This is a genomic window from Mycobacterium sp. (assembly GCF_002863225.1).
GTDB lineage: Bacteria > Actinomycetota > Actinomycetes > Mycobacteriales > Mycobacteriaceae > Mycobacterium.
In genome coordinates this window covers 1-47,861 of the sequence record NZ_PKEK01000107.1, presented here as the reverse complement: position 1 = coordinate 47,861, position 47,861 = coordinate 1, and the positions used below count along the sequence as shown (strand labels likewise).

46 protein-coding genes, 1 tRNA gene and 2 pseudogenes are annotated in these 47,861 nt (G+C 63.9%); 29 read left to right on the top strand and 20 right to left on the bottom strand.

Annotation, left to right across the window (positions count from 1 at the left end; all coding sequences use genetic code 11):
* Positions 1-410 (top strand): acyl-CoA dehydrogenase family protein (locus CYU59_RS28475; RefSeq protein WP_293010424.1); only part of this gene is annotated, 410 nt, incomplete at its 5' end.
* A 10-nt stretch (positions 411-420) separates the two neighbouring features.
* Positions 421-1,320 carry a TIGR03619 family F420-dependent LLM class oxidoreductase gene (locus CYU59_RS28470; RefSeq protein ID WP_293010422.1) on the top strand — a complete coding sequence of 300 codons (900 nt, stop codon included), beginning with the start codon at positions 421-423 and terminating at the stop codon, positions 1,318-1,320.
* 7 nt (positions 1,321-1,327) lie between these two features.
* Here CYU59_RS28470 and CYU59_RS28465 read toward each other — a convergent pair whose 3' ends face one another.
* Positions 1,328-1,765, bottom strand: a complete 438-nt coding sequence (locus tag CYU59_RS28465; protein ID WP_293010420.1) for a nuclear transport factor 2 family protein — start codon at positions 1,763-1,765, stop codon at positions 1,328-1,330.
* Positions 1,766-1,817: 52 nt separating this feature from the next.
* Between CYU59_RS28465 and CYU59_RS28460 the strand changes: the two genes are divergently transcribed.
* The 3 genes from CYU59_RS28460 to CYU59_RS28450 all read left to right on the top strand — a co-directional run bounded on the left by CYU59_RS28460 (position 1,818) and on the right by CYU59_RS28450 (position 4,198).
* Positions 1,818-2,453 (top strand): cysteine hydrolase, encoded by a 636-nt coding sequence (locus tag CYU59_RS28460; protein WP_293010418.1) that lies wholly within the window; start codon positions 1,818-1,820, stop codon positions 2,451-2,453.
* Between the two features lie 93 nt (positions 2,454-2,546).
* Entirely contained in the window at positions 2,547-3,740 is a 1,194-nt protein-coding gene (locus CYU59_RS28455; RefSeq protein ID WP_293010416.1) for an amidohydrolase family protein, read from the top strand.
* A complete protein-coding gene (locus CYU59_RS28450; protein ID WP_293010414.1) occupies positions 3,740-4,198 on the top strand; it encodes a MaoC family dehydratase in 459 nt (152 codons plus the stop codon). The genes CYU59_RS28455 and CYU59_RS28450 overlap by 1 nt, the downstream gene beginning before the upstream one ends.
* Before the next feature lie 22 nt (positions 4,199-4,220).
* On the opposite strand, the gene CYU59_RS28445 is transcribed toward CYU59_RS28450, so the two are convergent.
* Both CYU59_RS28445 and CYU59_RS28440 read right to left on the bottom strand, forming a co-directional pair.
* Complete coding sequence (locus tag CYU59_RS28445; protein ID WP_293010412.1) at positions 4,221-6,614, bottom strand: CoA transferase; 2,394 nt, start codon at positions 6,612-6,614, stop codon at positions 4,221-4,223.
* The gene (locus tag CYU59_RS28440; protein WP_293010410.1) at positions 6,611-8,071 is read right to left on the bottom strand and encodes an aldehyde dehydrogenase family protein; all 1,461 of its coding nucleotides are present in this window, start codon (positions 8,069-8,071) and stop codon (positions 6,611-6,613) included. Before CYU59_RS28440 ends, CYU59_RS28445 begins: the two co-directional genes overlap by 4 nt.
* A 258-nt stretch (positions 8,072-8,329) precedes the next feature.
* Here CYU59_RS28440 and CYU59_RS28435 point away from each other — a divergent pair, with 258 nt between their 5' ends.
* From CYU59_RS28435 to CYU59_RS28400, 8 genes are read left to right on the top strand one after another with little or no spacing between them, the layout of a single operon-like run.
* Positions 8,330-9,499: a cytochrome P450 gene (locus tag CYU59_RS28435; RefSeq protein WP_293010434.1), complete on the top strand. Its 1,170-nt coding sequence runs from the start codon at positions 8,330-8,332 to the stop codon at positions 9,497-9,499.
* Positions 9,500-9,502: 3 nt separating this feature from the next.
* Positions 9,503-10,690 (top strand): acyl-CoA dehydrogenase family protein, encoded by a 1,188-nt coding sequence (locus CYU59_RS28430; protein ID WP_293010408.1) that lies wholly within the window; start codon positions 9,503-9,505, stop codon positions 10,688-10,690.
* Between the two features lie 26 nt (positions 10,691-10,716).
* Positions 10,717-11,268 (top strand): MaoC family dehydratase N-terminal domain-containing protein, encoded by a 552-nt coding sequence (locus CYU59_RS28425; protein ID WP_293010406.1) that lies wholly within the window; start codon positions 10,717-10,719, stop codon positions 11,266-11,268.
* Entirely contained in the window at positions 11,268-11,681 is a 414-nt protein-coding gene (locus CYU59_RS28420) for an OB-fold domain-containing protein (protein WP_293010404.1), read from the top strand. Before CYU59_RS28425 ends, CYU59_RS28420 begins: the two co-directional genes overlap by 1 nt.
* Before the next feature lie 20 nt (positions 11,682-11,701).
* On the top strand, positions 11,702-12,811 hold the full coding sequence (locus CYU59_RS28415) for an acyl-CoA dehydrogenase family protein (RefSeq protein WP_293010402.1): 1,110 nt from the start codon (positions 11,702-11,704) through the stop codon (positions 12,809-12,811).
* The gene (locus CYU59_RS28410; RefSeq protein ID WP_293010401.1) at positions 12,808-13,260 is read left to right on the top strand and encodes a MaoC family dehydratase; all 453 of its coding nucleotides are present in this window, start codon (positions 12,808-12,810) and stop codon (positions 13,258-13,260) included. Before CYU59_RS28415 ends, CYU59_RS28410 begins: the two co-directional genes overlap by 4 nt.
* Positions 13,257-14,423: a lipid-transfer protein gene (locus tag CYU59_RS28405; protein ID WP_293010399.1), complete on the top strand. Its 1,167-nt coding sequence runs from the start codon at positions 13,257-13,259 to the stop codon at positions 14,421-14,423. The genes CYU59_RS28410 and CYU59_RS28405 overlap by 4 nt, the downstream gene beginning before the upstream one ends.
* 31 nt (positions 14,424-14,454) lie before the next feature.
* Positions 14,455-15,132, top strand: coding sequence for a TetR/AcrR family transcriptional regulator (locus CYU59_RS28400; RefSeq protein ID WP_293010397.1), 678 nt, complete (start codon positions 14,455-14,457; stop codon positions 15,130-15,132).
* On the opposite strand, the gene CYU59_RS28395 is transcribed toward CYU59_RS28400, so the two are convergent.
* From CYU59_RS28395 to CYU59_RS28375, 5 genes and pseudogenes are all read right to left on the bottom strand, one after another.
* Positions 15,090-15,410 carry a hypothetical protein gene (locus CYU59_RS28395; protein WP_293010395.1) on the bottom strand — a complete coding sequence of 107 codons (321 nt, stop codon included), beginning with the start codon at positions 15,408-15,410 and terminating at the stop codon, positions 15,090-15,092. The genes CYU59_RS28400 and CYU59_RS28395 overlap by 43 nt on opposite strands.
* Entirely contained in the window at positions 15,404-15,640 is a 237-nt protein-coding gene (locus CYU59_RS28390; protein WP_293010393.1) for a hypothetical protein, read from the bottom strand. The genes CYU59_RS28395 and CYU59_RS28390 overlap by 7 nt, the downstream gene beginning before the upstream one ends.
* A gap of 80 nt (positions 15,641-15,720) precedes the next feature.
* Positions 15,721-16,943 (bottom strand): annotated as a pseudogene (locus CYU59_RS28385) (cytochrome P450).
* The gene (locus CYU59_RS28380) at positions 16,940-18,172 is read right to left on the bottom strand and encodes a CoA transferase (protein WP_293010432.1); all 1,233 of its coding nucleotides are present in this window, start codon (positions 18,170-18,172) and stop codon (positions 16,940-16,942) included. The pseudogene CYU59_RS28385 and the gene CYU59_RS28380 overlap by 4 nt, the downstream one beginning before the upstream one ends.
* A gap of 138 nt (positions 18,173-18,310) precedes the next feature.
* A complete protein-coding gene (locus CYU59_RS28375) occupies positions 18,311-18,874 on the bottom strand; it encodes a nuclear transport factor 2 family protein (RefSeq protein WP_293010391.1) in 564 nt (187 codons plus the stop codon).
* 75 nt (positions 18,875-18,949) lie between these two features.
* On the opposite strand from CYU59_RS28375, the pseudogene CYU59_RS28370 reads away from it, so the two are divergent.
* Both CYU59_RS28370 and CYU59_RS28365 read left to right on the top strand, forming a co-directional pair.
* Positions 18,950-20,560, top strand: a pseudogene (locus CYU59_RS28370) (class I adenylate-forming enzyme family protein); the annotation flags it as partial.
* Positions 20,561-20,647: 87 nt separating this feature from the next.
* A complete protein-coding gene (locus CYU59_RS28365; protein WP_293010430.1) occupies positions 20,648-21,742 on the top strand; it encodes a dihydrodipicolinate reductase in 1,095 nt (364 codons plus the stop codon).
* 22 nt (positions 21,743-21,764) lie between these two features.
* Here CYU59_RS28365 and CYU59_RS28360 read toward each other — a convergent pair whose 3' ends face one another.
* Complete coding sequence (locus tag CYU59_RS28360; protein ID WP_293010389.1) at positions 21,765-22,466, bottom strand: alpha/beta hydrolase; 702 nt, start codon at positions 22,464-22,466, stop codon at positions 21,765-21,767.
* 198 nt (positions 22,467-22,664) lie between these two features.
* On the opposite strand from CYU59_RS28360, the gene CYU59_RS28355 reads away from it, so the two are divergent.
* A complete protein-coding gene (locus CYU59_RS28355) occupies positions 22,665-23,420 on the top strand; it encodes an SDR family oxidoreductase (RefSeq protein ID WP_293010387.1) in 756 nt (251 codons plus the stop codon).
* A 77-nt stretch (positions 23,421-23,497) separates the two neighbouring features.
* Positions 23,498-24,337: an SDR family oxidoreductase gene (locus CYU59_RS28350; protein ID WP_293010385.1), complete on the top strand. Its 840-nt coding sequence runs from the start codon at positions 23,498-23,500 to the stop codon at positions 24,335-24,337.
* A gap of 60 nt (positions 24,338-24,397) precedes the next feature.
* Here CYU59_RS28350 and CYU59_RS28345 read toward each other — a convergent pair whose 3' ends face one another.
* Both CYU59_RS28345 and CYU59_RS28340 read right to left on the bottom strand, forming a co-directional pair.
* Positions 24,398-25,432, bottom strand: a complete 1,035-nt coding sequence (locus tag CYU59_RS28345) for a dihydrodipicolinate reductase (protein ID WP_293010383.1) — start codon at positions 25,430-25,432, stop codon at positions 24,398-24,400.
* A 10-nt stretch (positions 25,433-25,442) separates the two neighbouring features.
* On the bottom strand, positions 25,443-26,681 hold the full coding sequence (locus CYU59_RS28340) for a cytochrome P450 (protein WP_293010381.1): 1,239 nt from the start codon (positions 26,679-26,681) through the stop codon (positions 25,443-25,445).
* A 123-nt stretch (positions 26,682-26,804) separates the two neighbouring features.
* Here CYU59_RS28340 and CYU59_RS28335 point away from each other — a divergent pair, with 123 nt between their 5' ends.
* The gene (locus CYU59_RS28335; protein ID WP_293010379.1) at positions 26,805-27,899 is read left to right on the top strand and encodes a dihydrodipicolinate synthase; all 1,095 of its coding nucleotides are present in this window, start codon (positions 26,805-26,807) and stop codon (positions 27,897-27,899) included.
* Here the strand turns inward: CYU59_RS28335 and CYU59_RS28330 are convergent.
* Positions 27,870-29,015, bottom strand: a complete 1,146-nt coding sequence (locus CYU59_RS28330) for an ABC transporter substrate-binding protein (RefSeq protein ID WP_293010377.1) — start codon at positions 29,013-29,015, stop codon at positions 27,870-27,872. The two genes, CYU59_RS28335 and CYU59_RS28330, sit on opposite strands and share 30 nt — an antisense overlap.
* Before the next feature lie 209 nt (positions 29,016-29,224).
* On the opposite strand from CYU59_RS28330, the gene CYU59_RS28325 reads away from it, so the two are divergent.
* The 7 genes from CYU59_RS28325 (at position 29,225) to CYU59_RS28295 (ending at position 36,029) form a co-directional block, all read left to right on the top strand.
* The gene (locus tag CYU59_RS28325) at positions 29,225-29,794 is read left to right on the top strand and encodes an isomerase (RefSeq protein ID WP_293010375.1); all 570 of its coding nucleotides are present in this window, start codon (positions 29,225-29,227) and stop codon (positions 29,792-29,794) included.
* Positions 29,795-29,891: 97 nt separating this feature from the next.
* Positions 29,892-30,524 (top strand): TetR/AcrR family transcriptional regulator, encoded by a 633-nt coding sequence (locus CYU59_RS28320; RefSeq protein ID WP_293010373.1) that lies wholly within the window; start codon positions 29,892-29,894, stop codon positions 30,522-30,524.
* Between the two features lie 117 nt (positions 30,525-30,641).
* The gene (locus CYU59_RS28315; RefSeq protein WP_293010371.1) at positions 30,642-31,922 is read left to right on the top strand and encodes an amidohydrolase family protein; all 1,281 of its coding nucleotides are present in this window, start codon (positions 30,642-30,644) and stop codon (positions 31,920-31,922) included.
* Positions 31,915-32,703, top strand: coding sequence for an SDR family oxidoreductase (locus CYU59_RS28310; RefSeq protein ID WP_293010369.1), 789 nt, complete (start codon positions 31,915-31,917; stop codon positions 32,701-32,703). Before CYU59_RS28315 ends, CYU59_RS28310 begins: the two co-directional genes overlap by 8 nt.
* 31 nt (positions 32,704-32,734) lie before the next feature.
* A complete protein-coding gene (locus CYU59_RS28305; protein ID WP_293010428.1) occupies positions 32,735-34,186 on the top strand; it encodes an aldehyde dehydrogenase family protein in 1,452 nt (483 codons plus the stop codon).
* Between the two features lie 29 nt (positions 34,187-34,215).
* The gene (locus CYU59_RS28300) at positions 34,216-35,379 is read left to right on the top strand and encodes an NDMA-dependent alcohol dehydrogenase (RefSeq protein WP_293010367.1); all 1,164 of its coding nucleotides are present in this window, start codon (positions 34,216-34,218) and stop codon (positions 35,377-35,379) included.
* 209 nt (positions 35,380-35,588) lie between these two features.
* Positions 35,589-36,029, top strand: coding sequence for a DUF6319 family protein (locus CYU59_RS28295; protein ID WP_293010365.1), 441 nt, complete (start codon positions 35,589-35,591; stop codon positions 36,027-36,029).
* Positions 36,030-36,086: 57 nt separating this feature from the next.
* Here the strand turns inward: CYU59_RS28295 and CYU59_RS28290 are convergent, their stop codons facing one another.
* On the bottom strand, positions 36,087-36,971 hold the full coding sequence (locus tag CYU59_RS28290; protein WP_293010363.1) for an alpha/beta hydrolase: 885 nt from the start codon (positions 36,969-36,971) through the stop codon (positions 36,087-36,089).
* A 106-nt stretch (positions 36,972-37,077) separates the two neighbouring features.
* Between CYU59_RS28290 and CYU59_RS28285 the strand changes: the two genes are divergently transcribed.
* Positions 37,078-37,635: a TetR/AcrR family transcriptional regulator gene (locus CYU59_RS28285; RefSeq protein ID WP_293010361.1), complete on the top strand. Its 558-nt coding sequence runs from the start codon at positions 37,078-37,080 to the stop codon at positions 37,633-37,635.
* Positions 37,636-37,677: 42 nt separating this feature from the next.
* On the opposite strand, the gene CYU59_RS28280 is transcribed toward CYU59_RS28285, so the two are convergent.
* From CYU59_RS28280 to CYU59_RS28250, 7 genes are all read right to left on the bottom strand, one after another.
* Entirely contained in the window at positions 37,678-38,319 is a 642-nt protein-coding gene (locus CYU59_RS28280; protein ID WP_293010426.1) for a TetR/AcrR family transcriptional regulator, read from the bottom strand.
* A complete protein-coding gene (locus CYU59_RS28275) occupies positions 38,312-39,565 on the bottom strand; it encodes a cytochrome P450 (RefSeq protein ID WP_293010359.1) in 1,254 nt (417 codons plus the stop codon). The genes CYU59_RS28280 and CYU59_RS28275 overlap by 8 nt, the downstream gene beginning before the upstream one ends.
* A 559-nt stretch (positions 39,566-40,124) precedes the next feature.
* A tRNA-Ile gene (locus CYU59_RS28270) sits at positions 40,125-40,198 on the bottom strand.
* Positions 40,199-40,223: 25 nt separating this feature from the next.
* Positions 40,224-41,051 carry a carboxymuconolactone decarboxylase family protein gene (locus tag CYU59_RS28265; RefSeq protein WP_293010357.1) on the bottom strand — a complete coding sequence of 276 codons (828 nt, stop codon included), beginning with the start codon at positions 41,049-41,051 and terminating at the stop codon, positions 40,224-40,226.
* A 27-nt stretch (positions 41,052-41,078) separates the two neighbouring features.
* Positions 41,079-41,969: a PE-PPE domain-containing protein gene (locus CYU59_RS28260; RefSeq protein ID WP_293010355.1), complete on the bottom strand. Its 891-nt coding sequence runs from the start codon at positions 41,967-41,969 to the stop codon at positions 41,079-41,081.
* A gap of 85 nt (positions 41,970-42,054) precedes the next feature.
* Positions 42,055-43,428, bottom strand: a complete 1,374-nt coding sequence (locus tag CYU59_RS28255) for a metallopeptidase TldD-related protein (protein ID WP_293010353.1) — start codon at positions 43,426-43,428, stop codon at positions 42,055-42,057.
* A gap of 46 nt (positions 43,429-43,474) precedes the next feature.
* Positions 43,475-44,992: a TldD/PmbA family protein gene (locus CYU59_RS28250; RefSeq protein WP_293010351.1), complete on the bottom strand. Its 1,518-nt coding sequence runs from the start codon at positions 44,990-44,992 to the stop codon at positions 43,475-43,477.
* A gap of 33 nt (positions 44,993-45,025) precedes the next feature.
* On the opposite strand from CYU59_RS28250, the gene CYU59_RS28245 reads away from it, so the two are divergent.
* The 3 genes from CYU59_RS28245 to CYU59_RS28235 form a co-directional block, all read left to right on the top strand.
* Positions 45,026-45,904, top strand: a complete 879-nt coding sequence (locus tag CYU59_RS28245) for a sugar ABC transporter permease (protein ID WP_293010349.1) — start codon at positions 45,026-45,028, stop codon at positions 45,902-45,904.
* Positions 45,891-46,715 (top strand): carbohydrate ABC transporter permease, encoded by an 825-nt coding sequence (locus tag CYU59_RS28240; RefSeq protein ID WP_293010347.1) that lies wholly within the window; start codon positions 45,891-45,893, stop codon positions 46,713-46,715. Before CYU59_RS28245 ends, CYU59_RS28240 begins: the two co-directional genes overlap by 14 nt.
* Before the next feature lie 100 nt (positions 46,716-46,815).
* On the top strand, positions 46,816-47,861 hold a 1,046-nt coding region (locus CYU59_RS28235), incomplete at its 3' end, for a sugar ABC transporter substrate-binding protein (protein ID WP_293010345.1).

The window sequence follows — 47,861 nt, the reverse complement described above, 5'->3', positions numbered from 1 at the left end:
TGGTGGCATTGGCGGCGGAGCAGCTCGGAGCGGCTCAGCGATGTCTCGACATGGCTGTCGGTTACGCCAAGGAACGCATCCAGTTCGGACGGGCCATCGGAAGCTTCCAGGCGATCAAGCACAGGTGCGCCGACATGCTGGTGTCGATCGAAGGAGCCCGTTCGGCTGTCGCGCACGCCGCGGAGGTGGTTGACGGACCCGAGCTGGCGATGGCGGCGGCCGTGGCCAAGATGGTCTGCTCGGAGGCATCCCTGCAAGCCGCCTTGGACAACATGCGGATTCACGGTGGCATCGGCTTCACCTGGGAGCACGACGCTCACCTCTACGTTCGGCGGGCCAAGACGGCAGAGCTGATTTTCGGCAGCCCCGACTACCACGCCCAGCGTCTGGCAGATCTTGTCTCCACCTGAAAGGACCACCGTGACACTCTCGTTCTCCCTCGAACTACCCACCCATCGCGTAGACAGCCCGGCCGAATTCGTCTCGGCCGCAGCCATCACCGAGGTCGCGCGGGTCGCCGAAGCCAGCGGCTACGCGGCGGTTCACGTCACCGACCACCCCGCACCCGACGCCAAATGGCTCGACCACGGCGGCCACCACGCTCTCGACCCGTTCGTGGCGTTGTCATTTGCGGCCGCGTTCACCACCGACATCAAACTGTTGACCAACGTCTACATCGCCGCCTACCGCAATCCGTTCCTCGGCGCCAAGTCGATCCAGAGCCTGCAAGTTCTGTCCGGCGATCGGCTGATAATCGGAACAGCCGCCGGTTACCTCAAGCCCGAATTCAAAGCTTTGGGAGTAGATTTCGACAATCGGGGTGTGTTGCTCGACGAGGCGCTGGATGTGCTGGACGAGCTCTTCACCGGCCAGGACACGGCGTTCGACGGCACCTCGTTTGCCGCCCGAGGCGTTCGCCTGAGGCCGCTGCCCGCGCGGCCCAGGATCTGGGTGGGCGGCAACAGTAAACCGGCGGTGCGCCGAGCGGTTGCACGCGGCCAGGGCTGGGCGCCGTTCAACACGTTCGGCTACGCGGCAGCGTCGAGGACCGCAGAAATTTCAACGCTCGACGAATTGGAGTCCGCCATCGCGTGGGCCAGAGCCTATGCGGCCTCAGTCGGGCGCACGGAACCGCTGGACATCTGCTTCTCAGCTGGAAACATGTTGGACGACAACCGATCCACCGACGAACGCCATGCCACTCTCGAGCGGCTGACCGCTGCAGGTGTCACCTGGTTGCCCATCGCACCGGCAGGTGACGACCGCGCTGAACTCATCGAGCGCACGCAGGCTTTCGCCAAGGAATTCATCGCATCCTGATCGGCGATCATCCCGCCATCAGGCTGCCCGCCGCAAACGCGTCGACGCTGATCCGCCGGCGCGCGAACAACCATCGACCGTCCAGCGGGATCAACTCGTCGCGGTAACGGCCCCAGTGGTCGAGACCGATGTCGGTGTGGACGGCGAAGTAACTGCTGACTTGGACGCGATCCCGAGCCACGGAGCCGAAGCGGACGCTGGAGACATGATGGCGGACGTGTGTGGGCGCTGCCGCTGCGGCGTCGGGCTGTCGGGTCATGGCAGCTCGTAGCCCCGCCTCGATCGCAGCCGGACCGGTCAACGTTTCGGCGCCGCCGGTGAACTCGAGAACGCCGCTCGGGCCGAAGCACGCGCCGAGCGCACGAAGATCGAACCGATCGGTGGCGGCGGTGTAATCGGCGAGCGTCTGCCGCACCGATTCACGAATCTCGAGTTCCCACAGCATGATCTGCACTCCTCTGGATAACACTATCTCGCACACGATAACGTTTGTTCTCATGCCGCAGCCCAGCCTTCGCGACCTGCTCGATCCGATGACCACCGCACTTGTCACCCAGGAATGCCAGGGCGGTGTCATCGGCGCGCAAGCCGGGCTCCCCATCCTTGCCGAAGAAGCACGTCGCGAGGCGATTCCGAACATCGCCCGGCTGGTCGAGGCGGCCCGCAACACCGGGGTCGTGGTCATCCACTGTTTGATGCAGAAACGTCCGGACGGTCGTGGGTCGAACAGCAACGCCAGGCTCTTCATGGCCGGAAAATCGTTTGCCGCCGACCTCACGCCCGGCAGTCCGGGCGGATCGGTACTGCCGGAGCTCAATCAGGCGCCCAGCGATATCGTGCTCACCCGGACCCACGGCGTCGGACCGATGACCGGCACGGACCTCGATTCCGTTCTGCGCAATCTCAACATCAAAACGATTGTGGGAGTAGGCGTTTCGGTCAATATCGCTATTCAGAACTTCGTCATGGACGCGGTGAACCGCAGCTATCAGTTCGTCCTGCCTCGCGATGCGGTGAGCGGCTACCCCCGCGAGTACGCCGAGTCGGTCATCGACAACACGTTGGCCCTGCTCACAACCGTGACGACGACCGACGCGGTGCTCGAGACGTGGAGTGAGTTCTCGGGCGCTTGACCCGATCTGGATGTTGTCGGCCCGTGGTGATAACGTCATTCTCACCTAGTGTAAATGATCATATTCGCTGCTCCGAGGAAGGGATTCAGCCGGATGTCTCCCCGTTCACTGCCTTACCCCGTCTTCGATATCGACAACCACATGTACGAGACGGAGGAGGCGCTCACGAAGTACCTCCCGAAGCAACACCGCGGCAAGGTGGGCTACGTCGAGGTCAACGGGCGTCCCAAGCTGGTCGTCAAGGACCACATCAGCCACATGATTCCGAATCCGACGTTCGCGCGGGTCGCCAGGCCCGGTAGTGCCGAGGACTACTTTCTCGGTAACAATCCCGAGGGGCTCAACTTCCGCGAGTTCATCGGTGAGGCAATGGATGTCATTCCGGCCTATCAGGCCCCGGCTCCTCGTCTCGAGTTGATGGACGATTTGGGCATCGACCGCTGCGTGATGTACCCGACGCTTGCCAGCCTCATCGAGGAGCGCACCACCGAGGACGTGATCCTGACCCACGCCATCATCCACGCTCTCAATGAGTGGATGCACGAGCACTGGACCTTCGATTACGAGGGGCGGATCTTCGCCACGCCGGTGATCTGCCTACCGCTGGTTGATCAGGCGATCGAGGAGTTGCACTGGTGCCTCGAACGCAACATGAAGACATTCCTGGTCCGCCCGGCGCCGGTGCCGAGTCGTTTCGGGGGGTCCCGCTCGATGGGCTTACCCGAGTTCGACCCGTTCTGGCAGGAAGTGGTGAACGCCGGCATCCCGGTGACGATGCACGCCTCCGACAGTGGTTACCAGAAGCATCTGATGGAGTGGGAAGGTGGCGACGAGTATCTGTCGTTCAAACCGAGCGCGTTGCGCGAAGTCGTCATGGGTCACCGCGCGATCGAGGACACCTTGGCGGCGATGATCTGCCATGGTGCGCTCTCCCGCTTCCCTGATCTCAAGATCCTCTGTGTGGAGAACGGCAGTGGCTGGGTGAGAAATCTGCTCGAGCAGCTCAACACGGCGTACAAGATCATGCCGAAGGAGTTCGACGAGCATCCAGTCGAGGTGTTCAAGCGCAACATCTACATCCACCCGTTCCTCGAGGATGATCTCAAAGGGATCATCGACATCATGGGCGAAGACCATGTGATGTTCGGTTCGGACTTTCCCCACCCTGAAGGCATCGGCGATCCGCTGAGCTTTGTCGACCGCCTCAGCGGGGTCTCCGACACGGCCAAGGCCAAGATCATGGGCGGCAACGCGATGGAGCAGCTCGGTATCAAGGTGCCTGCCTGATGAAACCCGTCGTCTACGAGGGGATCTCGGGTTTCGAGTCCCACGTCGGCGAGCATCTCGGTTACAGCGACTGGCGTCCTGTGACCCAACAGGAGATTGACCTCTTTGCCGATGCGACGGGTGATCACCAGTGGATTCATGTCGATCCGGCGAAGGCTGCCAATGGGCCGTACGGCAAGACGATCGCGCATGGCTACCTGACGTTGTCTCTGGTTCCCGTTCTGGTGCAACAGATTTACAAGGTCACGGGTTTGTCGATGCAAGTCAATTACGGATCGGACAAGCTTCGCTTCCCGGCACCGGTGCCGGTGGATTCTCGAATCCGCGCCGGAGCTGAGCTGGTCAAAGTCGAGCGCAACGAAAAGGGCGGCCGCGCCACGGTCCGGGTAACGGTCGAGGTCGAGGGATCTGACCGGCCGGCGTGTGTGGTCGACACGATCGCGGCCATGGTCGACTGACCCCGCCAGGCCGTCTCATCCGCTAGGCGTTGGGCAGCTTTTCGCCGATAACCCGCTGTTGACGCAGCGCAGACACCTCTTCGGCCGAGAGTCCCAGGCCCCGCAGCACTTCGTCGTTGTGCTGCCCGAGCGTCGGCGACGGAGCGCGATGGTGCCGGACCGGGCCCGGCGCAATGCGAAACGGCCACCCCGGGAACCGGCTGCGGCCGGTGATCGGGTGCGCCAACTCCTCGTAGTAACCGCGGGCATCGAGTTGGTCGATGTCGTACATCCGGTCGGCTGTGAGCACTCGCTCTGCCGGCACACCTCTCCTGACGAGTTCGTCCACGACTTCCTCGGCTGAACGCGCGCCAGTCCACTCGGCGATCACGTCGTCGCAGGCATCGTGGTTTTCGAGCCTGGCCTCTTGCGAGGCAAAGCGCGGGTCGTCCCCCAGCCCGCTGAGACCGATGGCCTCGGCCAAACCCGCCCAATCCGACTCGTGCCGGACCGCAAGCGCTACCCAATCATCATCGCCGCGAGCCGGATACACGCCCTGCAGGTAGCTGCGGTGCCGATTTCCCTCACGAGGCCGAACCTTACCGGTCACGGAGTATTCGATGACGGGCTCAGCGGTGACCGCCGCGCCGACTTCGATCTGTGCTACCTCGATGAGCTGGCCTTCACCCGTGCGGCGCCGATGTTCCAGCGCCGCCAGCAGCGCGGTCGCGGCGTGCACACCCGCGATCGGATCAGCGGGGCCCTGGAGGTTGCATGGCGGGCCGTCGGCGTAACCCGTACACGCCGACATGCCGGCCAGCTGTTCGATGTTGAGCGCCCAGCCCACGTAGTCGCGCCACGGACCGGCCAGACCGAAGCCCGGCATGCGGACCATCACGACGTCGGGATTGATCTCGACCAGCGAGTCGTAGTCGAGTCCGAAATGCTCCACCACCCGCGGCGAGAAATTCTCCACCACGACGTCGGCTTCGCCGGCCAACCGCAGTGCCAGGTCGCGACCGGCTGCCGTGGTCAGGTCGAGTGTGATGTCACGCTTGTTGAGATTGGTTCCCTGCCAAAGCGGTCCGCGTTCATACCAGTCATCCCCCTCGCGCAGCATCGAACCGGAGTACCGATGCCCGTCGGGACGCTGGATCGACTCGACCTTGATGACGTCGGCGCCGAACGCGCCCAAGTAGCAGGTCAGGTAGGCGCCGGCCCAGAATGTGCTCAGGTCGAAGACCTTCAGGCCCGCGAACGGCAATGTCACATCGGCGACGTCGGCTCCGGTCGCCGCGCGGCGGTCGTCGTTCCAGTCGGGCGACGCCTTTGCGCCCAGCAGTGGCGCGGGTGACGGCGGCGCAGGTCGGGTCTTCGACAACCGAAATGGCGGGCCGGGCTGCATGAATCGCTGTGCCGCCGAGGCGCTTTCGACGAAGAAATCACGCTCGGCGTATTGGGGGCAGGCCAGAATGGACTCACCGTCGGTGACCGGCGCGGCCGGTATGCGCATGGCCTGGCTGAGCTCGACGAGTTCGTCCACCGCCATCGCGTCGAGCCACGGCTGCGCCTTCGCGAAGAAATCGTCGCGCTCGGGTCCGCCCAGCATGATGGCGAGCTGATGTTCACCGAACTCCGGCAGGCCCATCATCGCGCACACGTCGAGCCAATGCTGGCCGGTCAGGCAATTGATCCCGATCCATCCGTCGGCCGCTCGCACGATGCCCAGCATGGGTGCGGCCTTGGAGTTAGTGGGACGCCCAAGGCTTTTCAGCCGCTCCGCCATCAGCATCGGATACGGCAGTGTCGAGATCAGCGACTCGAATATCGATACGTCGACCTCGACGAGACCGTCGGTTCCAGTCGCGATGCGCAGCGCGGTCAGCCCGGCCAGCGCCGCGTAGGCACCGGCGACGTATTCAGGGATCCGCGCACCCGCCTGCACAGGTGCGCGACCCGCTTCACGTGTGCTGATCCAACCCGAGGCGGCTTGCATGGTCAGCGGGACGGACTGGCGCCCACGAAGGGGCCCCTCGCCGCCGAAGTCCGAGATTCGCACCACTACGAGATGGGGATTGAGCTGCTGCAGGCGCGCCTTGTCGAGGACGTCGCCCCAGGACTTGGGAAGGTTGGGCGAGAGACTGTCGACCAGAACGTCAGCCTCGGCGATCACTTCGTCGACCAGCGAGCCATCCGGGCTCGATGCGAGATCGATTGTGCTGCCGCACTTTCCGGCGTTGAGGTAGTGAAACAGCGCGCTTGCCTCGGAGTTGGTTTCCCCCCCGGGGCCAGGACCCCACCTGCGCAACGGATCACCGGATGGCGGTTCGACCTTGTACACATCCGCACCCAGGTCGACGAGAAGCTTGGTGCAGTAAGGACCGGCGATCTCGCTACCGAATTCGACGACGCGCAGTCCGGCCAATGGCCCGGTCACGCGGGAACCCCGATTGCTTTGGGTTCCATGTAGGCCCGCAGCCCCATCAAACCCCCCTCACGGCCGATGCCACTCTGTTTGAAGCCGCCGAACGGGGCGTCGCCGGGAATCGTTCCGTTGATCGATATCTGGCCGGTTCTGACTGTGCGGGCAACGCTGAGTGCGCGGTCGACGTCGGAACCCCAGACCGCACCACCGAGCCCATACGGAGAGTTGTTGGCGATCGCCGCCGCCTCCCCGTCGTCCTTGTAGCGCAGGACGGTCAGGACGGGGCCGAAGACTTCTTCTTGCGCGATGAAGGAGTCGACGGTGACATCGGTCAGGATCGTCGGCTCGAAGTAGTGGCCGTGGGCGAGATCCTTGGGACGGCGCCCGCCGACCACCACGGTTGCGCCGTCGCTTTCCGCGCGCCTGACGAAACCCTCCACCCGCTCGCGGTGTTGACTGCTGATCAGCGGACCCATGGTCACGGAATCGTCGCGCGGGTCCCCAATGGCAACATTGCGAGCCAGTTCGGCCAACCGGCTCACGACATCGTCGTGCAGCGAATCGGGCAGCAGCAAGCGGCTATTCAAGATGCAGGCCTGTCCGGCATGCATCGTGCAACCCTCGAACAACACCCGCTCGAGCAGTTCGTCGGTGACCTCGAGGTCGTCGAGGAAGATGCTCGCCGACTTACCGCCGCACTCGAGCAGGATCCGCTTCATCGTCGTCGCCGCACCGGCCATCACATCGCGACCCACGGCTGAGCTCCCGGTGAAGCTGACCATGTCGATCCGAGGATCCAGGGTCAACGCCTTGCTGGCTTCCATGCTGGTCGGCGTTACCACGTTGACGACCCCTGGCGGGATATCGGTCTCTTCGTCGATGATCCGCGCCAGCGCCAGTCCGGCGATCGGGGTCAACGGAGAAGGCTTGAGTACCACGGTGTTACCCGCCGCAAGTGCCGCACCCAGCTTCATGATGTTGATGGTGTGGGGGAAGTTCCACGGCGTCACCGCCGCGACCACGCCGAGCGGCTCATAGCGCAGCAAAGTGGTTCCTGCGGCGCCCCACGCATCCATCGGGGCCTCGGCGGGTTCGAGCGCGAGTTCCGCGGCGCGTCCGATCATGACGGCCGGCCCCTCGACGTGGATCAGACGCTCGTTTGCCGTGCAGCCCCACTGGGTTTGCGCCATCGCATAGATCTCGTCACCGCGGGCCAGTAGCGCGGCGCTCAGTTGCTGCAGGCAGCGCGCCCGCTCGGCCGGCTCGGCAGCCGACCACCGCCCCGAGTCGAAGGCCTCGCGCGCAGCCGCAACCGCCTCTTCGACCTGGGCCACCGTCGCATCAGGCGCGGTGGCGATCACCTGCTCGTCGGCGGGGTTGCGGACGTCGTAACGTCCGCCATCCGGTTCGACCCACTGACCGGCTATGTACAAGTCGTACTCAGCTACGAGCGGGCGCGATCCGGCCATGACCCTTGCCTCTCCGGCGGTACGAGCACCGCGTGACGCACAAATTCTCAGATTTGAGAGCAATCATATTCGCTTCGTGTGTACACCCACGAGGGCAAGAGCGTCAACGCCCTAAAAGCCGAGATGACAAGCGGGTAGTCGGTGTTTGACACACTTCACGGCGATCCTGTAGACACATCGGAAACGGACATTTTCGCAATATATGTCTGATTCGAGCTGGTGTGAGAAAGGCGCGCGGTGCCGACGACTTCCATTCCCCTGCACTCACCCGACTTCTATGCCGGCGATCCTTATCCGGCATACCGAGAACTTCGTGCGACCACCCCCGTGGTGTGGAACGACGTGACACATTTTTGGGCACTGACGAAGTACGAAGACATTCGCTTCGTGTCCGGCAACCCCGCCAAATTCACATCGACCAAGGGCATCACCATCCCAGACCCAGCCCTTCCTGAACCCGTTCAGGAAGGCAATCTCATCTTCACCGACCCGCCCCGCCATCGTCAGCTTCGGAGGCTCATCAACTCGGGCTTCACCCGGCGCCAGGTGACGCTGATGGAGCCGAAGGTACGCCAAATCGTCAAAGGCATCCTGGAAGACGTCGACGCTTCCCGCGAACTCGAGTTCGCGGACGAAATCGCGGCGCCATTACCCACCCGATTGATCGCCGAGATGCTCGGTGCTCCCGTCGAGGACTGGGAGCGCTTTCGCAGGTGGTCGGACGCCGCTGTAGGTACCGCCGATCCAGATATCGAAATGGACAGCATCGTCGCTTTGGGGGAACTGTACGAGTACTTCACCAAGTTGATCGAGGCGCGGCGCACCGGCGTTGTCACCGGGCAGGATGACCTCTTAAGCATTCTTGCCGCAGCCGAAGTTGACGGCGAGATGCTCAGCGACGCGGATCTGCTCAACTTCTCGTTCCTGTTGCTGGTCGCCGGAAACGAGACCACCCGCAACCTCATCACGCTGGGAACCTTGGCGCTGCTCGATCACCCCGAGCAGTTCGCGCTGCTGCGGGCCGACCCAACCCTGCTTCCCAGCGCCGTCGAGGAAATGTTGCGGTACACCACACCTGTAACGCACATGGCACGCGAGGCCACCGAGGACATCGAGATCCGCGGTCAGCTCATCAGGGCCGGTGAAACCGTCGTGATGCTGTACGGTTCGGCCAATCGGGACGAAGACATCTTCGGCCCGACCAGCGAGATATTCGATGTCGCCCGAAGCCCGAACCCGCACATCGCTTTTGGTGCCGGTGAGCACGCCTGCCTGGGCGCCCAACTGGCTCGGCTGGAAGCGCGGGTGATGTTCGAGGTCCTCCTGAGCACTTTCCCGTCCATCGAACTCGTCGGCGATGTCACGCGCCTGAGAGCCACGATGACCCCTGGTATCCAAAAAATGCCCGTGCGACTGAGAGCGAACTGACCGATGGACTTCGACTACACGCCGGAACAAGACCGGCTCCGCAAGGAGTACCGCAGCCGTCTCGAGGCGGTCATGACACCGGAGCGTCGAGCGTCGGTGGCCACGCCGACCGAGGGCGGCGAAGCCGTCGCCGAGTGTAGGCGCGCACTGGGTGAGGCGGGACTGCTCGGCGTGGCGTGGCCGACCGAATGGGGCGGCGGCGGGCTGACCGCACTGGAGCAGTACATCTTTGGCGAAGAAGCGCGCCGCGTCAACGCACCGCTGCCGATGATCACCCTGAACACTGTCGGGCCCACGCTCATTCAGTTCGGTACCGACGAGCAAAAGCAGAAGTTCCTTCCCGCCATCCTCAAGGGCACTGTCGAATTTGCGATCGGCTACTCCGAGCCCGGTGCGGGCAGCGACCTTGCCTCGCTGCGCACGACGGCCGTACGCGACGGTGACGACTACGTGATCAACGGATCCAAGATGTACACCAGCGGCGCCGAGTTCGCCGACTACATCTGGCTGGCGGCCCGTACCGACCCAGACGCGAAGAAGCACAAAGGAATCACGCTCTTCATCGTGCCGACCGACGCCGAGGGCTTTTCCTGGAAGCCGCTGCACACCATGCCGGGCGTGTCGACGTACTACACCTTCTACGACGATGTCCGCGTCCCTGCGAGCTCGATTGTGCTGGGCGAGAACGAGGGATGGAAGCTGGTGACCAACCAGCTCAACCTGGAGCGCGCTGCACTCGGCAATCTCGGCGCTCTGGAGCCGCTGTTCCGCAAGACCCTCAAGTGGGCCAAGACCACGCCGCTGGACGACGGGTTGGTCATCGACAAGCCGTGGGTGCAACAGGCGCTGGCTCGGGTCGAAGCGCAGGTCGCCGCGTACGAGCTGCTCAATCTGCGCGTGAACGCCTCGATGAGTTCCGGCGCTCTCAGTATGGGGGAGGCATCGGCTGCGAAGGTTTTCGGAACCGAGCTCACTCAACAGGTTGCCCGCGAGCTACTCGAAGTCGTCGGGGAGGACGCTTCCCGAGCCGGTGCGACGGCACCACTGAAGGGTGAGCTCGAGCACGCTTACCGCTTGGCGGTCATCAACACCTTCGGTGGCGGCGCCAACGAACTACAGCGCGACATCATCGCCATGGCCGGACTCGGAATGCCGAGAGCCCCCCGCGACATGCGGGCCTCGGCGAGCTAGCAACGATCGACGAAAGGAACAAAGACGTGTCCGACGACGCGAAAGTCGCTCTCCGCCAGCGCCTCGACGATCTGATCGGCAAGCCGGTGGGTTCGAGCAAGCCGGCCCAGGCGCCGGATCCGGTGAACGCCGCCATGATCCGCCACTGGGCCTATGCCCTCAACGACCTGAATCCGGCCTACCTCGACCCCGAATTCGCCACAGGTTCGCGGTACGGCGATATCGTCTCTCCCCCGGTGATGTTGCAGAGCTGGACCATGGCACCACCCAAGCTAGAAGGAATCCACGAACGTGGTGGAGTGCCGGTCGAACTTCCCAAGAACAACCCGCTCGAGTTTCTCAGTGAGGCGGGCTACACCGGCATCATCGCCACCAACTCCGAATTCGAGATGGAGCGTTACCCGAAGCTGGGTGATCAGATCTCATCCGAAACGGTCTTCGAGTCGATCTCCGACGAAAAACAAACCGCGATGGGTCCTGGTTTCTTCGTGACGTGGATGAGTACATACCGGGATCAGCACGGCGACGTCATCGGGCGGCAGAAGTTCCGCACCCTGCGCTTCAAGACGGGCGGCTGATGGCCACCAGACTCGCACCTTCGATCAGCCCCGACACCGACTTTTTCTGGTCCGGGTTGAAGGAGCGTGAGCTCCGCATCCAGCGCTGCACCGACTGCAAGACCCTGCGGGTGCCACCGCGACCGATGTGCGGCAATTGCCAGTCCCTGCAATGGGATTACCTCGTCGCGTCGGGACGCGGCACGGTGTACAGCTACGTGATGCCGAAGTATCCTCCGCTGCCGTTCATCGAATATCCGTACGTCGTGGCTCTGATCGAACTCGACGAGGGCGTGCGGATCGTGTCGAACCTGTGCGACATCGAGCCCGAGGCGATCGAGAACGGGCTCTCGGTCGAGGTGTTCTACGAGACGTTCGAAGCCCTCCCCAGCGGTGAGGAGTTGGTGTTGCATCAATTCCGGCCTGCGCGCTAACCGACAGGATCACAGACGACATGGACTTTTCTTTCAGCGAGGAACAAGAGACTGTCGGCAAGGTCGCCCGGCAGTTGTTCGAACACCGCGCCACACCCGAAAGACTCACCGTGCTCGAGTCCGGTGAGCACCGTTTCGACGCCGACCTGTGGAGCGAACTGGCGTCCGCCGATCTGCTCGGCATAGCCCTGCCCGAAGCGGTCGGCGGAACGGAAGGCAGCTTCCTCGAGCTCGGCGTACTCCTCTCCGAAGTCGGACGCAGTGTGGCCCCGGTGCCCCTCTACAGCACCCTGGTCCTCGGCGCCGACACCATTGCGCGCCATGGAGATTCGACTCTGCAGGAGAAGTATCTGCGCGGGGTGGTCGACGGGAGCACGATCTTGAGTGCCGGACTCTCCGAACCGGGCAACTCCGACCCGACCTCACCGCGCGCTCAAGCGCGGCGCGACGGCGACGCCTGGCGGCTCGACGGCACCAAGCAGTTGGTACCTGCCGCGCAGCTGGCGAACGCCGTCGTCGTTTCCGCTCGCGCCGACGACGGGCCCGCGCTGTTCGTGGTCGACACCGATGCCGACGGCGTCGACGTGCAGTCGGTGCAGACCACCAACCACGAGCCGCACGCCGACGTCGTCTTGACCGGAGCACGGGCGCAGCGCCTGGGGGCCGACATCGGAGCGGAGTCCGTGCGCTCGCTCTACACCCGTGCCCTCGTCGGTCTGTGCGCGGTTCAGGTCGGCGTCACCGAGCGCGCTCTCCGAATTGCGGCGTCCTACACCAGCGAACGTGAACAGTTCGGCAGGCCCATCGGGTCGTTCCAGGCGGTGCAGCAGCGCATGGCCGATGCGTTCATCGACGTCGAGGCCATCCGCTGGACAACCTGGCACGCGGCGTGGCTCATCGCCGAAGGTCGGCCTGCTGATCGAGCAGCCGCCATCGCGAAATTCTGGGCCGCGGAAGCGGGTGCCAGAGTGACCGCCACAGCACAGCAGGTGCACGGTGGTATGGGCATCGACGTCACCTACCCGGTCTCACGGTATTTCCTGTGGGCCAAACAAATTGAACTCGCGCTCGGGTCGGCTCCGCAGCAACTGCTCCGACTCGGTAGTGCCTACGCGGAAGGAAACCAGTGACCGCAACACTCGGACGGACCAGCACGCTGGCGTGGAACAGCATCGCTGTCGGTGACCAACTCCCCCAATTGGAGGTCCCGGTATCGACCACGCTGATCGTGGCCGGCGCGATCGCTTCTCGCGACTACATGCCCGTCCACCACGACCGTGACTTCGCCAATTCGCAAGGCTCGAAAGACATCTTCCTCAACATCCTGACTACCAACGGGCTGTGTGTGAAGTTTCTGCACGACTGGGCCGGGCCGGAGGCAATGATCAAGAAACTCGCGGTTCGTCTCGGTGTCCCGGCCTACCCGAACGATCCGCTCCGGTTCACCGGAAGTGTCACCGGCAAGTCGACAGCCGACGGCGAGGGCTTGGTCGAGGTTGCCTTCAAGGGCAGCAACAGTCTTGGCGACCACGCCACCGGCACCGCGGTTCTGAGTCTGCTCGACGGGGTCGATTCGTGAGTGGTCTGGCCGGGCAGGCCGCGCTCGTCGGAATCGGCCAGACGGAGTTCTCGAAAGAGTCGGGCCGCAGCGAGATGCAACTCGCCTGTGAAGCCGTCAGCGCAGCGATCGCCGACGCCGGACTCACCCCGGGTGACGTCGACGGCATGGTCACCTTCACCGTCGACGAAAACGAAGAGATCGAAGTCGCGAGGAACGTCGGCATCAGGGACCTCACGTTTTTCACGAGAGTCCCGCACGGTGGCGGAGCTGCTGCGGGCACCGTGATGCAAGCCGCAATGGCCGTTGCGACTGGCGTGGCCGAGGTGGTGGTCTGCTACCGCGCGTTCAATGAGAGATCCGGTTTTCGCTTCGGGGGCGCGGGCCGACAGCCCGGGGTGACGCCGCTCTGGATGGCGCCCTACGCGCCGTTCGCGTTGATGACGCCCGCCGGCTGGGTGGCGTTGCATGCTCAGAGGTACATGGACGCCTACGGGGTGACCAACGCCGACTTCGGGAAGATCTCCGTGATCGACCGCAAGCACGCGGCGAAAAACCCCGATGCCTGGTTTTACGAAAAGCCCATAACCCTTGAACAGCATCAAGAGTCGCGATGGATCATCGAACCGGTGCTCCGCCTGCTCGACTGCTGCCAGGAGAGCGACGGCGGTGTTGCAATGGTGGTGACCAGTGTCGAGCGCGCCCGCGACCTCGCCAAGCCGCCTGCCGTCATCACCGCCGCGGCGCAGGGCGCGGCCTACGACGGCGAAGTGATGACCAGCTACTACCGGGACGAGATCACCGGACTGCCCGAGATGGGTGTGGTCGGCGAGAAGCTCTGGCGTGACTCAGGACTCAAGCCTGCCGACATTTCGACGGCGTTTCTCTACGACCACTTCACACCGTTCGTCTTCACCCAGCTCGAGGAGCTGGGCTTCTGCGGGCGCGGTGAGGCGAAGGACTTCGTATCGGTCGACGAACTCTCGATCGGTGGCAGCATGCCGATCAACACCAACGGTGGGCTGCTGGGTGAGGCATACATCCACGGCATGAACGGCATCACCGAAGGAGTGCGTCAGATCCGCGGTACGTCGTACAACCAGGTCGAGGATGTCGAACACGTGCTCGTCACGTCGGGCACCGGGGTGCCGACCAGCGGGCTCATCCTGACACCCGACCGCTGACAGACAGACTCGGAAAGATCCTGGTCGGCGAATGACGCAAGCCACCGTGACAGACACCCGGGATGCCATCATCTCGGCCGCCTTCGCGTGCTTTCGTAACGTCGGCCTGCACAAGACGACGATCGTCGACATCTCCCGGGTCGCCGATGTGTCGAGAAGCACGTTCTACGAATACTTCCGGGACAAAGAGACGATTGTCGCAGCGTGCGCAGAGGCCGCGTCCCAGCGGTTCTACCGCAAACTGGCCAAAGCCATCGATCGGGATGGCGGCAGCTCGTTGGAGGACAAGCTGGTACGGGCGGCGGTGTTCGTCGTGGAGGCCCGTCAGGTCGTCGAACCGGAGGTCTACTTCGACCACCACGAAGTGAACGTCATGTTGACCAAGAACGCGGCGACGTTACTCGCAGAGTGCAGCGAATTTTTCGCGCCTTATTTCTCCGCCGCACGGGTGACGGGAGAAGTGCGAGGTGCTTTGGACATCTCGACAGCGACGGAGTGGTTCGCGCGGATGTTGTTCTCACTCTTCACTACTCCGTCACCGTTCTTCGACACGCGCGACAGCAGTGCCGTTGCGGAATTCGTACGACCGTTCGTGGTGCGGGGCTTCGCGGACGACCGTGCTGTAAAGAGTCGCCGGGGTGTGACGCTGCGCGACGACGCGCAGCGTCAATCACCGACGCCGCCCTCGCGCAGGAAGTTGAGCGTATAGCCCTGGTAGGTGAGGTTGTCGGGATCGAGTCCGATGATGTCCAGAAACGGGTACCACTCGCGGGAGTCGACGAACCAGTCCCATCGTTTGATGTGGCCCTCCTCGTTGGTCCACACATAGTCCCATTCGTGCAGTTGCAGCACCGTCCCGTCGGGGAGCGTCCCCGCGTAGGTGTCGCGCACCGCGAAACCCCAGTCGGCGGCGGCACATTCGAAAGGCGAGACGATTTTGAAGTCCGGCATGTGTTTCCACCACATGCGGAACTCAGGGGTCAGCATGTCTCTCCGTCGGGTGCGTATTTCGCGATGGCTGCCGCCAGTTCGTCCGTGAAAAGGTCGGCCATCGGCTGCGCCACACCACCGTTGAATAGCGGGCACATCATCACGGCGTCGGGTGCGTAGACCCACTCGTCTCCGTACGTGACGTGGTTCGTCTCCGTGGCTTTTGCATAGGCCTCCCACTTGCCATACGCAATCCTTCGATGCAGGTCCACTCGAGCTTGGTTCATCCGAGCCGCCCTTCCGGTCAGTAGCTTTCGGTTGTGATGTCACCGCCGGGGGTGCGGGGCCGGCCCGTGGTGCGGAGCAGTCAATTCACCGCACGGACGGGCACATTGGACCACCCGCAGACGTTCGCCATTGCCACCCGTCGTAGGCCGTCGCGATCGACCTCGTACTCGGGAATGAAATCGAGCAAGGCCTCGATTGCGATACGGCCCTCCATTCGCGCCAGGGCGGCACCCAGACAGCTGTGAATGCCATAACCGAGTGCGAGATTGAAGCCCATCTTGCGTTCGCGATCGATCTCCAACCGGTCGGGATCGGGGAACATCCGCTCGTCGCGGTCGCCGAGCCCGTCATCAGCAGCACCGCGCTCCCGGCGGGAATCGTGATGCCGTGCAACGTCACATCGCGCATGGCTGTCCGCACCTGATATTGCGACGGTGCTTCGTACCGCAGCAACTCCTCGACCGCTACGGGAATCTTGCTGCGATCGGCACGCAGCTTCTGCCACTGGTCGGGAAAGTCCGCGAACGCGACCATCGCGTTGCCGATCAACTTGGTGACGGTCTCGGCACCCGCGCCGCCCAGCAGTGTCGCAAACCCGGCAATATCGACATCGGTCAGCTTTTCCACCTGTCCGTCGCGTTCGATTTCGGTCTCGATGAGCCGGCTGATCATGTCGTCCTGTGGCGCAGCGCGTCGGTCTTGAATCAGCTTGTAGTAGTAGATACCCGTATTCATCGAGGCTTCGAAGCCCGTTGGGGGCACTGCGATCTCGCCGGGATGACGTTCCAGCAACAGATCCACCCACTGCCGAATCTGATCGCGATCCTCCTTCGGCACCCCGAGCATCGTGGTGATCACGTCGTTGGGAAACAGCGCCGAGAAGTCGGCGACCACGTCGAATGACGACGGGTCCAGCGCTTCGATGCGCTCGTACACCTTCTCGCGGACCATGCTTTCCAACGACGCGATCGCGCGCGGGGTGAACACATTGCTCACCAGTTTGCGCATCTTCTGATGCTCGGGAGGGTCCATGGAGATGATCACCTTGGGCACGGGAATGGCATCGTCATGCGCCTTGACCATGTCCAGGGTGGCGCCTTTGGCCGACGAGTATGTTTCGTGATCCTTGGTGGCAGGCGCGACATCGTCGTATCTGCTCAAAGCCCAGAAATCCCACTTGGCGCTGTAGTACACGGGCGCCTCGTCACGCAGGCGACGGTAGGTGTCGTACGCCCCGTCGAAGAATTCCTGAGAGAACGGGTCGAACTCGACCGAATCTGCCTGTGAAGTAATGGAATTCATAAGATCGCTCCAGCTTCTTTGTACTCCTCGATGGCGTCCCATGTCATGCCGGCGTCCATCAAGACCTCCTCGGTGTGCTGACCGTGTTCGGGTGCACCGGGCGGCACGACCGGCTGCTCGTCGAACTGCACAGGATTCGTCGGTAGTGCGTACGGCAGCCCGTTCATCGTGGCGGTGTGGGCGAGATAGCCGTTTGCCGTCACCGCCGGGTCCGCACAGAGCTCGCCCGGCGTCTGCACGACGCCCCAGGCGCCCGAGAGCCCGGCCAGCGTCTCGCGCCATTCGGCGAGGGTGCGTTGCGCGAAAGCGTCATCCAACAACGCGATCAGCGCGACGCGATTTTCGAAGCGCGAGGTCGGTTCCGCGAATCGCGGATCATCGATCAACTCAGGAACACCGATGGCGTGCATGGCTTCTGCGTAGAACTTGTCGAGTTGGAGCATCATCAGCTGAACGTGGCGGTCGTCCTTGGTGCGGTAGGTTCCGACCAGTGGATTGGGAGCATCGGCGTGACCGTATTTCGGAATGGCGCCGCCACCGTGGATTTGGCTGACGGCGACATCGGGGCTGAGATTCCACGCGGCGAGCCCAAGAAGCGACACGTCGACCACCGAGCCTTTGCCGGTGGTCGCCTTTTTGTACAGCGCCGCAGCGATTCCACCCGCAATGGTCATACCGCCCAACAGATCTCCGAAGGCGGGGCGCGACCGCACCAATTCGTCTGCGTCTTCGCTGAGTACCGTGGCGATACCACCGCGGGCCCAGTAGGACACTCCGTCGTATCCCGGTTTGTCGGAATCCGGCCCCTTCGGGCCGTGACCTGACCCGCGTACGTAGACGATGCCAGGATTGACTGCCTGGATGTCAGCGACGTCTATGCCCATCTTCTTGCGGCGGTTCGGCAGATAGCTGGTCAGAAACACATCGCACGTCTTGGCGAGTTCGCGGACGACTTCTCGGCCGCCTGGGGTCATCAGGTCGACGCCGATCGACTTCTTGCCGCGATTCGGAATCTCGATCATGTAGTTGACCGAGCCACCCCCGGCGTCGACGATACCCATTGTCACCAGCCCACGCTGGGGGTCACCACCGTTGCGCGGTTCCACTTTGATGACCTCAGCGCCCCACTCGGCCAGCACCGCACCCGCAGAGGGGACGAACGTCCAGGCCGCGACCTCCAGCACACGCACTCCGCTGAGTACCTTGTCGTCGGAAATGACGTCCTCCATGTTGTCCGTGGGCACCGGCGACGTGTCACTGCGCGGCCGCCGCAACACCCGTCCAGTCAGCGATAACGTTTATTTACGCTTATTGAGAATTTCAGTTCCGGCTGCGATTGTAAACTCCGTCAGTCGGCCTAGCGGTCGCTAGGGCCGCGCAGAAAGCTGCCGGGGCAAGGTGGGATCACCGGATTCCCAGAAGGGTTTCCAGGTGGGCATGCGCTGCGGCATGGCCGCCCGCAGGGAAACGTCCATCGGCCACCGCACGAAATCCGGCCCCGGGCGCTCGGTCACGTCGACCGAATACCACGGGTGCTCCCGCCGACGCACAAAGCCCCACTGGCCGTCGCGGCGTTCGTACACGTCGTCGTAACGCATCGCGATCACGAACCACCCGTCGCCGTCCTCGTGCTCAGCCCGGCAATAGATCGAACCGGTCGCGTGGTCGGCGTCGACGAAGTCGAACTGGTGCCCGCAGACCAGGTGAATACTCCGATAGAACCGCCGCAAAACCCCGTCGTACCAGCGCTTCAGTGCCTCCCGGCCACGGCCCTCAGCCCCTGCGTCGACGTCCTCGACGAACAGCGCCACCAATGCGTCGAGGTCACGCGCGTCGAGAGCCATCGCGTACCTACTGGGCAACTGGGCGATCGCCTGACTGGACTCGATCCGATCGAGTCGAGCTGCCGTCTGGTCATCAGGACTCGCCATCACGGCATGGTAATACCACGCGCACAACCGAGAATGGTGGTTCTCGATTCTCGGGAAACCAACTATCCTTCGCCCATGCCCTTTCCGACGATCATCCCCACGATCCCGGTTCTCGTGCGGTCGAGTGCGGAGCAGTTCGGGGACACGCCTTTCGTGATCGCCGACGACCGCGAACTGACCTACGTCGATCTCGAACGGCGGTCGGCCCGCTTGGCCGTCGACCTGTTGTCACACGGCATCGGCAAGGGCGACCACGTCGGCATCCTCATGCCGAACGGTATCGAGTGGGCAGTCGCATGGTTCGCCACCACCCGCATCGGCGCGGTCGCTGTGCCGCTCAACACTTTCTACAAAGCATCTGAATTGGCCTGGACCACCCGGCACGCGGATTTGCGCGCCGTCGTGGCGTGGCCGGCGCTTCGCAACAACGACTTTCTGGCGCGTCTCGAAGAGGCGCTCCCCGGGCTCGCGGATCAGCACAGCCCTGGTCGCATCGCGGTACGTGCCGCACCGTACTTGCGCACCGTAGCGGTCTGGGGCGGCTGCGACCGGGAGTGGGCGACGGCGCTGACCGATGACGCGGCGCCGGCGGAATCGGACATCGACGACGACTTCCTGGTCGACATCGAGTCGTGTGTGACACCGGCCGACGACGTCGTCATCATCTACACCTCGGGCAGCACCGGTCCCCCGAAAGCGCCGGTACACACGCATGGGGCGCTCGTTCGCCACACCTACAACCTCACGTTCCAGTACGGCGTCACAGGTGACTCGGTGATGTTCACGGCGATGCCGTTCTTCTGGGTCGGCGGTCTCATCACGGGACTGAATGCGGTCATTCATCATGGCGCCACGCTGGTCACGCAGCCGGCATTCGACGCGGCAGAAGCTCTGGCGCTCATCGAGGCTCACCGTGCCACCATCACTCTCGGATGGCCGCAGCAGGGAAAGACGCTCGCCGAGCACCCGGACTTCGCCAAACGCGATCTGACCTCGGTCATCCGCACCAGCATGCCCGCGATGGTTCCGCCCGACCGACGTCCACAGGGTGCGAATGCGCTGGGCATGACCGAACTCTGCGGAAACCACGCGGGGGTCGATCCCTACGTACCCCAGCCGCCCGAGCGGGCCGGAACCGGAGGCTTGACCATCGACGGGCTCGAGCACCTCGTCGTCGATCCTGAATCCGGACAACCGGTTCCGGTCGGCGCGGAGGGCGAGATCTGGGCGCGGGGCTATTCGCTGATGCAGCGCCTTTACAAGCGGGAGCGCGAGGACGTCTTCACGCCGGACGGCTACTACCGCACGGGCGACTGCGGGGTTTTGGCAGACGACGGCTGGATCCGGTTCACGGGCAGGCGGGGAGACCTGATCAAGACCGGCGGCGGCACCAACGTCACCCCCGCCGAAGTCGAACTGGCACTGGCGAATTGCGACGGAGTACTGGAAGCCTATGTTGTCGGCGCGCAGGACGGCGAGCGTGGCACGGTGGTTGCCGCGGCGGTCGTTCCCCGGGGTGCGTCTGCTCTTGATGGCGAGTCCTTGAAGGCGCAGTTGCGGAAACACATCTCCGCGTACAAAGTGCCGAAGTTCATTTGGGTCACCGACAAGGCGCAGCTACCGTTCACCGCGACAGGGAAGATCAAGAAGTCCGACCTGGCGGATCAGCTGAGCGGGCTGCTGGCCGAGCGCTGGTCCCGCGCTTCGATTTGCGTAAATGCGTGTTCTCAAGCGGTAAGTTCGGTTATCGCCGGTAGCAAGGATGAGGGAGCAATGACCATGGACGACAGGGTCTTACGGGTTGCCGTCATCTCCACGGGTTGGATCAGCAGCCTGGCGATTCGCGCGATCTCGCGACGCCCACATCTGGAGATCGTCGGGGTCTGGGTGCACAGCGCGGAGAAGACCGGTCGCGACGCCGGCGAGATCGTCGGGCTCGGCCCGATCGGGGTGACCACGACCAACGACCTCGACGACATCATCGCGCTGAAACCCGATTGCGTCGTCTACGGTGCTGCCAGCGCGGAGATGGATGCCGCTGCGGTCCGTGACTATGTTCGCTTACTCCGTGGCGGGCTCAACGTCGTCACCACCAATACACCGGGAATGATGTTTCCGGACAGGTGGATTCCCGAACTCGCCGATTCGGTACGGGCCGCTGCACTGGCCGGTGGTGTCACCATCTACACCTCGGGCATCGAGCCCGGCTTTGCCGGTGACCAATTCGCGGTGCTTTTGACGACATTGTCGAACACGATCCGCTCGATTCGAGCGCAGGAGATCTTCGACTATTCGGCGTATCCCAACAGGGACCTGATGGTGACGGCCATGGGATTTGGCGAGCCGCTGGACTACACACCGATGCTGGAACTCGACGGGGCGCAGTCCTTCGCGTGGGGTCCCCCGATCGGGCTCGTCGCCAAGGCACTCGGCGTCGAACTCGAATCCGTCAAGGAGAAGTACGAACGGGTGATCACACCTCGCGATCTTCACGTCGCCTGCGGCACCATCCCGGCCGGCACGTGTGGCGCCGTACGGGCCGAGACGACCGGTGTGGTCAACGGGCAGCCGGTGATCACGATCGAACACATCAACCGCATGGCACCAGATCTTGCGCCGCAGTGGGCCTCAGCGCCCAACGGTACGTATCGCCTCATCATCGAGGGCCAACCCCACATTCAGTGCGATCTGCGACTCGGCACAGAAGACACCCCCGCCTCAGCCAACGACAACGCGATGGAGGCCACCGCCATGCGCGTCGTCAACGCCATCCCCTACGTGGTCAACGCGGCTCCGGGCATCGCCACGTCGCTGGACCTGCCCATCACCGCACCGCACAATGCCGTCGTAACAGATTTCGGCACCTAGTCTGCGAAATGACTTCGCGGCGTCACAGTTTCAGCGTCCCACGCAACAGGTCGGTCAATTCCGTTGGTCGCGCAAAGAACGGTGAGTGTCCACCTTCGAGCTCGACCACGTGAGCCCCTCTGGCGACAGCGCTGCGTCGGACCCAGCCGACATCGATGGCACGATCGTCCGTCATCAGGATGTACGTCGATGGCACGTCAGGCCACTGTTGTATCGGACATGGCTCGGTGAACACGGTGAAAGACTGCCCTCGAAGCTCCCGAAACGCCCTTCGCGCCAGAGCTTCCGGACAATCATGATAGAAGCCATCACGCACCGACTCCCACGTCAGCCCGAAGGGGCCGTCGCCAGCCGCCTGCGGCGCCGGGAACGAAACAGCGCCGGGGTTCGCCGCGAACTCAGCCGCGAACGCCGTTCCCGGCACCGGGATCAGACCAGCGACAAACACCATTCTGCGTACCGGACGCAATGACGCGACGACCGGTACGCATAGACCGGAAATCGAGTGTCCGACGACGACCACGTCGTCGGAATCGCTAGGCCCGGTGACGCGGTCGATGGCGTCAATCGCCACCCGCGCCCATTCCATCGCCCCGGCCGAGTCGTCGTCGACCGGCAGGTCCGGCGCAACGACATCATGGCCGTCGGCCATTAGCTTCGACGCAACGAGATCCCACGACGAACCGCGGTGCAGGCCGCCGTGCAGCAGCGCAAACAGCGTCAACCCCGGCCTCCCCGCACACCGGCTACGGCGCGCATCGTCGGCTGTTCAACGGCGGCAGCCATGAAGTCGACCATGCTTGGTTGTCCCGTCGCTCTGTCCGGTTCCCAAGCCCGAACGACGACGAGCTTATCGAGAACACCAATTCTCATATGCGAGAATCGGCGAACCGTCCAACGAATCTGGCAAGGGAAGCAGGGTATGACGGATCGTCATTCCAACATCGCAGGCATGCGCATGTTGATCATCGGCGCCTCATCCGGAATCGGTCAGGCGTTGGCCATTGCGGCACAATCCCGGGGCGCCAAGGTGGCGCTCGCCGCCCGACGCGTGGACGTACTTGCCAGGCTGGCCGCGCAACTCGAGGGTTCGGCACACGAGCTAGACGTGTCCAATTCGGGTGCCATCGAACGTGTCATCGGCACGGTGGCCGAGACTTTCGGCGGCCTCGACGCGGTCGTCTTCACCAGCGCTGCCGTGCCCTTCGCCCTGATCGAGGAAACGGATGTCACGACGTGGCTCCACACGTATGCCGTCAACGCCGTGGGTGCGTCGCACGTCTTGCGCACCGCGTTGCCGCATCTGACTGACAACGCCGTCGTGCTCGTCGCATCGAGCCATGACGTAGGTCGGCCTCGCGCAGGCGTAGCCGCATATCACGCGAGTAAGGCTGCGCTGGACGAAATATTGAGATCCTGGCGTGCTGAGCATCCTGAGCTGCCCGTGATCCGGGTCAGTGTGGGCCCCACCGAGGGCACAGAAATTCTTCGCGGGGCAGATCGAGAGCTCCTGGCCGAGTTGTACAGATCCTGGGCGCAGGAGGGTCAGATTCCGTCGAAGATGTCCGCGGTAGGTGATGTCGCCAACGCGATGTTGTCCCTCATCGCCATCGCGCGAGCGAATCCGACGGTAGTGAGCGACGTCGTCCATCTCGCGCCGCGGACCAGCAGAGTCTAGCCAAACGCGATCACCGCTATTTCCGGGCGGATATGTTGAACATCGACGATCGCCAGCAACTCCTGGAGGGTGTGTAAATGAGTCGGGTATCGGTGATCACCGGTGGCGCGGGTGGCATGGGTTCGGCCACGGCCAAAATCGTCGGAAACGACCACACGGTCGTCCTGGCCGACGTACGAAAGGACCGACTCGACGGTACTGCCGCCGACCTCGAGAACCTCGGAATCACGCCTACGGTCGTCGATTGCGACGTCACCGACCGTGCGGCGGTCGCCCGACTGTTCGAGACCGCCGCCGGACTCGGCACACTGGTCTCGGTGATCCACACCGCGGGCGTCAGTCCCAGCATGGGCGAAGCAGATTACGTGATGAAAACCAACGCTCTGGGCACACTCAACGTCAACGAGGTCTTCTTTCAGACCGCCGGCGAGGGCGCGGCGATCGTCAACGTGGCCTCCATGGCGGCGCACATCATGCCCGAAGAAGTACTCCCCGCTGCTCAGTTCCCCTTGGCGTTGGTGGATGAAGCCGCTTTCCTGCGCGACATGCTGGCGGCGTGTGACATTGCCGGCCCGGAGGCGCGATCGGGTATCGCGTATGCGGTCAGCAAGAGCTTCGTCAGGTGGTACAGCTGGTCGCAGGCGGAGAGGTTCAACGGCCGGGGGCTCCGCATCGTCTCGGTATCGCCGGGGTCCGTCGACACCGAGATGGGCCGGCTGGAAGAGCAGGCCGGCGCGGGTGCCATGGTCGCCGACGCAGCAGTGCCACGCTGGGGTAAAGCCGAAGAGATGGCGGAGCTGTTCGCTTTCTGCGCCAGCGACAAAGCCGGTTACCTCACCGGTACCGACATCCTCAACGACGGCGGCGTGGTCGCATCGATCAGAGAGCGATCTCGGGTGGCGGCGCTTAGCACCTGAGCTCCTCTGTCCTGCCCTCTAGTGAGGCGCGAAACCCTCAGTCGCGAATGCAACTCGGCTTCACTGCAGAGGGCGCCGGGGGATCGTCGAGAGGTCGTAGAGTCCGGGCGCTGCTGCCGTCACCGCTGGAATTGCGTTGACCGCGTGCATGGCCGTCGCCAGGCAGCCCTGCTCGGCATGATCCTCGTCGTGCGAACCGACGACGAGGTGCAGGCGCAGATTGGGCTCACCTTCCAGCACCACCTCGTAGCCGATCTCGGTCGGCCAATCCGGCGCGAGGTCCTCGGCCATCCGGGTCAGATGCTCGACAGCCACCGTCGTATCACCGCAATTCACGACCACACCGAACCGCATCGCACCGACGGTGCCGGCGGGTATGTCACCCGCGGCCACCGTCAAAGCCCTGGGCGTGGTGGCGACTTCGCGGTAACCCTCGATCGACTGGATTTCCAACCCCAGCGCCTGGGCCAGCACCGTCGCAGAGCCAATCCACGCGCCGGCGGCATAGTCGGGATTGGTCAGCAACGGCGTGGTGTCACCGGGCGGGAAACCAAAACCCATGGCATTGAAGATCAGGTCGTGGCTGGCGTATGTCGAGTAGTCGAGCACCTCGCGGACGTTGATGCGACTGGTCCGTTGGGTCAGTCGCGACAGCACTGGCGTCAGCGACTCGCCGACGAAGCCGGGAAACAGGCCCACACCCAGGAACGACGACTCTCCGGCGCGGCAGGCATCTTCGATCGCATCGGCCAGCGACTCATCCAGGGAACGTGGATGAATGAACCGGCTGCCGGTTGCGACAACATCTTTGCCCGACGCAAGCAGATCGCAGACATCGGCAAAGCAACCCGGCGTATCCGTCTCGACCTTGCCCATGTAGAGCACGACGTCAGCGGTGGCGTTGATCACGGCGTCGCGATCGTCGGTTGCCAGGACCCCGGTATCCGGTAGTCCGCAGAGTGCGCCTGCGTCGGCACCCGCTTTGGTCGGGTCGTAGACCTTCACCCCGACCAGATCAAGGTCCGGTCTGCCGATCACGTGCCGCAGCGCCATCGTTCCTGTTGTCCCGGTTGCCCATTGGATTACTCGTGTCATCGGGAGACTCTCAGTCCCACACCACGTCAAGGCGTGGCGGCGAGCGGAACATCACCCCGGTCACAAACGGGGCGGGGGCGTCGGGGTCCAGGCGTAGTCCGGGCAGTTGGTCGAACAGCGCGTTGAAGATCTTCATGCTCTCCAGCCGCGCGAGGTGCATCCCCAGGCACACATGCGCGCCGTGGGCAAAACCGATGTGCGGCTTACGCTCTCGAAAGATGTTGAAGCTCTCGGGGTCGTTCCATCGGCTCTCGTCGTGGTTCGCGCTGCCCAGGTTCAGCATCATGGTCGCACCCTGCGGAATCGCCACCCCACCGAGTTCGGTGTCCACCGTGACCTCGCGCATGAAGTTCAGCAGCGGTGTCTCCCAACGGATTCCTTCTTCGATTGCTTGCGGCAGCAGACTGCGATCGTTGCGCACCGCGTCGAGCTGGTCGGGATGAGTCAGTAGTGCCATCGCCAGGCTGGCCGTCGACCGCGAGGTGGTTTCGGCGCCGGCCGGCAGCAAGTTGCGCATGAATCCGTAGATCTGCTCGTCCGACATCTTCACACCGTTCACTTCGGACGAGGCGAGGATCGAGACCATGTCGTCCTGAGGCGACCGACGCTTCTCCGCCAGTATCCCGACGAAGTAGTCCTTCATCTCCGCCGAGGCTGTCATCGCAGCCTTCATGTCGCCGCGAAATCCCAACAGGTCGATGGCCAAGCGGTGAAACCAGAGCACATCCGCGTCGGGTAGGCCCAGGAGAGCCGCGATCACCCGCACCGGGACCGGCATGAAGACCTTGTCCACCAGATCAACGTGCTTGGCATCCTTGAATCTTGCGATGGTGGCGTCCACCAGAGGGCCCGCGAGTTCGGCGTCCCACCGCTTCATGGACGAACGCGCGAAGGCGAATTCGTGCAGCTTGCGATATACGGCGTGCTCGGGCTCCTGCATCTCCAGGATCGTCGGTCCCTGCAACGGTCGCACGACGTCCTCATAGCACCGAGTGCTGAAGGTGACGTTGTCGGTGAATATCCCCTTGACCGCATCGAACGAGTACGCAGTGAACGTCGGTGGGCCATCGCCCGAGTTGCCTGCCATGCCCATCTCTGGCCAACCGGCGTGAACGGGCGCTTGCTCGCGCAACTGCTTCAGGAGCGGATACGGGGTCGCGTCGCCGTCGGCGCCCATGCCGACGTTGAACCTCTCCTGAGCGTCCCGAATGCTCTGCTCGAGTTCTTCAACGGTTGCCGGCTTCACCATGTGTCGCCTCTCACTAGATGTTCGCCGGAGTCAACATACACCCTGGTGGTTGATTACCTACATAGTGTAGGTTGAATCCTCGAGTCGCGATCGTATGACGAAAGCGCTACCAGGAGCGGTCGATTGGCGATACGAGTAGCCCAGTGGGCCACGGGTGCAGTCGGCCGGGCCGCACTACAGGAACTCATTGAGAATCCCGACTTTCAATTGGTCGGAGTGCTGGTTTACGGCCGCGACAAGGCCGGCCTGGACGCCGGTGCGCTCTGCGGACTTCCACCTGACACCGGAATCGTCGCGACCACGGACAAGGACGCGGTCATCGGGCTCGGTGCCGACGTCGTCATTCACGCGGCCAGCAAGGCACATCCGGTCGAGACGAACGCCGATGACATCTGCCGGCTATTGGCCTCAGGCAGCAACGTCATCACGACGACCTCCTACAACCACCTGCCTACCTATGGCGCCGCGACCGAGACGGCTTTCCTGGAAGCCTGTCGTGCCGGAAACTCCCGTTTCCACGCCGCCGGAGAGAACCCCGGCTTCATGTTCGAGCGTCTCGTCGCGACGGTCACGGGGCTGTCCAAGTCCATCGACCGCATCGACCTGTACGAGGCCACCGACGTCTCAGCAGTGGACAGCAGGCCGATGCTGGTCGACCTAATGGGCATGGCACGCCCGCCCGAAGACGTCAGTGCCGACTCCCCCATCATCAAAAAGCTCGACATGGCCTATCGCCAGACGTTGAATGCGACCGCCGACGTCCTTGGCGTCACCCTGTCTGACATCGAGGTGAGCGTCGACGCGACAACGCTTCCTTACGACATCGAAATCCCGGTCGGCACCGTCGAGGCGGGAACCGTTGTGGGACAGCGCTTCTCTTGGGTTGGCCACTGGTCGGGACGCCCACTGCTTGCCATCCACGAGGAGTGGGTGCTCACCCGCGACCTCCCACAGTGGGGTCTGCAACCGCTGGCGCCCGGGGAGAAGGCACCGCTCATCCGCGCCGTCATCAAAGGGGTTCCGAGTTTCGAACTCCAGCTCGACGTCGGATGGGACGGCGCGCCTCCCAACGGTCAACACGCCCAACCCGGCCACCTGATGATCGGTATGAGCGCAGTCCGCGCGATCCCGTACGTGTTGGCTCAGCCGCCCGGCATCGTGACCGCGCCGGTGTTCGGAGCGATCGACCTATCGGGCGGCGACGCCGACCGCGCGTGATATGTGTTCGCTTGGTACCGCATGGAACACGTGCGCACTGCCGTCCGGCAGCACACGCCGGGCGATCAGATAGTCCGTTCCCATCCAGCCCTGCCGGATGAACCGCCCGAACCTCAGGTAGGTACCGGGGGCGCCGCTAGCGGACGGCACGAGCTTCACCTGTTCCATGCCTTGCTTGACGCCTTCTCCGGTCAGCGGGCGCGCCGCAGCCAACCCGCGAGTGATGACCGTCGCGGCGTCATGACAGAGCAACGGCATGGAATTGCCCGGCCTGCGCCCGTATCGGGATTCGAAGCGATCCAGGAAGGCCTGACCGATCTCGTTGCGTTCGTCGTAGCTGTCCAGCCCGATCCAGCCCGAAAGTTGTCGCATCCATTCGGCGTTGATGTGAGCCATCTCGAAGGCCGTCGTGGTGTAGCGCGGAGGGTCCCAGTCGACGGCACGCAATGCGTCGGTGAATCCCCACAGGCCATGGCCGAATCCGACGTGCACCAGGGCGTCGGGTTCCGCCGACCGCAGCGCGGCCACCGCCTCGGACTTGTCGGCTTCGACCTGGGGTATCGCCACCGTCGCAACAATCTTCAGACCAGCGGCCGAGTAAGCCTTTTCGGCGAAACCGAGATATTCCTTGCCGATCAACGATGCTTCATACGCGATGGCAATCCGCGATCGACCGTCGCCGATCATGACCGCGGCCAGCATGACCGGTTCCTCCGGCATGGATCCGTTGTTCAGAGCAAAGCACCACTCACCCAGCGCCCCCTCCGACCCCGACAGGATGATGTTCGGCACCCGCGCGACTTTGTCGATGTGCGAACCCAGCGGCACGGCGTTGTCGGAGACCCACGGCCCGAAGATCACCAGGCAACCGTCCTCGACGAGCTCGTCGAAGGCACGTTCGACGGCGTGGTACGTGCCGTTCGGCAGCCCGACCGCCTGGCGTTGCACCAACTCGATAGGGCGATCGACGAGTCCAGCCGCAACCGCCTCGTCGAACACGAGCCGCAGGGCATCGGTCGTGTCGCTGTCGGTGCCGGCCCTCGTCGGATAGTCGTTGAGCAGACCAACCTTCAGCGGCGCCACCGAGCCGAAAGCCCGAGTTTCCTCATCTGCCATGTTCAGCAACATACATGACGAATGTTGACTTGCCCATCGGTCACCTGATCTGTGCGCTATCACCACGAAAGTCGCTGCATCGTCGGCCGTTTCGCAGCGAATTCACGTTCAGCAGAACACGTAAACAATCATTTCCGAGAATTGTCTCTGGGCGTGCTGACGAGCTGATAATCTCGCGTGGACAGTTAAGGCAAAGGTCTTCGCTACGAATGAAGCCGTACAAGATCGACCCTGACGTTCTTGCGCAGATCGCGAAGGACGCCATCGGTCGCCCGCTGGACAGCGGAGAACGCCTGGATCACGTCGTCGAGATGATATCGGCCGCCTACCCCCACCTCATCGCCCCGGTGCGCGGCCGCTGGGTCGGCAACAAGGCGGGCGGAATCCTGGGCAAGGTCAGCATGGTGTACTTCAGTCCACGCGAATACATCGTGCTGTTTGGTTCACCCACTGGCACGCAGGGCTTTTCGGGCCGCTACAAACACGTGGAAATTCACAAATTCCTGCTTGCGGGCCAGATCGACTCATACGATCTGGAATCGGATCAGATAAGCCCGTCGATATTGCGCCCCGGCGAGCGAACATGCCTGGAGAAGGGACACACCCGGGGTCTCACGATTCACCCCGGCTCATGGCACCTCGAGTACGGACGTGGTGCCGTCGCAACCACCCTTCCGTTTGCGATGGCCGAAACACTTTTGACATCACTCGAATTGCCCTCCATGGTGCTCTCGACGAAAGAATTCGTACGGTTGGTGCGGAGGCGTCCCGACCGCTAGGCGACCTCGAAACCCGCCTTACCCAGCGGCCACATCGGGGGCCGACCGCATCAAATAGTGCGCAACATACAGAACGAATGTTGCTAGTATCACCTTCATGGCCAAGCGAGGCGGAACGGACCACGAACGTCGTGCCCGTGGCGAGACGACCCGCCGAGACCTCATCGACGCCGGTCGGTTGTTGTTTGTCGACAAGGGCTATTTCCACACCAGCATCGGTGACTTGGTCACGGAGTCCGGGGTGGGCACTCGCGGCGCGTTTTACCACCACTTCAAGGACAAAGCGGAGTTGTTCCGCGCAGTGTTCGTAGAGGTGGAGCAAGACCTGACACTGCGGTCGCTGGCTTCCCCGCCCGTCGGGGATGACCCCTGGGCAAAGCTCTCGAGCGGCCTACACAGCTTCCTCGAGTCGGCGCTCGAGCCTGAGGTGCAACGGATCATGCTCCTCGACGCTCCGGTGGTACTCGGCTGGCGGACACTGCGCGAGATCGAGGAAGCCAACAGCATCGCTCTGATCAACGACATGGTGCGCGAAGCGATCGCGGAAGGCGTTATCGAGGACCAGCCAGTCAGCGAGCTGACGCACATGTTGGTCGCCGCCGTCGAGGAAGCCGCGTTACTGGTCGCTCACGCGACCAGGCCACGCAAGGCTCGCGAGCGGGCAGCCAAAGTGCTCGATCGCCTCCTGCTCAGTTTCTCGGTAGAGCCACGAAAACTACCGTCACGGTGATGGTTTCATTGCTGCGATGGACGCCGCACGATCCAGCGGAAATGAACGTTTTCATAATTGCATATAGTTCTTCTTCGGTCTGATAACGTCGCCTTCAACCTCTGCCCAAGGAGCACCATGAAGCCCGAGAACATGATCCTGGTCAGCGTCGACGACCATCTCGTCGAACCGCCGACCCTGTTCGAGGGAAGGATGCCGACCAAATTCGCCGACGATGCACCACGGGTCATTCGACAGGACGACGGCTCGGAAGTGTGGACCTTCAACGGGGCGATCGTTCCGAACATCGGGCTGAATGCCGTCGCGGGACGCCCCCGGGAGGAGTACGGGATCGAGCCCACCGCCTTCGACGAGATGCGGCCGGGGTGCTACGACATTCACGAGCGAGTGAAGGACATGAACGCCGGCGGCGTACTCGGTTCGATGTGTTTCCCCTCCTTCCCCGGTTTCGCGGGTCGCCTGTTCGCCACCCATAAGGACAAAGATCTGGCGCTGGCGGTTACCCAGGCCTACAACGACTGGCACATCGACGACTGGTGCGGCAGCTACCCCGGCCGCTTCATTCCGATGGCCCTGCCGATCTTGTGGGATGCGGACCTGTGCGCCAAGGAAATCCGCCGCAACTCGGAGAAGGGTTGCCACTCCGTCACATTCACCGAAAATCCAGCCACTCTGGGCTTCCCGAGCTTTCATGACGACTACTGGGACCCGATGTGGCGTGCCGCATCGGATTGCGGGACAGTGGTCTCAGTCCATCTCGGTTCGAGCGGCAAGATCACCATGACTGCCGACAACGCCCCCATCGACGTGATGATCACGCTGCAGCCGATGAACATCTGCTCCGCTGCAGCCGATCTGCTCTGGTCCCGCGTCGTCAAAGACTTCCCCGACTTACGCTTCGCCCTGTCGGAGGGCGGCACCGGCTGGATCCCGTACTTCACCGATCGGATCGACCGCACCTACGAGATGCACCACCTGTGGACCGGTCAAGACTTCGGCACGAAGCTACCGAGCGAGGTGTTCCGCGAACGCTTCCTCACCTGCTTCATCTCCGATCCGATCGGGGTGAAACTGCGTCACGAGATCGGCATCGACAACATTGCCTGGGAATGCGACTACCCGCATTCCGACTCGTCCTGGCCACATGCCGCCGAGGAGCTCGCCGAGGTGACCGCCGGCGTCCCCGACGACGAAGTCAACAAGATCACCTACGAAAATGCCTGCCGTTGGTACCAATTCGATCCGTTCGAGCACCGCACGCGAGAGCAGTGCACAGTGGGTGCGCTGCGCGCCGAGGCAGGCGACCACGATGTCGCGACCCGCAGCTACGACCACGGCCGCTTCGAACGCAGCACGGGTGCGTCACTGGGATCGATCAGCGCCAAGCTCAATGTCTGACACCCAGGCGCTTCGCGTCGCTGTCGTCGGCGGCTCCTCCGGACTCGGGCGTTGCATCGGAATGGGCCTCGCCGAGAAAGGCGTACGCGTGGCGTTCGTCGCGCGTCGGCAAGACCGTCTGGAGAACGCCGCGAAGGAGGCGGGCCACGAAGCGGCCGCCGTCGTCTGCGACGTGACGGACGCGGCGTCCTGCCAACGGGCGGTGTCCGAGATTGTCGAAGCCTTCGGCGGGCTGGATGCCATCGTCTACACGACCGGGATGGGCGTCCTCGCCCCGCTGGCGGAGGTCAGCGCCGACCAGTGGGCACAGTTGTTCGCCACCAACGTGACTGGCGCTTCACTCTTCACCGCCGCAGCGGCACCACATCTGGCCGCAGCTGGCGGATCAGCGGTGTATTTGTCATCGCTGAGCGCCTCGTACACCGCGCCGTGGCCCCTGCTCGGCGCCTACGCGGTTAGCAAGGCCGCACTGGACAAACTCGTCGAGTCGTGGCGTATCGAGCATCCCGAGATCGGCTTCACCCGGCTAGCCGTGGGTGACTGCTTCGGCGGTCCCGGCGACTCGCAGACCGAGTTCAACAAGATGTGGGACCCCGAGGCGCTGGACAAGGCGATCAGGTTTTGGATGGAGAACGGCCAGATGCAAGGCGGTCTGATAGATGCCGACCATATGGTCGAGGTGGTGTATTCCGTACTCCGCTGCGGCAAAAGCAGTTTCATCCCCTACCTGACCATGGCCGCCCGGCCGTCAGATTCGGTCAAAGAACTCCGACAGTGGTGAAGGACATCGACCCGTGACGCACGAATCGCGCATGCTCATCGACGGCAAGCTCGTCGACTCCGAGACCGGACGCCAGTTCGACAACATCAACCCCGCCACCGAAGACGTCATCGGCAGCACCACCGACGGCACCCGCGCAGACATGGAACGCGCTGTCGCTGCGGCACGCAACGCCTTCGACCACACCGATTGGTCCCGCGACGGTGCGGCCAGGGCGGCCGGCCTGCGCCAGCTGCAGGCCGCGCTGGAGGCCGAGCGGGAAGACATCCGCAGCGAGCTCGTCGCCGAGGTGGGCTGCCCGGTGCTGAGCACCTACGGGCCGCAACTCGATGTGCCGCTCAAGGAAGCGCTGGCGTGGCCCGCCGACATGATCGCCGAATTCGTCTGGAAACGTTCGCTTCCGGACAAGGATGCCTTTGGGATGGGCACGCCGGCCGCCCGCGAAGTGTGGAAGGAACCGGTCGGCGTCGTCGGCGTCATCACCCCGTGGAACTTTCCCCTCGAGATCATCCTGAACAAGATCGGCCCGATCCTCGCGATGGGCAACACACTCGTTCTGAAGCCGGCGCCGGACACCCCGTGGAACGCAACCAGGATCGGTCGGCTCATCGCCGAGCAGACCGACATCCCGCCGGGCGTCGTCAACATCGTCACGTCGTCGGATCACTCTGTCGGCGAGGTCCTTTCGACATCTCCGTTGGTCGACATGGTGGCGTTCACCGGATCCACCGCGACCGGCCGCCGAATCATGAAGGCTGCTGCGGAGACCCTCAAACCGACGTTTCTCGAACTCGGCGGCAAATCCGTGTATCTCGTCCTCGAAGACGATGGTGACATCAGCGCCACCGTCGGCGGCAGCGCGTTCATCATGATGCACGCGGGTCAGGGCTGCGCCATGCCGACTCGACTGCTGGTACCGAACTCCCGCTACGACGAAGCGGTCGAAATCGTCAAGGCAGCCATGGAGAAGAACAAGTACGGCGACCCGACCGATCCGTCGGTGCTGCAGGGCCCGCAGGTATCCAAGCGGCAGCAGGAGCGGGTGTTGGGCTACATCGAGAAGGGCAAGCAGGAGGGCGCTCGACTCGTGACCGGTGGCGGTGTGCCGAAGGACCTACCGCGGGGGTACTTCGTCGAGCCGACGGTGTTCGCCGACGTCGACAACTCGATGACCATCGCTCAGGAGGAGATCTTCGGCCCCGTCTTGTCGGTCATTGGATTCGACGACGACGACGAGGCGGTGCGCATCGCCAACGACTCGATCTACGGGTTGTCCGGCGTCGTGTTCGCCAACGACCTCGAGCGCGCCAAGAGCGTCGCCAGCCGAATCCGCACCGGCACGCTCGGGATCAACGGTGGCCTGTGGTACGGAGCCGATGCTCCGTTCGGCGGCTACAAGCAGTCCGGCATCGGACGGCAATGTGGCATCGAGGGCCTCGAGATCTTCACCGAAACCAAGACTGTCGGCTGGCCCGCGGGCTGAGCCTTTCCCTTACTCGCGAAGGAGATCTCATGAAATCCAAGGCTGCAGTGCTGCGCGGCGTCGGCGTGGACTGGGAAGTGACCGACGTCGAACTCGACCCGCCGCGGGCCGGCGAGGTGCTGGTCAAGATGTCTTATGCCGGCATCTGTCATTCCGACGAACACTTCTACACCGGGGACAGCGTGCCCGGTCCGGACATCGAGGAGGCGATGCGGGCGGCGGGGATGCCGGTCCCGGAATGGTTCCCGATGCTGGGCGGCCATGAAGGTTCCGGTGTGGTCGAGGAGGTCGGCCCCGAGGTCAAGACTCTCAAACCCGGTGACCACGTTGCCATATCGTTCTTTCCCGCATGTGGCAACTGTCGCTGGTGCTCGACCGGGCACACCTACCTGTGCGACGTCGGGGCCGACATCTACAGCAAGAACATGACGACCGACGGAACCCGGCGGCGTCACCTCGGCGACGAGGATCTGATGGCGATGATGCAAGTGGGCACCTTCTCGGAGTACGTCGTCGCGTCCGAACGCTCGCTGGTCAAAATCAACGACTGGATCTCACTCGAAGCGGCATCGCTCGTATCCTGCGGTGTGACAACGGGCTTCGGTTCGGCCACGGTGGCAGCCGGCACCCGGCCCGGTGACACCGTTGTCGTCGTGGGGGTCGGCGGGATCGGCATGAATGCGGTGCAGGGCGCGAAAATCGCCGGCGCCAAACACGTGATCGCGGTCGACCCGGTGCAGTTCAAGCGTGATGCCGCACCGTCATTCGGCGCCACCCACACCGCGACCGATGCCGGCGCCGCGATGGAACTCGTCAAGGGACTCACCTGGGGCGTGATGGCCGACCGGGTGATCCTGACCCCGGGCGTCGTCCCGGTCGACCTCGTCATGGTGGCAATGATGTTGCTCCGCAAGGGCGGAACGTGTGTGCTCACCGGGATGGCGAAGATCACCGACATGATGGTGCCGTTGGTCCTCTCGGACATGGTCAGCTCGTGCAAGACGCTCAAGGGAGTGCTGTACGGCGAGATGAACCCGCGAGACGCGATGCCGATGCTGTTGTCGATGTACGAGGCCGGCACCCTGAAGTTGGATGAACTCGTCACGCAGAAGTACAAGCTCGACGACATCAACGAAGCGATGAAGGACCTCCGGGCGGGCAAGAACATCCGCGGCGTGATCGCCTTTGAATGACTGAGCGGCCAAGCGGTCGAGCTTCGCTACGATCAGGCCGTCGCCCTGCCCAGAGACCAAGAGCTGCAGTCTTTTTGGCACTGTAGGCTTCCGGCTTGCGGCGGATTTCCACGCTCGGTGGGTTGGCCGATCGTCGAACATATGTTCTAATGGTGCCACGCCGCCCGCGCCCGTCACTATGGGCGACATTCAGGAGGAGAACGCCACACATGACTGTAACCACTCTGACTGCCGAAGCACCACACACCAAGTCCGACACCCCTGACGTCTGGGTTCCGTCCGTCCAGAGCACTACGCCGACGAATGAGTCGGCGACCGCCCCCGAGACTCCCGCCGAAGAGAAGCCGCAGAGGGCCCCGGCCAAGAAAGCGGCCGGCAAGAAGGCCAAAACCCTGGAGCTGACTCTCACCGTCACCGGCACCGCCGATGGCGAATGGCGCGCCGAGCTCAAGCAGGGCAGCAACTACCTCGCCCGCGATCTTGCCGTCGCGGCGGCCGCGGTCTCCCGGGCGGCAAAGGAACTGCACGAGGATCTCTCCACGCCGATCGACGCAGTGATCGAAGAGGCGCGGTCTCAGCAGGCGGCCAGAGTCGCTGCCCTCGAAGCCGAATTAGACGCCGCGCGTAGGGCGCTCGCGGACCTCGACTGAGTTCAGCATGGTCGAAGCGGCCGCCCGCTGAATAGGACGGCCGCTTCGACCAACGCTTCAGCTGAGCTTGCGCGTCAGGAAATCGTGGATCAGCGGGAAGACCTCGTCGGCCCGGTCTTCGAGGAGGAAGTGCCCGCTGTCGAAGAGGTGGAACTCGATGTCCTCGAGATCACGCTTGTACGGATGAGCACCTTCCGCGGGGAAGATCACGTCGTTGGCGCCCCAGACAACGAGAGTCGGCGGCTGCTTGTCCCGTAACCATTGCTGGACAGCCGGGTACAGCGCGGGGTTGGTGCCGTAGTCGAGGAAGTAGTCGAGCTGGATCTCGTCGTTGCCGGGACGGTCGAGTAGCGCCTGATCGGCGACCCAGTTGTCCGGCGAGATGCGGGAGGCGTTAGCCATCCCGTCGGTGTACTGGAACTTCGTCAAGTCAAAGGTGACGAGTTTGCGCAGGCCGTCCCGGTTCTCCGAATTCGGCTGCGCCCAATACGTTTTGATCGGCGCCCAGAAGTCGTTGTCGAGTCCCTCGTCGTAGGCGTTGCCGTTCTGCACGATCAGAGCGGTGATGGCGTCAGGATTCGCCAGGGCGAGCCGCCATGCGGTCGGGGCTCCGTAGTCGAAAACGTTCACCGCGTACTCGGTGACACCCAACTTCGTCAGCAGCTTCTGCACGAGTTCGGCAGCGGCGTCAAAGGTGTAGGAGAACTCCGTGTGGTCGGGGGCCGCGCTCTGGCCAAAGCCGGGCAGGTCGGGAGCGATGACGTGGAACCGGTCGGCCAGGTACGAGATCAGGTTGCGGAACATGTGCGACGAGGTCGGAAAGCCGTGCAGCAGAAGCACGACGGGCGCGTCGCTCGGGCCGGCCTCGCGATAGAACAGCTCGAATCCGTCGAGGTCTGCGACCTGGTAGTGGACGACGGGTACGGACGGTGCGGTGGTCATGGCGGTCTCCTTCGGAGGCACTTCGGCGCGGTCGCCATCACCATACCTACCTCCAGGTATGTTTACAACCCTAGAGGTAGGTAGGTTAGCTGATACCATCGTTGACGTGGACAGCAGGCAGAAGATCCTCGACTCGGCGAAGCGGATGTTCTGGCATCACGGCTACTCGACGACCAGTCCGCGACAGGTCATGGCCGACTCCGGAGTGAGCCAGGGCAGCTTCTATCACCACTTCCCCACCAAATCCGAGCTCGGTCGTGAAGTCGTCGAGGCCAATGGTCGCGACGTGTTGGACTCGGTGCGGGCCGCCATGGCCGGCCAGCCGACCGGACGCGACCAATTGGCAGCTTTTCTGGGATCGGCGCAGGAGGCACTCGACGGTTGCCGGGTCGGCGGATTCGCTTACGACGCCGGCATTTTGACCGAGCCGGAACTCCGCGAAAGCCTGGGACTCGTCTTCGCCCAACTCGAGGCGCTGGTCGAAGAAGCGGTGCGGGAGGGCCAGCAGGACGGATCACTGGTAGCCGGCCTGAATCCCAAGCAGACCGCCGCTGCCCTGATCGCTGTCATCGAGGGTGCGTTCGTCACCGCGCGCGCCACCGGACAGCAAAGCACCGCGGACGACGCGACCGCTGGTGCGCTCGCGCTGCTCTCCAACGGCTGAGCGCGGCGAGCCGGTCTGCCCGTACTTGAAGCCCTTCGAACATTATTGGAATGTTGCGTCTTGCCCGTGGATCGACAACGACGTCATTCGTGGATAGAGGATTGCCGGCCCCAGCCATCGAGCAACGAAGCGGCGTAGTGCGAGTCCTTCGCGTGGCGGCTGCCCAGGATCGGTCAGAATGGACTGCACAGTGCGCAAGGTCATTTCAGCGAGCTCACGCAGCGCAGCGGTGTCGAAGCCGTGAAGCTTCCAATCGACATCGAGGCGGTGGAAGGCCGACAAGCAGAAAATGATCGCTGTGTCGGAGGTGAGCGAGATGGCAGCTTCGCCCTCAGGTGACTGGGTGAGCAAGCTCTCCAACTGTGGATCACCGGTGAGGTTCTCGACTGCGAACGAAATTATTTCGACGATCGCAGTGGCCGGGTCGTTTAGGCCGCTGACATGGTGGACAACTTGGTCGATGAAACCGTTGACCGCCCGCATTGCGCTGGCAATGAGGAGCGCGTCGGCGTTGGGAAAATACCGGTAAACCGTCTGACGAGTGACTCCGAGCCTTCGGGCGACGTCGGCAAGCCGTATCGCCGACCCGTGTTCAGCGATTACGTCGTCTACCGCATCCAGAATGCGGGCGATTGCCTCCTCGTCCGAGGCTGGTGTGACACCCGCCCAGCCGCGACTACGCATCCGCTGCCACAACCAATTCACGGTCGAACTCGATCTCAAGTGTCGTCGGGCCGGTCATACCGAGCAGAGATTTCCACGGCGCAGGAGCGATGCGTTGGGGTGCGGTGAGACGTCGGGTGAGGACTATAAGAGCCTCCGCCAATTCCCGGCGTGCGAGGTTCGCTCCTAAGCAGTAGTGCGCGCCACCACCGAAAGTCAGAATCGCGGGCACGTCCTTACGCGCGATGTCGAACTGATCTGCATTCTTGTAAATCGCTGGATCACGGTTGGCCGCAAAGGTGTTCACGACTATCAAGGTCCCCGCCGGGAACGTGTACCCACCAAATTCTGCATCCTCGTTAGCGGCTCGCACCGCGACACATACCGCCGGCGAGTGCCGCATGCTCTCCTCAACCGCTTGCATCGCAAGCTCTGGCTGGTTGCCCAGCTTCGCCCATTGATCGGGATGCTCGCACAGCACCTGCACCGAGGCGGCCAGTTGGTGTCGAGTGGTGTCCGTCCCCGCCATCAGGAAGCCAGCCACCAACATGCGCAGTTCATCGAGATTGAGCCGGTCGCCCTCGCTTTCGGCGCGGATGAGCTCAGACAGTAGATCATCGGTCAGGTGACTCCGGCGTGCGGCGACCATGTCATCAACGTAGGCGTCCAGTTCGTTCCACGACCGCATGATCGCGGCTTCATCGAAATCGGCCTCGGGCTGAATGCTGAAAGCCTTGAAGATTTCGTCGGTCCACTGTGCGAAAAGACTCCAGTCTTCGCGAGGCGCACCGATCAGCGCACACATGATCGGGGTGGGATAGGGCCGCGCTATGTGGGTCACGACGTCGCACCGACCGACCTCAGCCACTTGATCGATCAGCGCGTTCACCACCTCGTGAATCGTGTCCTGTAACGGTGACGTCGCGCGCGGAGTGAACGCCCTCGACACCAGTTTGCGTAAGCGAGTGTGTGGTGGACCATCGAGAACCAGGAGGCTGTTCATCAGCTTGTCGTACAGCGGGCCTGAGGTGACGCCCTGTGCTGCCAGCGTCAGGCCGGGTGGCAGCCTGAATCTGCTGTCGCGCAGCATATCCCGTGCCAGATCGTAGGACAGTATTTCCGGACCGAGAGGGCCAATGGCGATGGGCGCATGCGATTGCGCGGTGCGCACGTCTTCGAGGATGTCCTGCGGAGTGGCGGTGAAGTCATAGCTGAATGTCGGGAGGCCAGCTTCGAAGACGCTGGGAGCGGAGCTGTTCATACTCACTTGCCTCAACTTTCGTCACGCCTACGCAGGCATGTCTCCGACATAATTGTCACAAGCGTATGACCAACTCCCCTACGTCGTCAATGAGGAATGCTATATAGCCAGATAAAGGCGTACGCCACTTGCCACGGTCATACGCTTTTCATCCGAACGTCTATAAGGTCCCCGCAGCAAGCCGACAGGACCTGCTGACACCCAGAGTCGCCGCAATCGTGTTAACGGACTCGCAAGCGGCATGCATACGTTGCGCGAGAGCCGTTTTCGAGGCATCGAGGCAGGTGAACCCTGTCGGCAAGGTTGACCGGACATACCGGCGACGTATGGCGTCGTTCGACGCGTGGTCCACCAACGGGGACGCATAAACGGATCACGCGAACGGCGGACATGCCCTGCGGTCCGTCGCCGTCAACAGACCTCGCGGGCCGGGTTCGGGCGTCGGCGCTTTCACGCAACCCGTTGACCCACTCCTGCCCGTCGGGATGCTGCGCGTCACGCAGACGGACATCGCCCCCACTTTGGCAAGACGAGAATGTCGAGCGGGCTCAGCAGGCCATACGAGTAGGGCGGGTCGGACTTGAACCGACGACCAACGGATTATGAGTCCGCGGCTCTAACCAACTGAGCTACCGCCCCTAGATCAGGTAGAGACTAACGGACCTCAGCTGAACACCGTCTGACCGTCGACATCAAGCAGGTAACGCTCGGTGCCGTGCTCGACGCGCGGCGCATCACCGGCCAACGCCACCGCGACCTTGTTGCTGGCGTTGCGCATCACGTCGAGCGTCAGCTCGATGGCCTCGGCGTCGGAGAAATGCGCCCGCACACCGTCGGCGACACCGGCCCCTATCGAAGCCGGCGACCAGATCAACGCGTCCGCATAGCGCAGCGCGGCCTTGTGCCGCTCACTCAGCTGGGTCGACTCTTCGAACCGCTCGATGTCGCCGTAGAGCGTCTCCGACCCGCCGGCATCCAGCGCCGTCGTCTCACGCAGCGACTTGCACAGCCGGCAGTTGTGTTGGGTCGCGCCGCGCAGTCGCACCACCTCGGCCGTCACAGCGTCGAGCTCGCGCAGCCGAGCGACCGTCGGCAAGAACGTGTTGAACACCAGATCGGACGGATCGGTTGCGTGATCCCACGACACCGGCCCGGTGACCCAGCCGAGGTACTCACCGCCGACACCCAAAGCCTCCAGACCGGCCCGCACCCGCGGCACGAAGTCCGCGATGTACATCTGCACCACCGCGCTGAACGTGCTGTCGCCCAACAATTTCCACAGTCTTGAGCGCTGCTCGCCGCTGATCGTCGAGACGTCGGTGCTGAATTGTTCGGCGAACTCGGCAACCACGCCGTCGGCAGCCGGGTCGGCTTCGAAGGGAAGCGCAGCCAGCCCAAGCGTCCGGCCGCGGACCTGCCGAACGAGTGCGGTCACCCGACCGTCGCCCGGCGAGAGCGCCACCAATCGCGTCAGCTCGTCATGCGTCACCACAGGCCGATTATGCCGCCGGGAGTCGAGTCAGGGGACGGTGATGCCGAAGCTTCCGAGCGTGACATCGAACAGCGACTTGAAGAGATCGACCGGGTCCGCGAGGTTGAAGTACGTCGTCGCGCCGTCGGTGATACCGCCGCCGTCGATGACCGACAGGATCTCCGACTCGGCTAGGCCGCCCAGGTAGACACCGTGCTGGAAGAATCCGACAAAGTCCTGCCACAGGGCACCCAGCGGGTCGGCCGCGAAGTCCGCCGGCGTGGCCGTGTCGGCAAAGTAATCGTTGGCCACGGTGAACACGTCGGTGGGATACAAGTCGTTAGGCGTCGTGACGTCGTTCAGGTTCGACCATCCGAACAGCTCGTTGATGGCGTGTCCAAACGGGGTGGCACCCCAAGTATCCAGAAGGCCGGTCGGACCCGACGGCGGGTTGGCGGCGGGATCGCCAAGCAGGACAAAACGGAGATCCTGAAGCGGGATGTGGTCGGCGGCGAGTTGCTGCTGCGCTACGGAAGCGATGATGGCCGATTGGCTGTAGCCGAACACCGTGAGCGGGTTGGCCTCTGAGAAGGCGCCGGCGCTGTAATCGGCTTCGATGGTTTGTACCAGCTTGTCGACACCGGTGGCCACCGACGGACCAAAGTCGAGCGTCTCCGGCGTGATCAACGGGAACACCGTCCCGGTATCGGAGAAGCCAAGCGGCTGAAGGTATTCAGTGACCGCGCCGGGGATGTATCCCGGGAAGAAAGTCGGATCAGGAATTCCCGTGGGCCCCATGATGATCGCAAGAGTTGAACCGTCGAGGAAGCCTGCGCCGGGAGCGATATCGGCGCGAGCTTCGAACGTCGAATTCCATGCACACGCCGCCGCGAGGGCCAAGCCGATGGTGATGGCGCGCGCAGAGCGACACTTCGACATTGGACCCCCCCGGTCGGATATATGACTTTCGTAACCTACCCAGGTTTCGCGTCGAACAGATGCAAATTAGGCACAAAAAATTAACTTATGTCGCCTGACTCACCGACGACATGTGGAAGTCGGGGATCCGCAGTGCGGGCATCGCCGCGCGGGTGACCCAGTCACCCCATTCACGCGGCAGCGTCTGCTCACTGATGCCGGCTTGGCTGGCGCGTCGCAGCAGATCCAGCGGGCTCTCGTTGAAGCGAAAGTTGTTGGCGGCGCCGGTCACTTCACCGTCCTCGACCACATAGACGCCGTCGCGGGTGAGGCCGGTCAGCAGCATCGTGGTGGGGTCGACCTCGCGCATGTACCACAAGGTGCTCAGCAGCAGCCCGCGCTCGGTCTGGGCGATCATGTCGGCGAGCTCGGTGCCGTCTCCGGTCATCAGGATGTTCTCGGCGGCGACAGCAACCGGGGCACCGAACTCGTCAGCGGCCGCGCGTGAGTAGGCCAGCGCGTTGATCACCCCGTCCCGGATCCAGTCGACGCGGCCGATGTTCATCCCGTTGTCGAAGATCGACATCGTCTCCGACGAGCTCGTCGCCGTCACGAACGGCGCGCAACTCAAGCCGGCCGCCGCCGGATCCGAATACAGCGTCAGCGGCAGGTCGGTCAGCTTCTCCCCCACCCGCGTCCCACCGCCGGGTGCTGCCAACGCGTTGCGGCCCTCCTGCGCACCGCGGCCGATCATCGACCAACCGAGGAACACCATCATGTCCGCGACCGCCGACGGCGGCAGGATCGTCTCGTAACGACCGGCCGGCAGCTCGACGCGCCGAGCGGCCCACCCCAGTCGCAACGACAGCTCCTCGAGCAGCGAATCCGTGGACACGCCAACGAAATCCGGCGATCCCACACCGGCCCAGGCGCTGGCGCCATCGCGTTTGGCGTTGATCTCCACCGAACCTGCCGGTTGGGCGTAGCGCCGGCGCAGGCCGGTCGACGTCGCCAGGAACGTCGTCTCGACCGTGTGCTGCGCGAAGCCGTAGAGCTGGTCGGACCCCCGGAACGCGCGCGCCAACGGGTCGGCGATGCCGGAGAAGACCTCGGGGCCCGTCGACAGAGTCGCGGCGTCCCAGTCGTCCGGGGCGGTGTTGCCGCTCAACAACGGCGCGGCGTCGCGGGCTTCGGGCGCGGAAGCGGCGGCGGCCTGCGATGCGGCCACCAAGCCTTCGATCGCCGAGGGCTCCACCTCGGCGGTGGTCAGCGATCCCACTCGCGCGGTGTCACCTTGTCGCGCAATGGAAATGACCGTGGTCTGCCGTGCCGTGGAGGCCCCGTTGGTGGTCATCGAGTTGTTGGCCCAGCGCAGTGAAGCAGCCGAGCGCTCATTGACCAACACGATGGTGTCGGCGGCGCCGCCCAGCCTGGACGCCGTCCCCAGCGCGATGTCAATCACCTGCTGTGGGCCGATCATCTGCGCCGCTCCTCCGCATCGCGTCGTGCTGAAACCTCGCCGGCGGTCATGCGCCACCCTCCGTCCGCGTGTTGAGCACGTTGACCCCGCGGAACACTGCCGACGGGCAGCCGTGACTGACCGCGGCCACCTGACCGGGCTGAGCCTTGCCGCAGTTGAACGCTCCCCCGAGTCGCCACGTCGACGGGCCGCCGACGGCGTCCATCGAATTCCAGAAGTCGGTTGTGGTGGCCTGGTAGGCGACGTCACGCAATTGGCCATCCAGGCGGCCGTCCCGGATCCGGTAGAACCGCTGGCCGGTGAACTGAAAGTTGTAGCGCTGCATGTCGATTGACCACGACCGGTCGCCGACGATGTAGATGCCGTTCTCCACCCGGGCGATCAGGTCGTCGGTGCTGAGGTCGTCCGCTCCGGGCTGCAGCGACACGTTGGCCATCCGCTGGATCGGGACGTGATGCGGGGAATCAGCGTACGAGCAGCCGTTGGACCGCGCCTGACCCAGCCGCGGCGCGAAGACCCGGTCGAGCTGGTAGCCGACGAAAATCCCGTCGCGCACCAGATCCCAACTCTGAGCCGCCACCCCTTCGTCGTCGTAACCGATGCTGGCCAAACCGAATTCGACGGTGCGGTCGGCGGTGACGTTCATGATCGGCGAACCGTAGCGCAGCGTACCGAGTTTGTCCGGCGTCGCGAACGACGTGCCCGCGTAGGCGGCCTCATAGCCGATAGCGCGGTCGTATTCGGTTGCGTGACCGATGGATTCGTGGATCGTCAGCCACAGATTCGTCGGGTCGATCACCAGATCGGTCGGTCCGGGGGTGACGCTGGGCGCCTTGACCTTCTCGGCCAGCTGCGACGGCAACTGGGCGAGCTCGTCGGTCCAGTTCCACACGTCGTCGCCGGCGAGGAACTCCCAACCGCGGCCCATCGGGGGCGCCAGAGTGCGCATCGAGTCGAACCCGCCACCACCGGCGTCGACGGTGACCGCCTCGAATCGAGGCTGCACCCGCACCCGCTGCTGGGTGATCGACGAACCGGCGGTGTCGGCGTAGAAGGTCTGCTCCTTCACCGACATCAGGCTGGCCGAGACGTGGTCGACGCCGTCAGCCGCCAGCAGCCGGCCCGAGTATTCGTCGAGCACGCTGATCTTGTCGGCGAGCGGCACGGTGAACGGATCGATCCGGTAGCTCGACACCCAGGTCGCATCGGCATACACCGGCTCACTCGCCAATTCGACGCGGTCGGTGTTCAGCGCGGCGAGGGTTCGGGCCACCTGCACCGCGCGGCGGGCCGTCGCTGCGGCGACCTCGGGTGTCAGCTCGGCGTGCGACGCGAAGCCCCAGGTGCCGTCGACCACCACCCGGACGGCCAAACCGATGTCGCGGTTGAGCACCGCGGTCTCCAGCTCGCCGTCGCGTAGCTGCACGACCTCGTTGATCAGCCGGTGAATGCGCAGGTCGGCGTGCCCGGCCCCGGCTGCGGTGGCGGCGGACAGCGCCGCGTCGGCCAGTTCGTGGCGCGGCAGGCTGAGGAAGTCGGCATCGATCACCCGGTTCGGTGTCACGACTCCACCGTATCGAGACGCTTTAATACCCCTATGGATACCGGTGTGGCGGCGCGTCGATCGACCGCCCTCGGCTATGCCTTGCTCGCGCCCAGCCTGTTCGGGGTCATCGCATTCCTGCTACTGCCGATCCTGGTGGTGATCTGGCTGAGCCTGCACCGCTGGGATCTGCTCGGGCCGATCGAGTATGTCGGAGGCCAGAATTGGCGTTCGGTGCTCACCGACCGGACGTTCGGCAACTCGCTGCTCGTGACGTGCGCGTTCGTGGCGATCGTGGTGCCGATCCAGACCGTGCTCGGGCTGGCGGTCGGGGCGCTACTGGCCCGAGACCTGCCGGGCAGCGGCGTGTTCCGCACACTGTTCGTGCTGCCCTGGATCTGCGTCCCGCTGGCGATCGCGGTGCTGTGGCGCTGGATCCTGGCACCGACCAACGGCGCGATCAGCACACTGCTGGGGCATCGCATCGAGTGGCTCACCGACCCAGGGCTGGCGCTGCCGGTGGTGTCGGCGGTCGTGGTGTGGACCAACGTCGGCTACGTCGCGCTGTTCTTTCTGGCCGGCATCCTGGCCATCCCCGAAGAGATCCACTCCGCGGCGCGCACCGACGGCGCGACGTCGTGGCAACGCTTCCGGCGCATCACGCTGCCGATGCTGCGGCCGACGACGTTCTTCGTCCTGGTCACCGGAGTCATCAGTGCGGCACAGGTTTTCGACACCGTCTACGCATTGACCGGCGGCGGACCGCAGGACCGCACCGATCTGGTCGCGCATCGCATCTACGCCGAGGCATTCGGGGCGGCCTCCATCGGCCGGGCGTCGGTGATGGCGGTGGTGTTGTTCGTCATCCTGGTCGGCATCACCGTCGTCCAGCACCTGTACCTCGGTCGGCGGGTCAACTATGACCTCACCTAAAAGCCCTGCGGCAGTTCTGGTTTACGCCGGCTTGCTGGCCGGCGCGTTGATCACGGTGGCACCGTTCGCGCTCGGCCTGCTGACCTCGTTCACCTCGGCGCACCAGTTCGCGACGGGCACCCCGCTGTCGCTCCCGCGGCCGCCGACGCTGTCGAACTACGCCGACCTGGGTGGCGCCGGCTTCGGCCGGGCGATCGCCGTGACGACGTTGATGACCGTGGTGATCCTGCTCGGCCAGGTCAGCTCGTCGGTGCTGGCCGCCTATGCGTTCGCGCGGCTGCGCTTCCCGGGCCGCGACGCGCTGTTCTGGGTCTACCTGGCGACGTTGATGGTGCCGGGCAGTGTGACGGTGGTGCCGCTGTATCTGATGATGGCCCAACTCGGCCTGCGGAATACGTTCTGGGCGTTGGTATTGCCTTTCGTCTTCGGGTCGCCGTATGCCATTTTCCTGCTGCGCCAGTACTTCCGCGCGATCCCCGACGACCTGGTCAACGCCGCATACCTCGACGGCGCCAACACCCTCGACGTCATCGTGCACGTGGTGATCCCGTCGAGCCGGCCGGTGCTGGTGACGCTGATGTTGATCACCGTGGTGTCGCAGTGGCACCACTTCATGTGGCCGCTGGTGATCACCAGCGGCACCAAGTGGCAGGTGTTGACGGTGGCGACGGCGGCGTTGCAGTCGCGCTACAACTCGCAGTGGACGCTGGTGATAGCCGCGACCGTGGTGGCGATCGTGCCGCTGCTGGTGCTGTTCGTGATCTTCCAGCGGCACATCGTCCGCTCGATCGTCGTCACGGGGCTGAAATGAGTCGCGAGACAGCAGCCATGGCTGCGTTTTCCGGCGATCGACGACCCTCGCTGCTGTTTCGCGGCAAGGGAGGCCGAGGATGAGGCAAGGGAGGCCGAGGATGAGGCGGCCTCGCTTTTCCACGCTGTTCGCGCTGGGCTTCGTCGCGCTGGTCGTGCTGCTGGCCGTCGCCGCGATAGTGCTGGACGTCTCGGCGCGACCGGCCGGCGGCAGGACGGTGGTCACCGTCCGACTGTGGGACGAGCAGGTCGCCGCGGCCTATCGAAAGTCGTTCGAGGCGTTCAGCCGGACGCATCCTGACATCGAGGTGCGCACCAACGTCGTCTCGTATTCGACGTACTTCACCACGCTGCGCACCGACGTCGCCGGTGGAAGCGCCGACGACGTCTTCTGGGTCTCCAATGCCTACCTCGCCGGCTACGCCGACAGCGGCCGACTCCTTGACATCGGCGAGACACTCGGCCCGCAGGCCGCCGCAGCGTGGGAGCCGTCCGTTGTTCAGCAGTTCACCCGCGGCGGAAAGCTCTGGGCGGTACCCCAACTCACCGATGCGGGTATCGCCGTGTATTACAACGCCGACCTGCTGGCCGCCGCCGGGGTCGACGTCGCCGACCTCGCGACGCTGCACTGGAGCCCGGCCGACGACGACACGTTGCGACCGCTGCTGAAGCGGCTCACCGTCGACGCCGACGGGCGCACGGCGGCCACGGCCGGTTTCGATCCCGGGCGGGTGCGGCAGTGGGCCTACAACGCGGCGAACGACGCCCAGGGGATCTACCTCAACTACATCGGCTCGGCCGGCGGTGTCTACCAGTCCGGTGATCGCTTCGCATTCGACAATCCCGCTGCGGTGCAGGCATTCCGCTATCTGGTCGACCTGATCAACGCCGACCACGTCGCACCGCCCGCCTCGGAGACCAACGACAACGGGGACTTCTCCCGCAACCAATTCCTGGCCGGCACGATGGCGCTGTTCCAGTCCGGCACCTACAACTTGGCCCCGATCGCCACTCAGGCCAACTTCCACTGGGGCGTGGCGCTGCTGCCCGCCGGGCCGAAAGGTCGGGTCAGCGTCACCAATGGCATTGCCGCGGCCGGTAATTCAGCATCCGCCCATCCCGATTCGGTGCGCCAGGTGCTGAGCTG

Bases quoted from the DNA above. Each gene is read 5' to 3' on its own strand.
- CYU59_RS28465 (WP_293010420.1), bottom strand. From the start codon at position 1,765: ATGCTGTGGGAACTCGAGATTCGTGAATCGGTGCGGCAGACGCTCGCC.
- CYU59_RS28460 (WP_293010418.1), top strand. From the start codon at position 1,818: ATGCCGCAGCCCAGCCTTCGCGACCTGCTCGATCCGATGACCACCGCA.
- CYU59_RS28455 (WP_293010416.1), top strand. From the start codon at position 2,547: ATGTCTCCCCGTTCACTGCCTTACCCCGTCTTCGATATCGACAACCAC.
- CYU59_RS28450 (WP_293010414.1), top strand. From the start codon at position 3,740: ATGAAACCCGTCGTCTACGAGGGGATCTCGGGTTTCGAGTCCCACGTC.
- CYU59_RS28440 (WP_293010410.1), bottom strand. From the start codon at position 8,071: ATGGCCGGATCGCGCCCGCTCGTAGCTGAGTACGACTTGTACATAGCC.
- CYU59_RS28430 (WP_293010408.1), top strand. From the start codon at position 9,503: ATGGACTTCGACTACACGCCGGAACAAGACCGGCTCCGCAAGGAGTAC.
- CYU59_RS28420 (WP_293010404.1), top strand. From the start codon at position 11,268: ATGGCCACCAGACTCGCACCTTCGATCAGCCCCGACACCGACTTTTTC.
- CYU59_RS28415 (WP_293010402.1), top strand. From the start codon at position 11,702: ATGGACTTTTCTTTCAGCGAGGAACAAGAGACTGTCGGCAAGGTCGCC.
- CYU59_RS28400 (WP_293010397.1), top strand. From the start codon at position 14,455: ATGACGCAAGCCACCGTGACAGACACCCGGGATGCCATCATCTCGGCC.
- CYU59_RS28395 (WP_293010395.1), bottom strand. From the start codon at position 15,410: ATGCTGACCCCTGAGTTCCGCATGTGGTGGAAACACATGCCGGACTTC.
- CYU59_RS28390 (WP_293010393.1), bottom strand. From the start codon at position 15,640: ATGAACCAAGCTCGAGTGGACCTGCATCGAAGGATTGCGTATGGCAAG.
- CYU59_RS28380 (WP_293010432.1), bottom strand. From the start codon at position 18,172: ATGGAGGACGTCATTTCCGACGACAAGGTACTCAGCGGAGTGCGTGTG.
- CYU59_RS28375 (WP_293010391.1), bottom strand. From the start codon at position 18,874: ATGGCGAGTCCTGATGACCAGACGGCAGCTCGACTCGATCGGATCGAG.
- CYU59_RS28365 (WP_293010430.1), top strand. From the start codon at position 20,648: ATGACCATGGACGACAGGGTCTTACGGGTTGCCGTCATCTCCACGGGT.
- CYU59_RS28355 (WP_293010387.1), top strand. From the start codon at position 22,665: ATGACGGATCGTCATTCCAACATCGCAGGCATGCGCATGTTGATCATC.
- CYU59_RS28350 (WP_293010385.1), top strand. From the start codon at position 23,498: ATGAGTCGGGTATCGGTGATCACCGGTGGCGCGGGTGGCATGGGTTCG.
- CYU59_RS28345 (WP_293010383.1), bottom strand. From the start codon at position 25,432: ATGACACGAGTAATCCAATGGGCAACCGGGACAACAGGAACGATGGCG.
- CYU59_RS28340 (WP_293010381.1), bottom strand. From the start codon at position 26,681: ATGGTGAAGCCGGCAACCGTTGAAGAACTCGAGCAGAGCATTCGGGAC.
- CYU59_RS28330 (WP_293010377.1), bottom strand. From the start codon at position 29,015: ATGGCAGATGAGGAAACTCGGGCTTTCGGCTCGGTGGCGCCGCTGAAG.
- CYU59_RS28325 (WP_293010375.1), top strand. From the start codon at position 29,225: ATGAAGCCGTACAAGATCGACCCTGACGTTCTTGCGCAGATCGCGAAG.
- CYU59_RS28320 (WP_293010373.1), top strand. From the start codon at position 29,892: ATGGCCAAGCGAGGCGGAACGGACCACGAACGTCGTGCCCGTGGCGAG.
- CYU59_RS28315 (WP_293010371.1), top strand. From the start codon at position 30,642: ATGAAGCCCGAGAACATGATCCTGGTCAGCGTCGACGACCATCTCGTC.
- CYU59_RS28310 (WP_293010369.1), top strand. From the start codon at position 31,915: ATGTCTGACACCCAGGCGCTTCGCGTCGCTGTCGTCGGCGGCTCCTCC.
- CYU59_RS28305 (WP_293010428.1), top strand. From the start codon at position 32,735: ATGCTCATCGACGGCAAGCTCGTCGACTCCGAGACCGGACGCCAGTTC.
- CYU59_RS28300 (WP_293010367.1), top strand. From the start codon at position 34,216: ATGAAATCCAAGGCTGCAGTGCTGCGCGGCGTCGGCGTGGACTGGGAA.
- CYU59_RS28295 (WP_293010365.1), top strand. From the start codon at position 35,589: ATGACTGTAACCACTCTGACTGCCGAAGCACCACACACCAAGTCCGAC.
- CYU59_RS28290 (WP_293010363.1), bottom strand. From the start codon at position 36,971: ATGACCACCGCACCGTCCGTACCCGTCGTCCACTACCAGGTCGCAGAC.
- CYU59_RS28280 (WP_293010426.1), bottom strand. From the start codon at position 38,319: ATGCGTAGTCGCGGCTGGGCGGGTGTCACACCAGCCTCGGACGAGGAG.
- CYU59_RS28260 (WP_293010355.1), bottom strand. From the start codon at position 41,969: ATGTCGAAGTGTCGCTCTGCGCGCGCCATCACCATCGGCTTGGCCCTC.
- CYU59_RS28255 (WP_293010353.1), bottom strand. From the start codon at position 43,428: ATGATCGGCCCACAGCAGGTGATTGACATCGCGCTGGGGACGGCGTCC.
- CYU59_RS28245 (WP_293010349.1), top strand. From the start codon at position 45,026: ATGGATACCGGTGTGGCGGCGCGTCGATCGACCGCCCTCGGCTATGCC.
- CYU59_RS28240 (WP_293010347.1), top strand. From the start codon at position 45,891: ATGACCTCACCTAAAAGCCCTGCGGCAGTTCTGGTTTACGCCGGCTTG.